General features: G+C 46.3%; 49 protein-coding genes, 4 tRNA genes, 3 rRNA genes, 1 pseudogene and 2 riboswitches (2 of these 59 cut by a window edge). Of the genes and pseudogenes, 47 read left to right on the forward strand and 10 right to left on the reverse strand.

The genetic code is table 11. From position 1 onward, the window contains the following. The 39 genes and pseudogenes from ftsH to AC0VYE_RS00550 form a co-directional block, all read left to right on the forward strand. Positions 1–1,640 carry the 3' portion of an ATP-dependent zinc metalloprotease FtsH gene (ftsH, locus tag AC0VYE_RS00360; RefSeq protein WP_475445379.1) on the forward strand. 358 nt of this gene lie to the left of the window's left edge, so 1,640 of the gene's 1,998 nt are visible here — the last part of the coding sequence; the start codon falls outside the window, past its left edge; it ends in the stop codon at positions 1,638–1,640. A 345-nt stretch (positions 1,641–1,985) separates the two neighbouring features. Continuing rightward, positions 1,986–3,041 carry a BMP family lipoprotein gene (locus tag AC0VYE_RS00365; protein WP_076271305.1) on the forward strand — a complete coding sequence of 352 codons (1,056 nt, stop codon included), beginning with the start codon at positions 1,986–1,988 and terminating at the stop codon, positions 3,039–3,041. Positions 3,042–3,203: 162 nt separating this feature from the next. Continuing rightward, positions 3,204–4,748, forward strand: a complete 1,545-nt coding sequence (locus AC0VYE_RS00370; protein WP_076271306.1) for an ABC transporter ATP-binding protein — start codon at positions 3,204–3,206, stop codon at positions 4,746–4,748. Positions 4,749–4,753: 5 nt separating this feature from the next. After that, positions 4,754–5,836: an ABC transporter permease gene (locus AC0VYE_RS00375; protein WP_076271307.1), complete on the forward strand. Its 1,083-nt coding sequence runs from the start codon at positions 4,754–4,756 to the stop codon at positions 5,834–5,836. Between the two features lies 1 nt (position 5,837). Further along, positions 5,838–6,800, forward strand: coding sequence for an ABC transporter permease (locus AC0VYE_RS00380; protein WP_076271308.1), 963 nt, complete (start codon positions 5,838–5,840; stop codon positions 6,798–6,800). A 350-nt stretch (positions 6,801–7,150) separates the two neighbouring features. Further along, complete coding sequence (gene nadA, locus AC0VYE_RS00385) at positions 7,151–8,089, forward strand: quinolinate synthase NadA (RefSeq protein ID WP_054025832.1); 939 nt, start codon at positions 7,151–7,153, stop codon at positions 8,087–8,089. A 33-nt stretch (positions 8,090–8,122) separates the two neighbouring features. Next, positions 8,123–9,736 (forward strand): L-aspartate oxidase, encoded by a 1,614-nt coding sequence (gene nadB, locus AC0VYE_RS00390; RefSeq protein WP_076271309.1) that lies wholly within the window; start codon positions 8,123–8,125, stop codon positions 9,734–9,736. Continuing rightward, the gene (gene nadC, locus AC0VYE_RS00395; protein ID WP_076271310.1) at positions 9,729–10,613 is read left to right on the forward strand and encodes a carboxylating nicotinate-nucleotide diphosphorylase; all 885 of its coding nucleotides are present in this window, start codon (positions 9,729–9,731) and stop codon (positions 10,611–10,613) included. The genes nadB and nadC overlap by 8 nt, the downstream gene beginning before the upstream one ends. Beyond that, entirely contained in the window at positions 10,610–11,383 is a 774-nt protein-coding gene (locus AC0VYE_RS00400) for a type III pantothenate kinase (protein ID WP_076271311.1), read from the forward strand. Before nadC ends, AC0VYE_RS00400 begins: the two co-directional genes overlap by 4 nt. Continuing rightward, a complete protein-coding gene (hslO, locus tag AC0VYE_RS00405; RefSeq protein ID WP_076271312.1) occupies positions 11,383–12,291 on the forward strand; it encodes an Hsp33 family molecular chaperone HslO in 909 nt (302 codons plus the stop codon). Before AC0VYE_RS00400 ends, hslO begins: the two co-directional genes overlap by 1 nt. Positions 12,292–12,308: 17 nt before the next feature. Beyond that, complete coding sequence (locus tag AC0VYE_RS00410) at positions 12,309–13,301, forward strand: peptidylprolyl isomerase (protein WP_076271313.1); 993 nt, start codon at positions 12,309–12,311, stop codon at positions 13,299–13,301. A gap of 127 nt (positions 13,302–13,428) precedes the next feature. Then, the gene (cysK, locus tag AC0VYE_RS00415) at positions 13,429–14,367 is read left to right on the forward strand and encodes a cysteine synthase A (protein ID WP_054025838.1); all 939 of its coding nucleotides are present in this window, start codon (positions 13,429–13,431) and stop codon (positions 14,365–14,367) included. Positions 14,368–14,480: 113 nt separating this feature from the next. Further along, positions 14,481–16,085: an anthranilate synthase component I family protein gene (locus tag AC0VYE_RS00420; RefSeq protein ID WP_475445386.1), complete on the forward strand. Its 1,605-nt coding sequence runs from the start codon at positions 14,481–14,483 to the stop codon at positions 16,083–16,085. Next, positions 16,082–16,663 (forward strand): aminodeoxychorismate/anthranilate synthase component II, encoded by a 582-nt coding sequence (pabA, locus tag AC0VYE_RS00425; RefSeq protein WP_076271315.1) that lies wholly within the window; start codon positions 16,082–16,084, stop codon positions 16,661–16,663. Before AC0VYE_RS00420 ends, pabA begins: the two co-directional genes overlap by 4 nt. Further along, the gene (pabC, locus tag AC0VYE_RS00430) at positions 16,660–17,550 is read left to right on the forward strand and encodes an aminodeoxychorismate lyase (protein ID WP_076271316.1); all 891 of its coding nucleotides are present in this window, start codon (positions 16,660–16,662) and stop codon (positions 17,548–17,550) included. Before pabA ends, pabC begins: the two co-directional genes overlap by 4 nt. A 45-nt stretch (positions 17,551–17,595) precedes the next feature. Next, positions 17,596–18,444: a dihydropteroate synthase gene (gene folP / locus AC0VYE_RS00435; RefSeq protein ID WP_076271317.1), complete on the forward strand. Its 849-nt coding sequence runs from the start codon at positions 17,596–17,598 to the stop codon at positions 18,442–18,444. A 61-nt stretch (positions 18,445–18,505) separates the two neighbouring features. Beyond that, on the forward strand, positions 18,506–18,892 hold the full coding sequence (gene folB, locus AC0VYE_RS00440) for a dihydroneopterin aldolase (protein ID WP_076271318.1): 387 nt from the start codon (positions 18,506–18,508) through the stop codon (positions 18,890–18,892). Beyond that, positions 18,867–19,424 (forward strand): 2-amino-4-hydroxy-6-hydroxymethyldihydropteridine diphosphokinase, encoded by a 558-nt coding sequence (folK, locus tag AC0VYE_RS00445; RefSeq protein ID WP_256711077.1) that lies wholly within the window; start codon positions 18,867–18,869, stop codon positions 19,422–19,424. The genes folB and folK overlap by 26 nt, the downstream gene beginning before the upstream one ends. Continuing rightward, a complete protein-coding gene (locus tag AC0VYE_RS00450; RefSeq protein ID WP_054025845.1) occupies positions 19,376–19,588 on the forward strand; it encodes a helix-turn-helix domain-containing protein in 213 nt (70 codons plus the stop codon). Before folK ends, AC0VYE_RS00450 begins: the two co-directional genes overlap by 49 nt. Positions 19,589–19,646: 58 nt before the next feature. Continuing rightward, positions 19,647–19,930 (forward strand): annotated as a pseudogene (locus tag AC0VYE_RS00455) (tRNA-dihydrouridine synthase); the annotation flags it as partial. A gap of 419 nt (positions 19,931–20,349) precedes the next feature. After that, on the forward strand, positions 20,350–20,826 hold the full coding sequence (gene greA / locus AC0VYE_RS00460) for a transcription elongation factor GreA (protein ID WP_076271320.1): 477 nt from the start codon (positions 20,350–20,352) through the stop codon (positions 20,824–20,826). Positions 20,827–20,994: 168 nt separating this feature from the next. Beyond that, positions 20,995–22,515, forward strand: coding sequence for a lysine--tRNA ligase (gene lysS / locus AC0VYE_RS00465; protein ID WP_475449379.1), 1,521 nt, complete (start codon positions 20,995–20,997; stop codon positions 22,513–22,515). A 167-nt stretch (positions 22,516–22,682) separates the two neighbouring features. Next, positions 22,683–22,761: riboswitch (cyclic di-GMP riboswitch) on the forward strand. A 51-nt stretch (positions 22,762–22,812) separates the two neighbouring features. Next, a riboswitch (cyclic di-GMP riboswitch) is annotated at positions 22,813–22,891 on the forward strand. A gap of 12 nt (positions 22,892–22,903) precedes the next feature. Next, on the forward strand, positions 22,904–23,713 hold the full coding sequence (locus AC0VYE_RS00470; RefSeq protein ID WP_475445391.1) for a transglutaminase-like domain-containing protein: 810 nt from the start codon (positions 22,904–22,906) through the stop codon (positions 23,711–23,713). A gap of 317 nt (positions 23,714–24,030) precedes the next feature. Then, positions 24,031–25,586: ribosomal RNA gene (locus AC0VYE_RS00475) — 16S ribosomal RNA — on the forward strand. Between the two features lie 116 nt (positions 25,587–25,702). Beyond that, a tRNA-Ile gene (locus tag AC0VYE_RS00480) sits at positions 25,703–25,779 on the forward strand. A gap of 37 nt (positions 25,780–25,816) precedes the next feature. Further along, positions 25,817–25,892, forward strand: a tRNA-Ala gene (locus AC0VYE_RS00485). Between the two features lie 159 nt (positions 25,893–26,051). Further along, positions 26,052–28,983: ribosomal RNA gene (locus AC0VYE_RS00490) — 23S ribosomal RNA — on the forward strand. A 100-nt stretch (positions 28,984–29,083) separates the two neighbouring features. Beyond that, positions 29,084–29,200, forward strand: a 5S ribosomal RNA gene (gene rrf / locus AC0VYE_RS00495). Together the 16S, 23S and 5S rRNA genes with 2 tRNA genes alongside form the textbook arrangement of a ribosomal RNA operon. Positions 29,201–29,288: 88 nt before the next feature. Beyond that, positions 29,289–30,482, forward strand: a complete 1,194-nt coding sequence (locus AC0VYE_RS00500) for a GNAT family N-acetyltransferase (RefSeq protein ID WP_475445393.1) — start codon at positions 29,289–29,291, stop codon at positions 30,480–30,482. A 145-nt stretch (positions 30,483–30,627) separates the two neighbouring features. Continuing rightward, entirely contained in the window at positions 30,628–32,085 is a 1,458-nt protein-coding gene (guaB, locus tag AC0VYE_RS00505) for an IMP dehydrogenase (protein ID WP_076271758.1), read from the forward strand. Positions 32,086–32,273: 188 nt separating this feature from the next. Continuing rightward, positions 32,274–33,563, forward strand: coding sequence for a D-alanyl-D-alanine carboxypeptidase family protein (locus AC0VYE_RS00510; protein ID WP_475449381.1), 1,290 nt, complete (start codon positions 32,274–32,276; stop codon positions 33,561–33,563). Between the two features lie 127 nt (positions 33,564–33,690). Then, positions 33,691–34,572, forward strand: a complete 882-nt coding sequence (pdxS, locus tag AC0VYE_RS00515) for a pyridoxal 5'-phosphate synthase lyase subunit PdxS (protein ID WP_076271759.1) — start codon at positions 33,691–33,693, stop codon at positions 34,570–34,572. A 77-nt stretch (positions 34,573–34,649) separates the two neighbouring features. Then, positions 34,650–35,234 (forward strand): pyridoxal 5'-phosphate synthase glutaminase subunit PdxT, encoded by a 585-nt coding sequence (gene pdxT, locus AC0VYE_RS00520; protein ID WP_339205921.1) that lies wholly within the window; start codon positions 34,650–34,652, stop codon positions 35,232–35,234. A gap of 48 nt (positions 35,235–35,282) precedes the next feature. Next, positions 35,283–36,569 carry a serine--tRNA ligase gene (serS, locus tag AC0VYE_RS00525; protein WP_441884864.1) on the forward strand — a complete coding sequence of 429 codons (1,287 nt, stop codon included), beginning with the start codon at positions 35,283–35,285 and terminating at the stop codon, positions 36,567–36,569. 83 nt (positions 36,570–36,652) lie between these two features. Next, a tRNA-Ser gene (locus AC0VYE_RS00530) sits at positions 36,653–36,741 on the forward strand. Positions 36,742–36,865: 124 nt separating this feature from the next. Further along, positions 36,866–37,213, forward strand: a complete 348-nt coding sequence (locus tag AC0VYE_RS00535) for a hypothetical protein (protein WP_083682741.1) — start codon at positions 36,866–36,868, stop codon at positions 37,211–37,213. Positions 37,214–37,228: 15 nt separating this feature from the next. Further along, complete coding sequence (locus tag AC0VYE_RS00540; protein WP_179089952.1) at positions 37,229–37,405, forward strand: hypothetical protein; 177 nt, start codon at positions 37,229–37,231, stop codon at positions 37,403–37,405. 43 nt (positions 37,406–37,448) lie between these two features. After that, positions 37,449–37,598: a small acid-soluble spore protein P gene (locus tag AC0VYE_RS00545; RefSeq protein ID WP_076271763.1), complete on the forward strand. Its 150-nt coding sequence runs from the start codon at positions 37,449–37,451 to the stop codon at positions 37,596–37,598. 138 nt (positions 37,599–37,736) lie between these two features. After that, the gene (locus tag AC0VYE_RS00550; protein WP_475445398.1) at positions 37,737–38,795 is read left to right on the forward strand and encodes a hypothetical protein; all 1,059 of its coding nucleotides are present in this window, start codon (positions 37,737–37,739) and stop codon (positions 38,793–38,795) included. Between the two features lie 62 nt (positions 38,796–38,857). Here the strand turns inward: AC0VYE_RS00550 and AC0VYE_RS00555 are convergent, their stop codons facing one another. Genes AC0VYE_RS00555 through AC0VYE_RS00570 form a run of 4 tightly spaced genes read right to left on the reverse strand, consistent with a single transcriptional unit; the run spans position 38,858 to position 43,166 of the window. After that, positions 38,858–39,619 (reverse strand): PHP domain-containing protein, encoded by a 762-nt coding sequence (locus tag AC0VYE_RS00555; RefSeq protein WP_475445400.1) that lies wholly within the window; start codon positions 39,617–39,619, stop codon positions 38,858–38,860. A gap of 31 nt (positions 39,620–39,650) precedes the next feature. Continuing rightward, positions 39,651–40,478, reverse strand: a complete 828-nt coding sequence (locus tag AC0VYE_RS00560; RefSeq protein WP_475445402.1) for an energy-coupling factor transporter transmembrane component T family protein — start codon at positions 40,476–40,478, stop codon at positions 39,651–39,653. Continuing rightward, entirely contained in the window at positions 40,465–42,288 is a 1,824-nt protein-coding gene (locus AC0VYE_RS00565; protein ID WP_475445404.1) for an ABC transporter ATP-binding protein, read from the reverse strand. Before AC0VYE_RS00565 ends, AC0VYE_RS00560 begins: the two co-directional genes overlap by 14 nt. Next, complete coding sequence (locus AC0VYE_RS00570; RefSeq protein ID WP_076271765.1) at positions 42,285–43,166, reverse strand: DUF8171 family membrane protein; 882 nt, start codon at positions 43,164–43,166, stop codon at positions 42,285–42,287. The genes AC0VYE_RS00565 and AC0VYE_RS00570 overlap by 4 nt, the downstream gene beginning before the upstream one ends. Positions 43,167–43,403: 237 nt before the next feature. Here AC0VYE_RS00570 and AC0VYE_RS00575 point away from each other — a divergent pair, with 237 nt between their 5' ends. Next, positions 43,404–44,249, forward strand: a complete 846-nt coding sequence (locus AC0VYE_RS00575; RefSeq protein WP_475445407.1) for a MurR/RpiR family transcriptional regulator — start codon at positions 43,404–43,406, stop codon at positions 44,247–44,249. 41 nt (positions 44,250–44,290) lie between these two features. On the opposite strand, the gene AC0VYE_RS00580 is transcribed toward AC0VYE_RS00575, so the two are convergent. Further along, on the reverse strand, positions 44,291–44,647 hold the full coding sequence (locus AC0VYE_RS00580; RefSeq protein WP_339205934.1) for a DUF4870 domain-containing protein: 357 nt from the start codon (positions 44,645–44,647) through the stop codon (positions 44,291–44,293). Positions 44,648–44,859: 212 nt separating this feature from the next. Between AC0VYE_RS00580 and AC0VYE_RS00585 the strand changes: the two genes are divergently transcribed. After that, positions 44,860–45,192 carry a PadR family transcriptional regulator gene (locus AC0VYE_RS00585; RefSeq protein WP_430063448.1) on the forward strand — a complete coding sequence of 111 codons (333 nt, stop codon included), beginning with the start codon at positions 44,860–44,862 and terminating at the stop codon, positions 45,190–45,192. Further along, the gene (locus AC0VYE_RS00590) at positions 45,189–46,556 is read left to right on the forward strand and encodes an FtsW/RodA/SpoVE family cell cycle protein (RefSeq protein WP_475445410.1); all 1,368 of its coding nucleotides are present in this window, start codon (positions 45,189–45,191) and stop codon (positions 46,554–46,556) included. Before AC0VYE_RS00585 ends, AC0VYE_RS00590 begins: the two co-directional genes overlap by 4 nt. 50 nt (positions 46,557–46,606) lie before the next feature. On the opposite strand, the gene AC0VYE_RS00595 is transcribed toward AC0VYE_RS00590, so the two are convergent. From AC0VYE_RS00595 to AC0VYE_RS00615, 5 genes are all read right to left on the reverse strand, one after another. Then, entirely contained in the window at positions 46,607–46,936 is a 330-nt protein-coding gene (locus AC0VYE_RS00595; RefSeq protein ID WP_076271770.1) for a hypothetical protein, read from the reverse strand. Between the two features lie 191 nt (positions 46,937–47,127). Next, entirely contained in the window at positions 47,128–47,922 is a 795-nt protein-coding gene (locus AC0VYE_RS00600; protein WP_076271771.1) for an AIM24 family protein, read from the reverse strand. A gap of 63 nt (positions 47,923–47,985) precedes the next feature. Next, on the reverse strand, positions 47,986–48,549 hold the full coding sequence (locus AC0VYE_RS00605; protein ID WP_256711106.1) for a TerD family protein: 564 nt from the start codon (positions 48,547–48,549) through the stop codon (positions 47,986–47,988). 404 nt (positions 48,550–48,953) lie between these two features. Continuing rightward, positions 48,954–49,355 (reverse strand): YhjD family protein, encoded by a 402-nt coding sequence (locus AC0VYE_RS00610; RefSeq protein WP_076271772.1) that lies wholly within the window; start codon positions 49,353–49,355, stop codon positions 48,954–48,956. Positions 49,356–49,528: 173 nt separating this feature from the next. Next, positions 49,529–49,605, reverse strand: a tRNA-Arg gene (locus AC0VYE_RS00615). Between the two features lie 181 nt (positions 49,606–49,786). Here AC0VYE_RS00615 and AC0VYE_RS00620 point away from each other — a divergent pair. The 5 genes from AC0VYE_RS00620 to AC0VYE_RS00640 form a co-directional block, all read left to right on the forward strand. Next, positions 49,787–50,938, forward strand: coding sequence for an HD domain-containing phosphohydrolase (locus AC0VYE_RS00620; protein WP_475445413.1), 1,152 nt, complete (start codon positions 49,787–49,789; stop codon positions 50,936–50,938). A gap of 235 nt (positions 50,939–51,173) precedes the next feature. Next, a complete protein-coding gene (locus tag AC0VYE_RS00625) occupies positions 51,174–51,365 on the forward strand; it encodes a hypothetical protein (protein WP_076271774.1) in 192 nt (63 codons plus the stop codon). A gap of 2 nt (positions 51,366–51,367) precedes the next feature. Beyond that, entirely contained in the window at positions 51,368–55,885 is a 4,518-nt protein-coding gene (locus AC0VYE_RS00630) for a BclA C-terminal domain-containing protein (protein WP_475445415.1), read from the forward strand. Between the two features lie 75 nt (positions 55,886–55,960). Further along, positions 55,961–57,067, forward strand: a complete 1,107-nt coding sequence (locus AC0VYE_RS00635; protein WP_475449383.1) for a tetratricopeptide repeat-containing glycosyltransferase family 2 protein — start codon at positions 55,961–55,963, stop codon at positions 57,065–57,067. Between the two features lie 397 nt (positions 57,068–57,464). Then, on the forward strand, positions 57,465–57,671 hold the start of the coding sequence (locus AC0VYE_RS00640) for an organic hydroperoxide resistance protein (RefSeq protein WP_076271553.1). Its footprint extends 207 nt past the window's final position; the window shows 207 of its 414 coding nt (coding positions 1–207); it begins with the start codon at positions 57,465–57,467; its stop codon lies off the right edge, out of view.

Consider the following 57,671-nt stretch of genomic DNA (forward strand, 5'->3'; position numbering starts at 1 on the left):
TTATTCCGTTTGTCATCATCTTTGTCCTGTTCTTCTTCTTGATGAATCAAGCTCAGGGCGGCGGCGGCAAAGTTATGAACTTTGGCAAGAGCAAAGCGCGGCTTTACGATAATGAGAAGAAGCGGATTACATTCGAAGATGTAGCTGGCGCAGACGAGGAGAAGCAAGAGCTCGTTGAGGTCGTAGACTTCTTGAAGGACCCGCGGAAATTCAATTTAGTAGGAGCTCGTATACCGAAGGGCGTATTGCTTGTTGGTCCTCCGGGTACAGGTAAAACATTGCTTGCACGTGCAGTAGCAGGTGAAGCGGGCGTGCCGTTCTTCAGCATTTCCGGTTCTGATTTTGTAGAGATGTTCGTCGGTGTCGGTGCATCCCGTGTACGCGACTTGTTTGAGAACGCGAAGAAAAATGCACCTTGTATTATCTTTATCGATGAGATTGATGCGGTAGGTCGTCAACGTGGCGCTGGTCTAGGCGGCGGACATGATGAACGTGAGCAAACGCTCAACCAATTGCTCGTTGAGATGGATGGCTTTGGTGCCAACGAAGGTATTATTATTATTGCAGCAACAAACCGTCCGGATATCCTTGATCCAGCGCTTCTGCGTCCAGGCCGTTTTGACCGTCAAATTACGGTTGACCGTCCAGACCTTAAGGGCCGTGAAGCGGTGCTTAAAGTACATGCGCGCAATAAGCCGCTATCCAAGGATGTTAAGCTTGAAGTTATCGCAAGACGTACAACAGGCTTTAGTGGCGCTGATTTAGAAAACTTACTTAATGAAGCAGCCCTCTTGGCTGCCCGTCGTAATAAGAAAGATATCGCAATGGTTGAAGTTGATGATGCGATTGACCGAATCATTGTTGGTACGGAGAAGAAAAGCCGTGTTGTCAGTGATCGTGAGAAACGTATTGTTGCTTACCATGAAGCAGGCCATACGATTGCAGGCTTCTTCTTGGAGCATGCGGATATGGTGCATAAGGTTACGATTATTCCTCGCGGACGTGCTGGCGGATATGTCATCATGCTTCCAAAAGAAGATCGTATGCTTGTAACGAAACAGGAGCTTCTGGACAAAATCACTGGTTTGCTTGCAGGCCGAGTAGCAGAGGAACTGTTTATTGGTGAAATTGGTACTGGTGCATATAGCGACTTTAAACAAGCGACAGGCATCGTACGCAGTATGATTATGGAATACGGTATGAGCGATAAGCTTGGACCGATGCAATTCGGCAGTTCACAAGGCCAAGTATTCCTTGGACGTGATATTGGACATGAGCAGAACTACTCTGATGCCATTGCATACGAGATAGATCAAGAAATGCAATCCATTATTACAGGCTGTTATGATCGTGCGAAGAAGCTATTAACAGAGAAGAGCAAAGAAATGCATTTGATTGCTCAAACACTGCTTAATGAAGAAACGCTCGAAATGGATCAAATCAAACGTTTGGTTGAGACTGGTACTTTGGAAGGCGGTCCTTCTACTGATGCAGTTGAAACAAATGAGCCGACAACCGAGCCTATTATTGAGACGGTTGGAGACGTAAAGGTGCGCATCCAAACTCGTGATCAAGACGAAGCGAAAGCTCCGAACCTTGAGAAACGTGATCTAACAGAAGATCCAGATAAGAACGAATAGTATTTTATGGATATTTGTTAACGATAGTCGCTTTGCTACTTGTAAAGAGTAGCGGGCGACTATTTTTTTCTTTATTAATGTTCGGATTTAGCCTATAATACGTGTATAAACCTCAGATGAAAAACAGAAATGCTCACATGGAGGTTTTGTCCATATTGGTCAAACGTTACATAGATGTTACATGACGACGGTCATAACGTTTTTATGTCACTTTAACTGACATAAGTTATTGACGTTTATTTTTTTGTAACTATAATGAAATAATAGCGGCCAGTATCAGCAAGAATAAGAATGTAACAGGGGTTGCCAAGCTACACAAAAATTAGAGCAGGGGAGAAAACACGCATGAAAAAGACATTTAGCTTTATGCTTGTAATGATGATCGCGTTGACACTAGTGTTGTCAGCTTGCGGAGGAAAGAAAAACAACGAGGGCGGCACGAACGGAGATAAAGGGACTACACCTGCTGTTGAAAACGATGGTACTGGAAAAGGCAAAAAAATTGGTATGGTTACTGATGTTGGCGGCGTACACGATAAATCCTTTAACCAAAGCGCATGGGAAGCTCTTCAGAAAGTAGCGGCTGAGACTGGCGCGGAAACGAAGTTCTTGGAAAGTAAAGGCGAAGCAGACATGGAGCCGAACCTAAACAGCTTTGTTAAAGAAGGATATGACCTTACTTGGGGTATCGGTTTCTTGTTTAATGATGCACTAAGCAAAGTGGCTAAAGAAAATCCAGATGCTAAGCTAGCAGTAATTGACAGCGTAATCGAAGCGCCAAACGTTGCTTCTATTACTTTCGCTGAAAACGAAGGATCTTTCCTTGTTGGTGTCGTTGCAGGTTTGATGACAAAAACAAATAAAGTTGGTTTCGTTGGCGGTATGGAGATTCCGGTTATCAAGAAATTCGAAGCAGGCTTCAAAGCTGGTGTTGCTGCAGTTAAACCGGATGTTAAAGTTGAAGTTAACTATGCAGGTGACTTCGGTAAACCTGACCTTGGTAAATTGGCTGCATCAACAATGTACGATGGCGGTGCTGATATTATTTTCCACGCTGCTGGCGCTACAGGCAATGGTGTGTTCAATGAAGGTAAAGCGCGTAAAGACAATGGTGAAAACGTTTGGGTTATTGGTGTAGATAAAGACCAATCACTTGAGTTCGGTGATGAAATTACACTTACGTCCATGATGAAGGGCGTTGAAACTGCGGTTCATAAAGTATCCACAGATCTAATCGCTGGAACATGGGCTGGCGGAACTGTACAAGAGCTAGGTTTGAAAGACGATGCAGTAGGCTTGCCAGAAACATCTAAGAAAAACGTTCCAGCTGATGTTCTTGCTGAAGTAGAGAAATACAAAGCAAAAATCGTTAGCGGCGATATTAAAGTACCTACTGAATAGTTTTCTCCATTCAATGGTATCCTTTGATTGAGGATCGTTTGTTGATGAATCAGACAAGACCGGCTTCGGCCGGTCTTTGTTCTTTGTTGGGATAAGTAAGTGCTTTTAATGTCAAATTTTTTATGCATATTCAAGCAGTAAAAACCGGGGAGATGATGAGGAATGGACCGGAGCAAGGCGGCTGTACAGTTAAAGGGAATTACAAAGCGGTTTCCCGGATTGGTAGCTAACGATTCCATAAATTTTGAATTGAAGAAAGGTCAGATTCATGCGCTGCTTGGCGAGAATGGCGCAGGGAAATCGACACTAATGAACATTGTGTTCGGACTATATCAACCGGACGAGGGCGAGATTTGGGTTAATGGAGAGAAAACAGTCATTGAGGGTGCCTCTAAAGCAATTGACCTTGGCATCGGCATGGTTCATCAACATTTCAAACTCGTACAGCCTTTTACCGTTGCAGAAAATATTGTGCTTGGCAATGAACCTGTCAAAGGTATGAAAATCGACTACAAGCTCGCTAATGAGAAGGTTCGGGCGATATCCGAACGTTATGGTCTGAATGTAGACCCTCAGGCGCGAATTAAAGATATTACAGTAGGCATGCAGCAGCGTGTTGAAATTCTGAAAACGTTGTATCGCGGCGCCGAAATCGTTATTTTTGATGAGCCGACAGCTGTTTTGACGGTGCAGGAAATTGAGGAGCTAATCGAAATCATTCGCAACCTGGCTGCTGAAGGAAAGTCGATTATTATCATTACGCATAAATTGAAAGAAGTAATGGCTCTTGCAGATGCTGTAACCGTTATTAGACGCGGCAAGGTTATCAAGACAGTAACTACAGATGAGACGAATGAGCAGCAGCTTGCGGAATTGATGGTCGGCAGGGATGTATCCTTCGAGGTGAAGAAGACGAAGAACGAGCCTGGCGAAGTAATTTTATCTGTGGATGGATTGCAGATGAAAGGTGATCAAGGCAAAAATGTACTGGATGGTACCAGCTTCAACATTCGTGCAGGAGAGATTTTTGGCATAGCCGGTGTTGATGGCAATGGGCAAAGCGAGCTCATTTACGCTATAACAGGTATGCGCAAACTGGACGGCGGCAGCGTTAAGCTGAACGGCAAGGATATGACGAACCATTCTCCGCGCCAAATATCGGTTGCGGGAGTAGGGCATATACCAGAGGATCGGCATAAGCATGGGCTGGTGCTAGATTTCTCAGTTAGTGAGAATATGATTTTGAATACGTATTTTGAGCCGGAATTCGGCCGTTCCATGTTTATTGATTACAACAGCATGGACAAGCTGTCTGAAAAGCTTGTTAACGAATTTGATGTTCGCTCATCAGGTATTCATACGCATGCTCGTCAGTTGTCTGGCGGAAACCAGCAGAAGGCTATTATCGCACGGGAGCTTCATAAAGATCCTGATTTGCTTATTGCGGTTCAGCCTACACGCGGCCTCGACATCGGTGCGATCGAATTTGTGCACAAGCGGTTGGTACAAGCTCGAAACGAAGGAAAAGCGATTTTACTCGTATCATTTGAGCTTGATGAGCTGTATGCATTGTCCGATCGAATTGCGGTCATGTATGAAGGCAAGCTAATGGGTGAGGTTGATGCTGAGCAGAGAGATGATCAGCAGCTTGGACTTATGATGGCTGGTAACAAAATAGCTGTACCTGCATCAGAGGGGAGAGGATAGCGTATATGGAAACCTTGAAAAAAATATTTAATAAATCGTCTATCCTTATTCCAATTGTGTCAATCATTCTTGGATTTGTGGTTGGCGCCATTGCCATGCTTGCTGGAGGGTACGATCCAATTCTAGCGTACACTTCTTTAATCAATAAGCTGTTTAGCACTCCTTACAATATGGGAGAAGCGGTTCGAGCAATTACACCATTGATCTTTACAGGTTTAGCCGTTTCCTTCGCTTTCCGTACAGGTCTATTCAATATCGGTGTAGAGGGACAATTTGTAATGGGCATGACTGGCGCGACAATCGTAGGCGTGCTGCTTGACCTGCCATGGTATATACATGCGCCTCTAGCTGTAATTACGGGTGCTGTATTCGGTGGCCTATGGGCGGGTATTGCTGGTTACTTGAAAGCGAAGCGTGGAGTAAATGAAGTTATTTCATCCATCATGCTGAATTGGATCGCATTGTTCCTCTCCAATTTTATCATTGCGAAGTTTCTTGTTGAGAAAGGCCAGCAGAAGTCGATGCCGGTTCATGAATCAGCTATGGTGAAAATTGATTGGCTTATTAAACTGACAGACAACGCTCGTATGCACTGGGGTACGGTAGTTGCTCTCATTTGTATCGTTGTGTTTTATTTCGTGTTATGGCGTACGAAACAAGGCTACGAGCTTCGTGCTGTTGGACATAATCCGGATGCAGCGTTATATGCGGGTATGAACGTTAACGTAACGATGGTTAAGTCGATGTTTATAAGCGGCGTATTCGCTGGTCTGGGCGGCGTGTTTGAAATTTTAGGCGTGTTCGGCAACCAGACCGTTATGGCTGCTTCTCCGGGCTATGGGTTTGATGGTATTGCGGTAGCGCTCCTTGGCGGAAATACGCCGATTGGTGTATTCCTTGGCGCAATCTTATTCGGTGGACTCAGCTACGGTTCAGCAGGCATGAGCTTTGGTGCAGGTGTTCCTCCTGAGGTCGTGCGTATCGTAATCGGCGCCGTTATTTTCTTCGTTGCTTCGCATGGATTGGTGAAGTGGTTCTTAAAGCCTTTTCTAAATAAACGTGCAAGCAAGCGGAAGGAGGCGGTGTAGGATGAACGTGCTAGACATCATTGGACAACTTATTAATACAACGCTCGTGTTCTCCACCGCGCTCATTTTTACAGCACTTGGCGGTATGTACTCAGAGCGCTCAGGTGTTGTGAACATCGGACTAGAGGGCTTGATGGTTTCAGGAGCGTTCGCCGCGGCAGTTGCAACGGAGTATGCGATACAAGCTGGGTTAGGCAGTGCATCACCGTGGATTGGATTTATAGCTGCAGCTATTTATGGTACGTTATTTGCTTTATTGCATGCGATATCAACGATCACGTTCCGTGCGGATCAAACCGTCGTCGGTGTCGTTATTAACATCCTATCGCTTGGCTTAGCGCTTTACCTAACCAAAAGCATTTATGATGGATCAGGTCAAACGCCGCTTTTGGCTAATGTATTTCACAAAGTGAAAATACCTTATTTATCTGATATTCCGTTGCTCGGGAAAGCTATTTTCACCGCGTATCCGACGACGTATATTGTTCTAGCTATCGCAGTGATCAGTTATTTCGTCTTGTTCCACACGCCGTTTGGCTTGCGTCTGCGTGCTGTGGGCGAACATCCGAGCTCTGCGGATACCGTTGGTATTAGCGTAACCAAATACCGTTATATCGGTGTATTGCTCAGCGGCGCGCTTGCAGGTCTTGGCGGTGCGACAATTACGTTGACGACGACAAGCAGCTTTGCGCATAATACGATTTCTGGGCAAGGATTTATTGCGCTCGCAGCACTGATTTTCGGTAAATGGAATCCGCTTGGCGTTGTAGGAGCAGCAATGTTCTTCGGTCTAGCTCAGGCGCTTAGAAGCTTTGCACAGCGCTTTGAATTCTCGCAGCATATTCCAGTTGAATTTTTCTACATGCTGCCATACGTTTTAACTCTGATTGTTTTGGCAGGAGCTGTCGGCCGTTCAAATGCGCCATCAGCACTTGGTCAACCTTACGATCCAGCAAAAAGATAATTCAAAATGGTCTCTCTCCATCACGGAGAGAGACTTTTTTTATTTCGTTGCAAAAACAAGAGATGACGGAGGTCGCGATTATATAGTAAAAAAGGTTCATTTACGAAGAATGGGAGTGAGATACAGCGATCAAAATAATTTATTTTAAATTGCTGCCTTAAAAAGGCCTTTAACGCATTGACAGTAGCATCTACCGCGTGTAAATTAAAACTTAATCAAATGAATTTATCCCTTTTGGTTTAAACTATAGGTAAGCGACTTTCTAAGTTTGTGCATCAATTCACAAAGTTCAGCTTGCCGTATAACGGAATGGGTTATCGCCCATCCTTCATAAGAGGAGAGGATCTACTGTGGAAGCACTGGCACTGGAACGCAAGGCGGAGCAAAACCGAGAGCTGCGTGAACGGTTGTTACAGTTGAAGAAAGAACGGAATGCTATCATTTTAGCTCATTATTATCAACGTGATGAAATTCAAGAGGTAGCTGATTTCCGTGGAGATTCCTTCCTGCTTGCGCAGAAGGCTGCACAAACGGATGCTGAAGTTATTGTTTTTTGCGGCGTTCACTTTATGGGTGAGAGCGCAAAAATTTTGGCTCCTAATAAAACCGTTATCATTCCCGACGAGCGTGCGGGCTGTCCGATGGCCGACATGGTAAGTGTTGATGGCTTGCGTAAGCTGAAAGCGCAGCACCCGAATGCAAAAGTCGTTACTTACATTAACTCGTCTGCTGAGATCAAAGCTGAGACTGATATTTGCTGCACATCGGCAAATGCGGTTAAAGTTGTCAATTCGGTTGAAGGCGACGAGATCATCTGGGTACCAGATAAGAACCTAGGCCACTATGTGCAGCAGAATACAGATAAGAAAATGATTATCTGGGAAGGTTACTGCAATACGCACGATATGCTGACGGTTAAAGACGTAGAAGAAATGAAAGCGAAATATCCTAATGCGCAATTCGTTGTGCATCCGGAATGTCGTCCTGAAGTTGTTGAGCTAGGCGACTTTGTAGGCAGTACAACCGCTATTATTAAATATTGTAAAGAATCAGATTGCCAAGAATTTATCGTGGGAACAGAAGATGGCACTGGCTATCAGCTTCGTTTAGACAGCCCAGGTAAAACTTTTCATTTTGCATCTAAATATTTGGTGTGCCCTAACATGAAAGTAAATAATTTGAAGAAGCTAGTGAAATGCTTGGAAACGATGCAGCCTCAAATCTACGTACCGCCACATGTTGCAGATCAAGCCCGTTTATCCTTGGAGCGCATGCTACTCGTGAAGTAGTATGCGCTGCTTCTACGCTTGGAGGAGCCAATGATGATTCCTAGATATTTAGTCGATGTGCAGTTAAGTGAGCTGCCTGTTATAGAAAAAGATGTGATTGTAATTGGGGCCGGCATTGCCGGTCTTTTTACCGCTATACGAGCAAGTGAAAACAATTCTGTCCTCATGATTACGAAAAAATCGCTGCTCGACAGCAATACGCGTTATGCGCAGGGCGGTATCGCTGCGGTTATTTCGGATGAGGATTCGCCGGCTTACCATAGACAAGATACACTCGTAGCGGGTGCAGGCTTATGTTCTAATGAAGCGGTTGATGTACTCGTTCATGAGGGACCCAAAGGTGTTCGCAGCTTAATAAAGATGGGAACGCAATTTGATCTGGAAAATGGCGAGTTTGCGCTTACGAAGGAAGGAGCGCATAGCCAGCGGCGTATTTTGCATGCTAACGGGGATGCTACAGGTTTTGAGATTGTACGAGCATTGTCCGAAACAGCTATTGCCAATCCTAAGATCGAAGTTTGGGATGACCATTTTGTTATTGATTTGGTTACACAGGACGGCGAATGCTGTGGTGTCATTGTACAGAAGCCGAGCGGTGCGCGGTTGTTTGTAAGAGGCAAAGCCGTCATTTTGAGCTCAGGCGGGGCGGGCCAGTTGTACCGTTACACAACAAATCCTGAGGTTGCTACAGGAGACGGCATTGCGATGGCTTATCGAGCAGGGGCATACATACAGGATGTCGAGTTTATTCAGTTCCACCCTACCTCTCTATGTTATCCAGGTGCGCCAAGGTTTTTGATATCAGAGGCTGTGCGCGGCGAAGGGGCGTATCTTCGTAATATTAAAGGAGAGCGCTTCATGGAACGCTACCATGAACAGCTGGAGCTGGCACCGCGCGATGTTGTGGCGAGAGCCATCGTCAGTGAAATGGAAGAGACGAAATCGACTTTCGTTTATATTGATATTACACATGAATCACCGGAAATGGTGAAGCACCGTTTTCCTACTATATATGAATATTGCTTAAAATACGGCCTCGACTTGACGTCGGACTGGATTCCGGTTGCACCAGCTATGCATTATATGATGGGCGGAGTGAAAACCGACCTAAATGGGGAAACGAATATAAAGCGTTTATTCGCTTGTGGCGAAGTTTCCTCAACAGGTGTACACGGCGCTAATCGATTAGCGAGCAATTCGCTTTCCGAGGCCATTGTATTTGGCAGAAGAATTGTAAAACGAATCGATGAGCTTCCGAGTCTTACGATTCAGCCTATTATTAGTAATGAGATAGAACGAAGCAGTACATCAATCCAAGCTGTCGTAGAAAGACGGCTTAAGCTGCAAAAGATCATGGTCCGTTATGCTGGCTTGCGCCGCGATGCAAGTGGTCTTATGAAAGGTCTTGAGGAATTGAAACGGCAGTTGCCTATCTATCAATCCGTTCTGACGGGGCGTGAGGAATACGAATTTGCTAATCTGCTCACCTGTGCCCTGCTGACTACGGAAGCTGCACTCTCTCGGGAGGAAAGTCGTGGTGCGCATTTCCGAGAGGATTTCCCGGTACGCGATGATGCAATGTGGAGAAAGCATACGGTGTTACACCGTCTATATGGATTGACGGAGGAGCGAATAGAGGATGTTTGAATGGATGGCAGGCGGTTATAATGCGGCAGTGCGCGAGCAAATTCGCGGATGGCTTGCAGAGGATATAGGCAGTGGGGATATTACGACCGAAACGACGATTCCAAGGGACTCGCGTTCCAAAGCGGTTATCCATGTGAAGGAAAGCGGTATAATTGCAGGGCTTCCGATTGCGAAGCTCGTATTTGAGGTTGTTGATTCGTCACTTGTCTTTGATTCCAAAGTACAGGATGGCGAGTATGTAAACAAGGGTACGATTATCGCCACTGTAGAGGGCAGCACGCATAGCCTATTAACCGGAGAGCGACTTGCGCTTAACTTAATGCAACGGCTGTCTGGCATTGCGACTAAGACACGTTCTTTCATCGATGCGCTTGAAGGATTGCCGGTTCGGCTTGTCGATACTCGCAAGACAACCCCAGGACATCGGATGCTGGAGAAGTATGCAGTGCGTGTGGGGGGCGGCGCTAACCACCGATTCGGTTTATACGATGCAGTTATGATTAAAGATAACCATATTAAAGGCTCTGGCGGCATTCGTGCTGCGGTTGAAGCTGCGCGCAGTAAAATTCCACATACAATGAAAATTGAAGTAGAGACAGAATCGTTAGCGCAAGTGGACGAAGCGCTTGCTTGTGGCGCAGACATTATTATGCTGGACAATATGTCTACAGATTTGATGAAGGAGTGTGTAGCTCGAATTAAAGCAGCTTCTCCTCACGTTATCGTAGAAGCATCTGGCGGTGTCTCTTTAGAAACCGTTAAAGGTATCGCAGCTAGCGGCGTTGATGTCATTTCGGTAGGCGGATTGACTTATTCCTTCCATGCGCTCGATATTAGCTTGGATTTGAATGAGAAGAAGGGTGTGGAGTCGCTTTGATCCTCGTCATTGATGTTGGAAATACGAATATTGTGCTAGGTATCTATAAAGGAAAAGAACTTTTGCACCATTGGCGGCTGAGCACCAATCGTTCTGCTACAGTAGATGAATACGGCATTAACATTCATAATCTGTTTCATTATGCCGGCGTGAAGCTGGAACAAATGGAAGGCGTCATTATTTCATCGGTTGTTCCACCTTTGATGCGGACACTCGAGCAGCTTTGCCTCAAATATTTGCGTAAAGTTCCACTAGTTGTAGGGCCTGGCGTCAAAACCGGATTAAACATCCGCTATGAGAATCCACGTGAGGTTGGGGCTGATCGGATCGTCAATTCGGTGGCGGGCATCGTAAAATACGGCTCACCGCTTATTGTTGTTGATTTCGGTACAGCAACGACCTTTGACTATATTGATGAAGGCGGCAATTACTTGGGCGGTGCCATTGTTCCGGGGATCGGCATTTCTACCGAAGCGCTTTATCAGCGTGCCGCTAAGCTGCCGCGTATTGAGCTTGTGAAGCCGAAGAGTGTCATTGGGCGCAATCCTGTGACATCGATGCAGGCTGGCATTATTTTTGGATACGCAGGACAGGTTGACGGTATTGTTAAACGGATTCGTACAGAATTTGGTGTCACACCACGTGTAATCGCAACCGGCGGCTTAGCTGAGTTAATCGCTGCTGAATCGGAAACGATAGAAGAGGTTGATCCGCTGCTCACACTTGAAGGATTGAGAATTATATATGAACGCAATCAGGAGGGATTTTGATGGAAAATCAGCTGAAGGACGTGCTGGTGCGAGGGACGGCATGGAATGGCAAGATTCGAGTGTTCGCGGCTCGCACGACTCAGCTTGTTGAAGAGCTTCGCCAAAGGCATGGTACATATCCAACGGCTACAGCAGCGTTAGGGCGTACATTAACAGCAGGTGCTATTATGGGCGCTATGCTGAAAGGGCAAGAAAAACTGACGATTCAAGTAAAGGGCGACGGTCCAATCGGCCAGATCGTTGTTGATGCCAATGCAGACGGAGAGGTTCGCGGATACGTTGATCATCCTGAAGTGCATTTGGCAAGCAACGCACTGGGTAAGCTTGACGTAGCCGGAGCTGTCGGGCGCACTGGTTATCTTCATATTACAAAGGATTTAGGGATGAAGGAGCCATACCGTGGCAGTATTCCGATTGTATCGGGTGAACTCGGCGAGGATTTCACATACTATTTCGCGGTCTCCGAGCAGACGCCTTCGGCGGTTGGTCTTGGCGTCTTGGTAGATACAGATAACTCGGTGCTGCATGCCGGCGGGTTTATCGTTCAGCTTATGCCTGGTTTGACGGACGATGAGATTACAAAACTGGAGCAAGCGGTTGGATCGATGCCGCCTGTAACGACCTTGCTTGATCAAGGAGAGTCACCGGAGGGGCTGCTGCGCCGGATTGTAGGCAATGATGGCGACCTTCACATTCACGATACGATGGACTTGAAGTTTCAATGCTTCTGTTCCTCCGAGCGTGTAGAGCAGACACTTCTCAGTTTAGGTGAGCATGAGCTGCAACAAATTATTGATGAAGATGGAAAAGCGGAAGTCGTTTGCCAATTTTGCAACGAAGCGTATACATTTGAACGGGCGCAGCTAAAGCTGCTGCTTGAACAAGCGAAACCAAAGCCGATCCAATAATCGGAGGCATTAGGGCAATGAGGAAATACGAGGTGCTGAAGGCCGTTGTCATCCTTCAAGCCGTATGCATGGTGGTATTATCGGTAGTCGTCGTAATTAGAGTGTGGCCGGGTCATGATCGACAGCTGGATAATCAGCAGCCAACGAATGTCGGCAGTGGGGAAGAAACGGCTGAACCGAGCAAGCCGGGCCAAACACCAACGAATCAATCGGATGGTAGCCGTGTGATCGCTAAAGTGGGCAAGGAAAACATTACGCTTGCAGATTTGGAAGGTGAGCTTCATTCGCAATATGGAGCTGCTGTTCTGCGCACGTTAATGGTTCATAAAGCGATTGATTTAGAAGCTGCAGCCTCTGAGCTAAGCATACTCGCTGAAGAGCAAAGCCGTGAGCTTGATAAAATGATTGAAGGCTACGATAGTGAAGAACGTTTTTTTGAAGTCATGCAAGAGCAATTAGGCATGAGCCGGGAACAGGTGTTGGAGGACTTGCATTACCGCTTGCTTCTGGAGAAAATCGTCGTGCGAAGCATTCATGTCTCAGATGAAGAGGTTGAACGCTATATAACCGACCATCCTGAGGAATTTGATGAGAAAATGCAGCTGCATCTGCAATGGATTATAACGGAGACGATGAAGGAAGCTAACTCCGTGATGGGGCTTTTATCGGATGGCGAGGATTTCGCTGAGATGGCACATTCCTATTCCATTGATTCTTTTACGGCAGATACAGGCGGCGATCTCGGCTTAATTGATAAAGATGACCCATTCTATAACCGCGAAATGATGGAAACAGCCAGCCGTTTGCGGGTAGCTGAAATTGCTGGTCCGATTAAGGTAGATGGGGGTTATGCGGTTATTCGTCTTATCGAGCGCCAAATGACAACGAATATGTCGGGCGGCAGGCTGCAAGATACCGTACGCAAGCAGCTGGCGCTTGAACGTGCTGACTCATTGACCAAAATTGAGGATAAGCTGCTAGAGAAATATGATGCTGTGAAAACAGAATAGCTTTGCCCGGTGCTGCGTTTTCAGTGGAGCGTTAAAGTCACTATTGACAACGGATGCAAGAGATTGTTAAGATGTAATTAGTGAAAATACCAACTGAATTAGTCGGAATAAGGAGGCAGTTATTTCCATGGCCAAAATTGTACAAAGTGTTCTAGATCTTATCGGTGACACTCCGCTTGTTCGTTTAAACCGTCTCGTGCCTGAGGGCAGTGCAGAAGTTTATGTGAAACTTGAATATCAAAATCCAGGTGCAAGTGTAAAAGACCGTATTGCAATCAGTATGATTGAGGTAGCTGAGCAAGAGGGAATCATAAAACCAGGCGATACTATTATTGAGCCTACTAGTGGAAATACAGGAATTGGACTAGCACTTGTAGCAGCTGCAAAAGGCTATAAGGCTATTCTTGTTATGCCTGAAACGATGAGTATTGAGCGTCGCAACCTGCTTCGCGCTTACGGTGCAGAGCTTGTATTGACGCCAGGTTCTGAAGGTATGAACGGTGCTGTTCGCAAAGCGGAAGAACTAGCTGCTGAGAACACGAACTACTTCCTGCCGCAACAATTCAAAAACCAAGCAAACGTTAAGGTTCACCGCGAAACGACAGGTCCTGAGATCGTCGAAGCGATCAACTCCCTTGATGGTAAGCTTGATGCGTTCGTTGCTGGTATCGGAACTGGCGGAACGATTTCAGGTACTGGTGAAGTGCTTAAGAAAAACTTCGACGGTATTAAAATTTACGCGGTAGAGCCTGCTGCTTCACCGATCCTCTCTGGCGGCAAACCGGGTGCTCACAAAATTCAAGGTATCGGCGCAAACTTTGTTCCTGATATTTTGAACCGTGATATCTACGATGCTGTCATTACAATTGAGAACGAAGATGCGTTTGAATACGCTCGTCGTGCAGCGAAAGAAGAAGGCATTCTTTGCGGAATTTCCTCTGGCGCAGCGATCTATGCGGCATTGCAAGTTGCGAAAGAGCTTGGCGAAGGAAAACGTGTTGTTGCGATTGTTCCAAGCAACGGCGAACGCTACCTTTCCACACCGCTGTTCAACTTCGAAAACTAATTTTTACTGCCTATATCGAACAGCCTTTCATTCCTCGGAATGGAAGGCTTTCTTTTTACTTAGCTATTCTGTATACTGAGCAAAATAAGTCAAGTATTCGGGGGTTGAAGGTGATGATCACCGCGATAGAGCAATGGACTCGGTGGCACGCCGAACAGAAATATACGACGCTGCCATTCGTTAAAGAATTACCCTTTGAGTTCGGTAATCGGGCGAACGTAACGTCATGGGAAGAAGTATGGCAGGACGCTTCGCCGCATGCTTTTGTATTAGAAAGCGGCAAGGACGGACGATATACGTATTTGGGATTGCATCCTGACGGGGTTATCCGTGGAAAAGGGCTGCAAGCAGAGTCGATACAATTTCATTCGCTAGAGGAGCAAAGCAAGCGCCGCTGGGAAGGTAAGCCGCTTGAGGTTGTGAGAGAATGGATGAGCGGTTTGCTTGGGCCGAAGCTTGAGAATGGGCCTAAGTGGGTTGGCGGCTGTATCGGATTCTGGGGTTACGATGTCATTCGTTCGATCGAACGATTGCCGGTGCTAGCCGAGGATAATCAGGATATTCCCGATTATTTATTCATGCAAATGAATGAGATATGGATCATCGACCATGAGCAATCAAAAGTGTATTGTGCTGTCCATTCAAAAGTAGATCAAAATGCGGATCAAGAGGAACTGCGTGCTGCTTATGACCGTGCTTCATCTAGAGCGGAAGGGATGACCAACTACTGGTTAACCTGGTTTGATGAAGAGCATGCCCAGGCGAAGGCGATATCGCTTCGAGCAGAGCGTCAGCGTTTGTTGACAGATGATTTATTGCAATTGGATGCGGATTCGATTTCTGGCATCACATCCCCTTTCTCGAAGCAAGCATACATGGACGCCGTTCGCAGCATTCAGCGATATATTGAGCAGGGTGACGTTTTTCAAGTGAATTTGTCCGTTCGTCAGAGCAAAGCGATTGCGGCTGCGCCGGAAGAACTTTATGAATGGATTCGACTAGTTAACCCATCGCCTTATATGGGGTTTCTGCGTTGTCCTGATTTTCAGATTGTATCTGCATCCCCTGAGCTTCTCGTTGAGCTCAATGATAACAAACTGATCACAAGACCGATAGCTGGAACGCGTAGACGCGGGCGAACGGAGGAAGAGGATCGGCGCCTAGCTGACGAACTTCTCACGAATGAGAAGGAGCGGGCGGAGCATATTATGCTCGTTGACTTGGAACGGAACGATCTTGGGCGGATTTCTACTTATGGTACGGTTAAGGTCGAAGAGTTTATGGTTATTGAACAATACTCGCATGTTATGCATCTTGTTTCTCAGGTAGTAGGACAGCTTGCAAACGGCAAAGATGCTTACGATGTTATATCGGCTACCTTCCCTGGAGGAACGATTACAGGTGCTCCAAAAATTCGCACAATGGAAATCATAGAAGAGCTTGAACCGACACGCAGAGGACCGTATACGGGCTCGCTTGGATGGATTGACTACAGCGGGGATATGGAATTTAATATTATTATTAGAACCATGGTGCTTCAGGAAGGCGTTGTTCATATTCAAGCGGGAGCAGGTATCGTTATTGATTCTGAGCCGGAGCGGGAATATAAAGAATCGCTAAACAAGGCGAAGGCATTATGGAAGGCCATTCAGTACAGCGAACGGTTTGCAGCAGTCGATTTGGCAGCGGAAACGGAAAAAGGGGGAGCCTTAACATGATACTTGTCATCGATAATTATGATTCCTTTACGTACAATTTAGTGCAGTATTTGGGTGAGCTTGGGGAAGATATTACGGTAAAAAGAAATGACGAAATAGATTTAGCTGGAATCGAAGCATTAGCGCCCGATCATATTTTAATATCACCAGGTCCGTGTTCACCGAATGAAGCGGGCATTAGTCTATCACTAATCGAGCATTTTAAAGGTAAAATCCCGATTTTTGGTGTATGTCTTGGTCATCAATCGATCGGGCAGGCATTTGGCGGGGAAGTGGTGCGTGCGGAGAAGCTGATGCACGGCAAAACGTCTGCCATTTATCATCAAGGAAAATCCGTATTTGAAGGTTTGCCATCACCTTTTACCGCTACTCGCTATCATTCTCTTATCGTACGCCGTGAAACGCTGCCTGATTGCTTGGAAATAACAGCGGAAACAGATGAAGGAGAAATTATGGGTTTGCGTCATAAGGAATATGCAATTGAAGGGGTGCAATTTCACCCTGAGTCCATTATAACGGAGCATGGCTTGACGATGCTTCGTAATTTCTTGCAAAATCGGACGGGCGCAGTGCGATGAAGGTCGGACTGAACGGCTCCGTAATGGATGCGAGCGAAGCCGTGATCTCAGTTTATGATCACGGCTTTTTGTACGGTATAGGTTTGTTCGAGACTTTCCGCACGTATAAGGGGAAACCATACTTACTAGATAGGCATATGAAGCGGCTATGCTCAGGCTGTGATCAGCTAGGAATTCAGTACACACCTAATATGGAGGAGCTGCGCTGCTCCGTTAACGAGCTACTTGTGGCGAATGAATTAAAAGATGGCTATATAAGACTAACCGTCAGTGCAGGCGAAGCTGAGCTAGGGTTGCCGACAGGAGATTATGAACAGCCGAATGTGTTAATGCTTGTAAAGGCTTTGCCGCCGGTTAATGATGCGGTTCATATGCGCGGACGGGAGCTGCGGCTTTTGCAGACAAGGAGGAACACGCCTGAGGGCGAGGTTCGCTTTAAGTCTCTCCATTATATGAACAATATTATTGCTAAGCGAGAGCTGCTTGCCAGTGGTGCTGCGCCTGGGGCCGAGGGTCTTATGCTCACGCGAGAGGGATGGTTGGCGGAGGGAATCGTGAGCAACTTGTTTTTTGCTAAGGACAATGTTGTATATACGCCTGAACTGGCCACCGGCATATTGCCGGGCATTACGCGCGAGCGAGTTATGGAGCTGGCTAGCAGTGCAGGGTATGAAACCGAAGAGGGCCTTTATAGCTTGGAGAAGCTGCAAACGGCCGATGAGATATGGCTTACCAATTCCATTCAGGAGCTCGTTCCCGTTACGCTGTTATCCGAAGCTGGCGGGGTGAGTAGAGTTATCGGAAACGGTCAAGCAGGGTCTATTACAAAGCAATTGCTTACTCTTTACCGACAGACGACAATTGACGATGATACTAGAGCTGTCTAAGCTCTATAATCATGTAACATTAAGAAGAAGGATGGCGATCTAACAATGGATCAACAACCAAATTTCTATAAAAGAACATATGAGTTTGGCAGTGGAACGAGGCTGGAGCTAGGCGAGCGTACGTTGATTATGGGCATTTTGAATGCGACACCTGATTCTTTCTCGGATGGCGGGAGCTATACGAGTGTGGATGCGGCTCTTGCCCGTGCGAAAGCGATGGTGGAGGAAGGCGCTGATATTATTGATATTGGCGGTGAATCGACACGTCCAGGATTTGAGCCGGTGGGAGTGGAGGAAGAGCTGCGGCGTATCCTTCCTGTTATTCAAGGATTGCGTAAGGCGCTGCCGCACATTCCTTTATCCATCGATACATACAAAGCTGAGACTGCACGGCATGCGCTAGAGGCGGGCGCTCATATTATTAATGACATTTGGGGGCTTAAGGGTGACCCTAATATGGCCGCAGTTGCAGCTGAATATGCTTGTCCTGTCATCATCAATCATAACCGCCATGCGAGAGACTATAATGATTTTGTTCCCGATGTACTTGCAGATTTGCAGGGCAGTGTAAGCATTGCAAGAACGGCGGGCATCGCTGAAGATCAGATCTGGCTAGATCCGGGTATTGGTTTTGCCAAAACCTATGAGGATAATCTGGAGCTGCTTAGCCGTCTATCTGAGCTGCATGCACTTGGATATCCGGTGCTGCTCGGCACCTCGCGTAAACGTTTCATTAAGCAGACGCTGAATCTGCCTGTTGATGAGCTTGTTGAGGGAACGGCTGCGACGGTTGCTCTTGGCATTGCGCACGGCTGCCAAATCGTACGTGTGCATGATGTGCGTGCAATAAAGCGTACCGCGCTTATGACGGACGCCATTTTATACCGACGTTAATTGTGTTGTAGAATGCCGTTTCCTATTTTAAATAAGGTACATCGTTAGGAGAGTGACTATAATGGATAAAATGATGATCAAAGGGATGAGGTTTTACGGCTACCACGGCGTATTTCCTGAAGAAAACAAGCTAGGCCAGAAATATTATGTGGATGTTGAACTCAATATGGATTTGGAGCAAGCAGCGTTAACCGATGATTTGAACAGTACGGTGAATTATGCAGAAATCCACGCTCTCACGAAAACGATTGTAGAGGGCCCTCCGTTTAAGCTTATCGAAGCTTTAACAGGTCACATTGCATCGCAAGTACTGGAAGTTTATACTATGGTAAATGAAGTGACGGTTCGAGTAACGAAGCCAAACCCGCCGTTTGATATCCATTTTGACGGAGTAACGGTAGAACTGCGCAGAAAGCGGGACAATGATGGACGAACAATTCCCGCTTGATGGCGCACAGGCAGAGGCATATATCGCTTTAGGATCAAACATGGGAAACCGTGAGCAACTGCTGCTGGAAGCGATTAGCCTCATCGATGCGCACCCGAACATCGTGGTAAGCAGAGTGTCGGGCATGTATGAGACTGATCCGGTAGGCTACACAGAGCAACCACCCTTTATCAATATGGCATTAGCTGTACGAACGACACTATCTCCATTAATGCTTTTACGTCAGCTTTTGGAGTACGAGCACCAGCTCGGTAGAGTTCGACAAATTCGTTGGGGACCGAGAACCATTGACCTTGATCTGCTCCTATACGATAATGTCAGAATGGATCAAGAGGAATTAACATTACCGCATCCGCGTATGATGGAGCGGTCGTTCGTACTCGTTCCGCTGCATGATGTTTTGGATCAAACACATCGGCTGCAGTCCGAGGTAAGCGCAGTATCTGAAGCAGCGCTTCTGGATGGAAAGGAAGGCATTACGTTATGGAAAACAATCAATTGGCGCAGCGCGTCAGAGCCTTTCGAAAGCTGAAGGGCTATACTCAGCAGGAGCTGGCCAAGGAGCTTGGCGTATCGGTGGCCGTTCTTGGCTCATTGGAGCGAGGAACAAGAAAGACGGATACGAAGTTATTAAATCATATCGCTAAGACGCTCGGCATCAGCTATGAGGAATTAATGTCTGATAACCGTGAATAGTGCTGTCTGGTACACAAGAAATGAACCATAAGCAATTAGAAGAGGAGGAAGGAGTGACATGCTGAAAATCGGTGGCATCGAAATGAAGCATAGAGTGGTGCCAGCGCCGATGGCAGTCGTGTACAATCCTGCCTTTTGATTAATTGCCAAGGAGTTTGGAACGGGTCTTGTATGTGTTGAGATAGTAAGTGACAAAGCCATTTTACATGCTAGTATACGGGCAAGGCTAATTGGGACATTATAAAGGATGTCAATGAAGCGGTAGCGATTCCCGTAATTGGGAATGGCGACGTTTTCTCACCAGAGGATGCAAAAAGGCTGCTCGATCATATCGGCTGTGATCCGATGGCAGCGATTTTGGAAAACTATGCCCGCTCGCTTGGAGAGGACGAGGAATTCCAAGCTGTCAGTGCTGTGTCAAGCAAAGAAGCGGGTTCTGTTGAAGTAGTCGCTTACTAAAATACAATAGATCGGTTATGCGATTTACCCCGTAACGGGAGCGAGCCGACACCATTCGACAAAAGCCGCTATCATGCGGCTTCTGCTCTACATTTCAGAAATGAAACGGTTTCAATGGGTCGTCTGGCTTTGATTGACATTCAGGGTAACTTTGCAATATAATCGTGCAATATAATCTAACGAAGACATCAAGAGCGCTTCAAACAACAGTTGGTATGAGGAATAAGAAGCGTAATATATTAGGTAACAGTGAATTCATACAAGGTATGAAAAATTAGTCACATGACAGGAGAATCGGAAAGATGAACGATAAGCAAATCATTCTGACTCAAGAAGGGCTGCGAAAGCTCGAAGATGAATTAGAGAACCTAAAGTCGGTCAAGCGTCGTGAAGTAGCTGAACGTATTAAAGTAGCAATTGGCTATGGTGATATAAGCGAAAACTCGGAATATGAAGATGCGAAGAATGAGCAAGCATTTATCGAAGGCCGCGTTCTTACCCTTGAGAAAATGTTGCGCAATGCGCGTATTATAAATAATGACGATATTGATATTGATACCGTGAGCATCGGTTCGATCGTAACAGTTGAGGATATGGAGTATGGCGACACAATGGATTATTCCATTGTTGGTACAGCGGAAGCCGATCCTTTGCAAAACAAGATTTCAAATGAAAGCCCGGTTGGTAAAGCGATTCTAGGCAAGAAAAAAGGCACCGTTGTCGAAGTTAGCGTACCAGTCGGCATTATTCAATACAAAATTCTCGATATCAAAAAATAATGTTTGCTATGTGCGGTTCAAAAAGCTTCCTTGTGGGAAGCTTTTTGAACGTTTAAAATATAAGAACGTATATTACAGGTCTATACATTGCTTATATTTTATTGCGAAACGAGATTTTGCTGCATGAATCCGGTGACAGCTGCTTGCTTTTGCCGAATGATCAAGGAGATGAAAGAAGTGGAACAAGAAATCAATGAACAGCAGGAGTTAAGTGAGCTCTTGCAAATTCGCAGAAACAAATTGGACGAGCTTAGAGGGTTAGGTGTGGATCCATTCGGCCGAAAGTTCGAACGCACTCATAACGCCAAAGATATTGTACAAGCCTATGAAGGGCTCAGCAAAGAAGAAATAGAAGAAAAAGCGGTTGAAGTGCGTATTGCTGGCCGTATTATGCAGAAACGCGGCATGGGTAAAGCGGGTTTTGCTACGATTCAAGATTTGAGCGGCAAGGTTCAAATTTATGTTCGTAAAGATTCCGTTGAAGAGCATAAGTTTGCAGCTTTTGACTTGCTGGACATCGGTGACATCATTGGCGTAGTAGGCGTTGTATTCAAAACGAATACAGGCGAGGTCTCTGTCAAAGCACGTGATATTGAAGTTTTGACAAAGTCGCTTCTTCCATTGCCTGATAAATATCATGGCTTGAAAGACGTAGAGCTTCGTTATCGTCAGCGTTATGTTGACCTTATCGTGAATCCCGACGTCCAACAAACCTTTATTACTCGTTCCAAAATCATTCAATCCATGCGTCGCTACCTAGATTCCCGCGGTTATCTAGAAGTAGAAACACCAACTCTGCATTCCATTGCAGGCGGTGCTGCAGCGCGTCCTTTCGAAACGCATCATAATGCGCTGGACATGCAGCTCTACATGCGTATTGCAATCGAGCTTCATTTGAAGCGACTGATTGTAGGCGGATTGGAGAAAGTATATGAGATCGGCCGTGTATACCGGAATGAGGGGATTTCGACTCGCCACAATCCAGAGTTTACAATGATTGAGCTTTACGAGGCTTATGCTGATTACAAGGATATTATGGCATTGACAGAGAATGTCATCGCACATATTGCGCAAGAGGTTCTTGGAACAACAAAAATCACTTATCAAGGCCAAGAGATTGATTTGACACCTCAGTGGCGCCGTGTCAGCATGGTTGAGCTTGTCAAAGAAACGACGGGCGTAGATTTCGGCGTGGAAATGAGCGACGAGGAAGCCCATCGTTTGGCGAAAGAACACAAAGTTGCCGTTGATCCGCATATGACTTTTGGTCATATTCTCAACGCTTTCTTTGAACAGTTCGGTGAGCACACGCTTATTCAGCCAACCTTTGTTACAGGACATCCGGTTGCTATCTCGCCGCTTGCTAAGAAGAGCGAAGCAGATCCACGCTTCACCGATCGCTTTGAGCTATTCATCGTAGCACGTGAGCATGCTAATGCATTTACGGAGCTTAACGATCCGATTGATCAGCGTGAGCGTTTCGAGTCGCAGCTTGTTGAGCGTGAGCATGGAAATGACGAGGCGCATGAGATGGATGAAGACTTTATCCGCGCTCTGGAATACGGCATGCCGCCAACAGGCGGACTAGGAATCGGTATCGACCGATTGATCATGCTTCTAACAGATGCTCCATCTATTCGTGATGTACTGTTGTTCCCTCATATGAGAGATCAGCGTTCTGCTGAATAAGAAAAAGACAAGGGACCGTATGGCTTTTAGCAGCCAACGGTTCTTTTTTTTCTAATATCGAGAATTTGCAACAACAATCCTTAAAAACATTCAAATTATGATTGATATTGTAGTGCAATCTATTGATTTGCTAGATTCATATGGTAGAATAGAACTAATAAAGCGCTACACGATAACGGCAAACCTATCGAAAGGTAGGGACGCAAAGCTAAAGGGCCTTCCGTATGATGGCAGCCAGCTACCGAATGAACAGGCTTTTTTTTGTTTGTATAGGGGAAATTCATCACATAGCGCTTCACACGATAATGGCAAACCTATCGAAAGGTAGGGACGCAAAGCTAAAGGGCCTTCCGTAAGATGGCAGCCAGCTACCGAAGGGAGTATATTCATGCGTAAATTTATGTTAGTCATCGCAGCTTTTGTTCTTTTTGCATCCATCCATGTAACGGTCGTTCAGGCAAATGAAGCGGACTCTTCTGATTGGCTCAATACGGGGAATTTAGATAAAGGTGTTGTCTCCGTACAATATGAAGTGAACACTAAAGTGAAAACGAAGCTTATGATCGCAAAAGGCGCATCAAATTATACATATAATCTAACTGGCGGAAAAACAGCTGAGAAGTTTCCGTTGCAGCTTGGCAATGGTGAATACACGATATCCGTTCTTGAGAATACAACAGGCAACAAATACAAACTGGCGAAGAAAGAAACCGTGACGCTTGATTTGAAAGACAACAAGGTTTTGTACTTGAATTCTATCCAGAATATTGACTGGTCGAATGCGAGCAGCGCCATCGTCAAGGCAAAAGAATTAGCCAGCAATAAAAAAACGGATATGGAGAAAGTAAAGGCAATCTACGAATATATTATTACGAATGTAAGTTATGATAATCAATTAGCTGCTAATCTGTCAGTTGATTACCTCCCCAATATTGATCGCACCTTTAAATCGAGAAAGGATATCTGCTACGGATACGCTTCATTATTTGCGGCAATGCTGCGGAGCGTGGATATTCCTACGAAGCTCTTGATGGGACAATCTACTTATGTGGATGTTTATCATGCTTGGAATGAAGTGTACTTGGATGGGAAATGGGTTACGATTGATACGACAGTTGATGCAGGTCTAAAGAAGGGCAAGAAAAAGTATGAGCTTATCAAGGATGCAGCTCAATATACTGTTACAAAAACATATTAGAAGTCATACGAGCTTGCGAAAATCGCACAGCTCGTTTTTTTATGTCTTTCTTCAATATAGGTGAGGAGGAAGCGAAGCAACGATTACGTAATTAGAAGGCAAATAGGAGTATTGAAAACTTTTTCGTAAATAATGAAAAAAACACTTGCAATGCTATATACGCCTATGATATATTATCTAGGTCGCCAACGAGATACACGGACGACAAGAGAGAAAAGATTGCTCTTTGAAAACTGAACAACGAGTAATAACTGCCTCGCAAATCCTTCGGGATAAGCGAAAAAAGCGATAAAAAAGTAATGAGCAAGTCAAACACCAATTTGGAGAGTTTGATCCTGGCTCAGGACGAACGCTGGCGGCGTGCCTAATACATGCAAGTCGAGCGGAGTTGATGAGGTGCTTGCACCTCTGATACTTAGCGGCGGACGGGTGAGTAACACGTGGGTAACCTGCCTATAAGACTGGGATAACATTCGGAAACGAATGCTAATACCGGATACGCGATATGGTCGCATGACTGAATCGGGAAAGATGGAGCAATCTATCACTTATAGATGGACCCGCGGCGCATTAGCTAGTTGGTGAGGTAACGGCTCACCAAGGCGACGATGCGTAGCCGACCTGAGAGGGTGATCGGCCACACTGGGACTGAGACACGGCCCAGACTCCTACGGGAGGCAGCAGTAGGGAATCTTCCGCAATGGACGAAAGTCTGACGGAGCAACGCCGCGTGAGTGATGAAGGTTTTCGGATCGTAAAGCTCTGTTGCCAGGGAAGAATGCTTGGGAGAGTAACTGCTCCCAAGGTGACGGTACCTGAGAAGAAAGCCCCGGCTAACTACGTGCCAGCAGCCGCGGTAATACGTAGGGGGCAAGCGTTGTCCGGAATTATTGGGCGTAAAGCGCGCGCAGGCGGCCTTGTAAGTCTGTTGTTTAAACTTGGGGCTCAACCCCAAGTCGCAAGGGAAACTGCAAAGCTTGAGTACAGAAGAGGAAAGTGGAATTCCACGTGTAGCGGTGAAATGCGTAGAGATGTGGAGGAACACCAGTGGCGAAGGCGACTTTCTGGGCTGTAACTGACGCTGAGGCGCGAAAGCGTGGGGAGCAAACAGGATTAGATACCCTGGTAGTCCACGCCGTAAACGATGAATGCTAGGTGTTAGGGGTTTCAATACCCTTGGTGCCGAAGTTAACACATTAAGCATTCCGCCTGGGGAGTACGGTCGCAAGACTGAAACTCAAAGGAATTGACGGGGACCCGCACAAGCAGTGGAGTATGTGGTTTAATTCGAAGCAACGCGAAGAACCTTACCAGGTCTTGACATCCCAATGAAAGCATTAGAGATAGTGCCCCTCTTCGGAGCATTGGAGACAGGTGGTGCATGGTTGTCGTCAGCTCGTGTCGTGAGATGTTGGGTTAAGTCCCGCAACGAGCGCAACCCTTGATCTTAGTTGCCAGCACATTATGGTGGGCACTCTAGGATGACTGCCGGTGACAAACCGGAGGAAGGTGGGGATGACGTCAAATCATCATGCCCCTTATGACCTGGGCTACACACGTACTACAATGGCCGATACAACGGGAAGCGAAACCGCGAGGTGGAGCCAATCCTATCAAAGTCGGTCTCAGTTCGGATTGCAGGCTGCAACTCGCCTGCATGAAGTCGGAATTGCTAGTAATCGCGGATCAGCATGCCGCGGTGAATACGTTCCCGGGTCTTGTACACACCGCCCGTCACACCACGAGAGTTTACAACACCCGAAGCCGGTGGGGTAACCCGCAAGGGAGCTAGCCGTCGAAGGTGGGGTAGATGATTGGGGTGAAGTCGTAACAAGGTAGCCGTATCGGAAGGTGCGGCTGGATCACCTCCTTTCTAAGGAAATACCCGGACCCGATGAGGTTCGGATAAACTTGGCAGTTTATCGCTTACTCGTTGTCAGTTTTGAAAGATTAATCATCTTTCAAAGGAAGTCCAAAGGGAATACCTATGGGCCTTTAGCTCAGCTGGTTAGAGCGCACCCCTGATAAGGGTGAGGTCGGTGGTTCGAGTCCACTAAGGCCCACCATTATCGACTCTGAGAAGTCGGTACCCATATTAAATTTGGGGCCATAGCTCAGCTGGGAGAGCGCCTGCCTTGCAAGCAGGAGGTCAGCGGTTCGATCCCGCTTGGCTCCACCAAAAAGAATAATGTACTGTCTTTGCTGAAGATTAACTCTGAAGCAAACTCAGCGCAAAACATTTGCACTTTGAAAACTGGATAACGAAAGAAAAAGAATTGCTGAAACATCCTTTAGTTGTTTTTACGTAAGCGAAGGTGAGCGATCACCTGAGCAAAATGGTTAAGCTAGTAAGAGCGCACGGAGGATGCCTAGGCACCAGGAGCCGAAGAAGGACGTGGCGAACAACGATACCGCCCCGGGGAGCCGTAAGCAGGCATTGATCCGAGGATTTCCGAATGGGGAAACCCAGCTATCGTAATGGATAGTTACTCTCAACTGAATACATAGGTTGGGTAGAGGCATACCAGGGGAACTGAAACATCTAAGTACCCTGAGGAAGAGAAAACAATAGTGATTCCGTCAGTAGCGGCGAGCGAACGCGGATTAGCCCAAACCAAGGAGCTTGCTTCTTGGGGTTGTAGGACGTCTCACATGGAGTTACAAAAGTGTTTGGTAGGCGAAGAGGTCTGGAAAGGCCCGCCAGAGCAGGTAAAAGCCCTGTAACCGAAAGCAAGCACTCTCCGAGACGGATCCTGAGTACGGCGGGACACGAGAAACCCCGTCGGAATCCGGCAGGACCATCTGCCAAGGCTAAATACTCCCTGGTGACCGATAGTGAAGCAGTACCGTGAGGGAAAGGTGAAAAGCACCGCGGAAGCGGAGTGAAAAAGAACCTGAAACCGTGCGCTTACAAAAAGTCAGAGCCCGTTAAATGGGTGATGGCGTGCCTTTTGTAGAATGAACCGGCGAGTTACGATCACGTGCAAGGTTAAGTCGGGAAGACGGAGCCGTAGCGAAAGCGAGTCTGAATAGGGCGAATAAGTACGTGGTCGTAGACCCGAAACCGTGTGATCTACCCCTGTCCAGGGTGAAGGTGCGGTAACACGCACTGGAGGCCCGAACCCACGCATGTTGAAAAATGCGGGGATGAGGTGGGGGTAGCGGAGAAATTCCAATCGAACTCGGAGATAGCTGGTTCTCCCCGAAATAGCTTTAGGGCTAGCCTCGAGGAATGAGCGTCGTGGAGGTAGAGCACTGATTGGGTGCGGGGCCCGCCAAGGGTTACCAAGTCCAGTCAAACTCCGAATGCCATAGACGTGCTACTCGGGAGTCAGACAGTGAGTGCTAAGATCCATTGTCAAGAGGGAAACAGCCCAGATCATCAGCTAAGGTCCCCAAGTGTGTGTTAAGTGGGAAAGGATGTGGAGTTGCAAAGACAACCAGGATGTTGGCTTAGAAGCAGCCATCATTTAAAGAGTGCGTAATAGCTCACTGGTCGAGTGACTCTGCGCCGAAAATGTAACGGGGCTAAACACACCACCGAAGCTATGACATGTACCATTAGGTACTTGGGTAGGGGAGCGTTGAATACGGATTGAAGTTGGACCGTGAGGACTGGTGGACTGTATTCAAGTGAGAATGCCGGTATGAGTAACGAAAAGACAAGTGAGAATCTTGTCCGCCGAAAGCCTAAGGGTTCCTGAGGAAGGCTCGTCCTCTCAGGGTAAGTCGGGACCTAACGCGAGGCCGAAAGGCGTAGTGGATGGACAACAGGTTGAAATTCCTGTACCACCGAAGATCGTTTGAGCAATGGGGTGACACAGAAGGGCAGTGACGCGGACTGATGGAATAGTCCGTCCAAGCAGTGAGGCTGATCGATAGGCAAATCCGTCGATCATAAGGCTGGGCTGTGATGGGGAGCGAAAATTGCAGTAGCGAAGGTCATGTACTCCGGCTGTCAAGAAAAGCCTCTAGTGAGATCTAGGTGCCCGTACCGCAAACCGACACAGGTAGGCGAGCAGAGCATGCTAAGGCGCGCGGAAGAACTCTCGTTAAGGAACTCGGCAAAATGACCCCGTAACTTCGGGAGAAGGGGTGCCTCGGTAGGGTGAATAGCCCGAGGGGGCCGCAGTGAAAAGGCCCAAGCGACTGTTTAGCAAAAACACAGGTCTGTGCGAAGCCGTAAGGCGAAGTATACGGGCTGACGCCTGCCCGGTGCTGGAAGGTTAAGGGGAGCGGTTAGGGGTAACCCGAAGCTGTGAACCGAAGCCCCAGTAAACGGCGGCCGTAACTATAACGGTCCTAAGGTAGCGAAATTCCTTGTCAGGTAAATTCTGACCCGCACGAATGGCGTAACGACTTGGGCGCTGTCTCAACGAGAGATCCGGTGAAATTTTAATACCTGTGAAGATGCAGGTTACCCGCGACAAGACGGAAAGACCCCATGGAGCTTTACTGTAACTTGATATTGAACTTTGGTACGATCTGTACAGGATAGGTGGGAGCCTAAGAAGCATGAGCGCCAGCTTGTGTGGAGGCAACGTTGGGATACCACCCTGATCGTATCGGAGTTCTAACCTAGAACCGTGAAACCGGTTCGGGGACCGTGTCAGGTGGACAGTTTGACTGGGGCGGTCGCCTCCTAAAATGTAACGGAGGCGCCCAAAGGTTCCCTCAGAATGGTTGGAAATCATTCGAAGAGTGCAAAGGCATAAGGGAGCTTGACTGCGAGACCTACAAGTCGAGCAGGTACGAAAGTAGGGCTTAGTGATCCGGTGGTACCGAATGGAAGGGCCATCGCTCAACGGATAAAAGCTACCCTGGGGATAACAGGCTTATCTCCCCCAAGAGTCCACATCGACGGGGAGGTTTGGCACCTCGATGTCGGCTCATCGCATCCTGGGGCTGAAGTAGGTCCCAAGGGTTGGGCTGTTCGCCCATTAAAGCGGTACGCGAGCTGGGTTCAGAACGTCGTGAGACAGTTCGGTCCCTATCTGTCGCGGGCGCAGGAAATTTGAGAGGAGCTGTCCTTAGTACGAGAGGACCGGGATGGACGTACCGCTGGTGTACCAGTTGTTCCGCCAGGAGCACCGCTGGGTAGCCAAGTACGGACGGGATAAGCGCTGAAAGCATCTAAGCGTGAAGCCCCCCTCAAGATGAGATTTCCCAGTATGTAAGACCCCTTGAAGACGACGAGGTTGATAGGTTCGGGGTGGAAGCACAGCAATGTGTGTAGCTGACGAATACTAATCGGTCGAGGGCTTATCCTAAACACGTTTACTGTGACCCATACATCCAGTAGACAGCAGCTAAAAAGGCTTCAGCAAGCCTAATCTTTCGTATCCAGTTTTCAGCGTGCAACACGCTACGTTTGGTGGCGATGGCGGAGGTGAACCACGCGTTCCCATACCGAACACGACCGTTAAGCCCTTCAGCGCCGATGGTACTTAGACCGCAGGGTCTTGGGAGAGTAGGACGTCGCCAAGCACGAGAGACCTATCGCATGTGATGCGGTAGGTTTTTTTGTCGTTTATGCGGTATGATAGGATTATATCAAATTTGGAGGTGCTTCGAATTGGAAACGCGTATCGTTATTAAGCATATCGGTGTAGAACAATTTGACGAGACTATGGCTTTATCTCAATTTGCATTTCAATATGAACGTTCTGCTGCAGAACTAGAACAAACGAAAGAGCAGTATGAGAGTGAGCCTACTGTAAGGTACGGAGCGTATGTCGATAATCAATTGGCTGCGCAAGCTGCAGTGCTAAAGCTGCAAACCTATATCGGAGGCAAGGTTTTTGATATGGGAGGTGTTGCAGGTGTTGCGACATGGCCAGAGTTCAGGAGGCAGGGGCTAGTTGCTCAAATACTCATTCAATCGCTAATAGAGATGAAGGAGAACGGTCAAACGGTTTCTTTTCTTCATCCTTTTTCATTCAGCTTTTATCGTAAATTTGGATGGGAAACCTACACTGAACATAAAACATATACGATTAAGACGGACATGCTTCCAGCTAGAATAGCATACGAGGGTAGATTTGAGCGCATTACAGGAAACTATGGTTTGCTGAACGATGTCTATCAAGCCTATGCATCTCAATTTAATGGCTCATTGGTGCGTGACGAATTCTGGTGGAAGTATCGGATTAACAGAAGAAAACTAGGACAGACTGCACTTTATTACGATAAGAGCGGAGCAGCACAAGGCTACGTCATTTATGAAGTTAAAAATAGCCGGTTAACGGTTCATGAGTTTGTTCATTTAAATGAGCCCGCAAGAGCTGCGATATGGTCATTTCTAGCACAGCATGATTCAATGATCGAAGAGCTGACGATTAAAATGCCATCTAACGATCGCCTTCCCTACTTGCTGAGCAATCCGAGAATAAAACAGGAAATCACACCTTATTTTATGGCTCGAATTGTGGATGCGGAAGCTTTTGTTAGCCAATATGATTTTAAGGCAGCAGATCATGCCGATGACATTCATATTCAACTAATCGACGCTCAAGCTCCATGGAATAATGGTCATTTTTTACTTCATATCGATGCATCTGGGAAAGCATCACTTCGTCGTAAGGACGATAGTGAAAAAATAGATGAGGCAATTAAACTGGATATTGGTTCCTTTACGAGTGTACTATTTGGGTATATTCAGTTAGAGCAATTAGCCCAATTCGCACGCATAGAAGGAGATATAGGATTGGTTAAACGCTTACAATCTCGTATTCCCGAACGAACTACGTATTTACCTGACTTTTTCTAAAGAAATAGCATGTTTTGAGACTTCCAAATCGAGTATAAAACAGGATGAACAAAGGTATTCATCAGCCTTGACAGCCTATACCCCCTCTGCTAATATTGCTAATAATATATGTGAGACGTACTTAAAATAAGGGAGGAACATACTCGTGTGGGAAACGAAATTCGCCAAAGAAGGGCTAACGTTTGACGACGTCCTGCTTATTCCGCGCAAATCAGAAGTGCTGCCTAGGGAAGTTGACATCTCGATTCGATTAAGCGAGGACATTAAGCTAAACATTCCGCTCATTAGCGCTGGTATGGACACCGTTACAGAAGCCGCATTGGCGATTGCAATTGCGCGTGAGGGTGGTATCGGCATTATCCATAAGAACATGTCGATTACACAGCAAGCGGAGGAAGTTGACCGTGTAAAACGTTCGGAGAGCGGTGTAATTACAAATCCGTTTTCGCTTACGCCTGATCACCATGTTTACGACGCAGAAGAATTGATGGGTAAATACCGCATCTCAGGCGTACCGATTGTTGATCAAGATAAGAAGCTTGTAGGTATTTTGACCAACCGTGATTTGCGTTTCGTACATGATTATTCAATTAAGATAAATGAAGTTATGACTCGTAACAACCTTGTAACGGCACCTGTTGGCACAACGCTGCAGGAAGCGGAGGGCCTTCTTCAAAAGCACAAGATTGAGAAGCTGCCGCTGATTGATGAGTCCAACACACTTAAAGGTCTTATTACGATTAAAGATATTGAGAAAGCAATCCAATTCCCTAATGCGGCGAAGGATAAGCATGGTCGTTTGCTTTGCGGAGCAGCGGTTGGTATTTCGAAGGATACAATGGATCGTGCAGAAGCATTGGTTCAATCAGGAATTGATGTTCTTGTTGTAGACTCGGCTCATGGTCACCACATTAATATTTTGGATGCAGTTCGTAAGCTTCGTGCTACTTACCCAGACCTTACTATTATTGCAGGTAACGTTGCTACTGGCGATGCTACACGTGATCTTATCGAAGCAGGCGCTTCCGTAGTTAAAGTAGGGATTGGTCCTGGATCGATCTGTACAACTCGCGTTATCGCTGGTATCGGTGTTCCACAAATTACTGCAATTTATGATTGCGCGTCAGTTGCTCGTGAATACAATATCCCGGTTATTGCAGACGGCGGTATTAAGTACTCCGGTGATATTACGAAAGCAATCGCATCTGGAGCAAGCGCGATTATGATCGGAAGCTTGTTCGCAGGTACAGCTGAAAGCCCTGGCGAAACTGAAATTTTCCAAGGACGCAGCTTTAAAGTATACCGTGGTATGGGCTCGCTTGGCGCTATGAAGGAAGGAAGCAAGGATCGTTACTTCCAAGAGAACGAGAACAAACTTGTTCCGGAAGGTATCGAAGGACGCGTTCCTTACAAAGGGCCGCTTGCTGACACTGTGCATCAATTGCTCGGCGGCTTGCGTTCAGGTATGGGCTATTGCGGTACAGCTTCTCTGGACGAGCTTAAGAACGATACACAATTCGTTCGTATTACAGGTTCTGGTCTTCGTGAAAGCCATCCGCATGATGTGCAAATTACGAAAGAAGCACCAAACTATTCACTTTAAGCTATACTTTCTAGATACGATAATAACAGACAGGGAAAGGCGACTGAGTCGCTGGCCCTTGTCTGTTTTTTTTATGAAGGATTACTCATTGTTCTGTAACCTGTTTGTGGTTTAATTGTTAGGCTTCGATATGTTACAATTAACAACGGACAAACCAAGTGGGAAAAGGGGAGACGACGTTGAAGGAAATGGTAAGGCCGGTTCGAATAAAGACGGTCATCGCTGCAAGTTTGGCGGTTTGGATGGTAATGCTGTCGCTTGGTTCTGCGGTAGCAATGGCGAATGGATATCAAGGAAGAGAAAGTACGAAAAACGACTTAGGTTTACAAGTGAAAGCTGCAATTCTAATTGATGCGGATTCAGGACAAGTTTTATATGAAGTTAATTCAGAGGAGCCGCTCCCTGCAGCAAGTATGACGAAGTTAATGACGGAATATATCGTTCTTGAGGAAATTACGAATGAACGCCTGTCCTGGGATGAGGTTATTACCACTAGTGCGGAAGCGGCCTCAACACCATCGGATGGATCATCTGTATTTTTAGCTCAAGGAGATCAACATACGGTTAGAGATTTGTACAAAGCAATGGCAGTTGGTTCTGCGAATGATGCAACGATTGCATTAGCATCGCAAATAGCTGGAAGTGAGCAAGGGTTTGTTAAGAAGATGAATGAGGTAGCTGCGGAGTTGGGTCTTAAAACAGCTTTTTTTACAAGTGCGACTGGTCTATCGGAGACAACTATTATTTCTGCGACGGACATGGCGAAGCTAGCACAAATTATTTTGATCAAGCACCCTGAATTTTTGGATTATTCTAAGCTGCAGGAATATAAATTCCGTGAACGCGACAAGGATCCAATCATCAACATTAACTGGATGCTCGGCACAAACGTTAATCAAAAGGGCCTTAAGCACTTAGCTTATGAAGGCGTTGACGGCATGAAAACAGGCTTCATTAATGCTGCTGGCTACAACTTCACGGGTACTGTAAAAAGAGGCGAGCAGCGTTTTATTAGCGTCGTTATGGATACTGCTACAAAGTCTGCTCGTTTCAATGAAACGGCTAAGATGTACAACTACGGTTTTAGCACTTTTGAGAAAAAGACGGTGCTTGCGCCAAAATCTGTGGTAGAAACAGCGAAAACGGTTAAGATTAAAAAGGGTAAAAAGAAAACCTTGCCGATCGTAACGGAAAAAGATATTACGTTTATGGTTAAGAAGGGCGTAGAGCCTAAAATCGAGGTTGTATCCAGCGATGTGAAGTCAGAAGCTGAGCTGGTAGCTCCGATTCCAGCAGGTACGGTTGTAGGTACAGTAACTTACAAGTACACGGATGCCGAAACGAAACAAGAGCTCAAAAAAACGGTTAACCTCGTTACAACGGAGGATGGAACGAAAGCAGGCTGGTTCCGCTTGATGTTCCGTGGAATTGGAGATTTTTTCTCAGGTTTATTTAATGGAATCGTCAATTTGTTCTAATCCGAGTAGAAAACAGGGGAATAAAGCAAATCAAGGCTTGTCGATTATTCTTGCATCCTGTAAAATCAATGGTTAGAACAACTGCGGTAATATACAAATTAATGGATGAAAATAGGAGGATTTTAGCATGGAAACAGGTACATCGCGCGTAAAACGCGGCATGGCAGAAATGCAAAAAGGCGGCGTCATTATGGACGTTATGAGCGCCGAGCAAGCGAAAGTAGCAGAAGCAGCAGGAGCAACAGCGGTAATGGCGCTTGAGCGCGTCCCTTCCGAAATTCGTGCAGCAGGCGGAGTAGCTCGTATGGCTGATCCGACAATTGTAGAAGAAGTAATGAAAGTAGTATCGATTCCAGTTATGGCAAAGGCTCGTATCGGGCATTATGTAGAAGCAAAAGTGCTCGAATCCATGGGCGTTGACTATATCGATGAGAGTGAAGTACTTACTCCAGCAGATGAAGTATTCCACATCAGCAAGCATGAGTTTACAATTCCATTCGTATGCGGAGCAAAAGATCTTGGAGAAGCTTTGCGCCGTATTCAAGAGGGAGCAGCAATGCTTCGTACGAAGGGTGAGCCGGGAACAGGCAATATCGTAGAGGCTGTTCGTCACCTTCGCTTGATCAATGGACAAATTCGTAAAATTCAAGGTTTGTCGAAGGACGAGCTTTATCATGAAGCTAAGGTTCTTGGCGTAGCTTACGACTTGCTTCTTAACGTACATGAAACGGGTAAGCTTCCAGTCGTTAACTTCGCAGCAGGCGGAGTAGCTACACCATCCGATGCAGCATTGATGATGCATCTTGGAGCAGACGGCGTATTCGTAGGTTCTGGTATTTTCACATCAGAAAACCCAGAGAAATTCGCTCGTGCAATCGTTGAAGCAACGACACATTACCAAGATTACAAGCTAATTGCTGAAGTGTCGAAAAACTTGGGAGCAGCTATGAAGGGAATCGAAATTTCCAAGCTTAACTCCTCCGAGCGTATGCAAGACCGCGGTATCTAATAGTTGTAATATGCAGGTGCCGGCTTAGCGCGAATAGTGCTGCCGGCTCTTGCCCGTAAAGGAAGGCGAGTAGAGCGATGAAGATAGGCGTACTAGCGCTTCAGGGCGCAGTGGCAGAGCATATACGAAGCTTAGAAGCGGCGGGCGCAGAGGCGGTCGCCGTTAAGCGAGTTGAGCAGCTTGAAGAGCTGCAAGGGCTTGTTATTCCAGGCGGCGAAAGCACGACGATCGGCAAGCTGATGCGCAATTATGGTTTTATGGAAGCTATTAAGGATTTCTCTGCACAAGGCAAGCCATTGTTCGGTACTTGCGCAGGTCTTATTGTTTTGGCTGATGAAATAGAAGGCCAAGAGGATGCGCATTTGCGTCTTATGGATATGACCGTTGCAAGAAATGCATTCGGGCGTCAACAAGAAAGCTTTGAGACGGATTTGGATGTCAAAGGCATTGACGAACCGGTTCGCGCTGTATTTATCCGAGCTCCATTGATCAAAAAAGTTGGAGCAGGCGTAGACGTATTGTCTACATACCGAGATGAAATTGTAACAGCAAGACAGGGACATCTTCTAGCTGTATCGTATCATCCGGAGCTAACGGACGATTATAGGCTGCATGCATACTTCGTTGATATGGTGAAGGAAGCAGCGGCAAGCAAGGAATAAACTTTTACAATAATAAAATTACTCCCTTCAGAGAGGGGCTTTTGGATCGTGCTGGATGTAAAATTGTTAAGAAATGAATTTGAGAAGGTTGAGAAAGCGCTGCTTGATCGCGGAGCTTCCCTTGATCTTATTGCTAATTTTCCTGCGCTCGACACTAGGCGCCGTGATCTTATTCAAGAGACGGAGCAGTTGAAGAGCAGACGCAATACGGTTTCGCAGGATGTAGCTAAACTCAAACGCACAGGCGGCGACGCAGAATCGCTTATCCTTGAGATGAGAGAGGTTGGCGACCGCATTAAAGAGCTTGACGATGAACTTCGTGAGCTGGATGTACAAGTGATTGAGCTGACTCAAGCGATTCCTAACATTCCTAGCGATAGCGTGCCAGTCGGCAAGTCGGAGGAAGATAATGTAGAGCTGCGCAAAAATGGCGAGGTTCCAACCTTTGATTTTGAGCCCAAGCCACATTGGGAGCTTGCGCAATCACTCGGCATATTGGATTTCGAGCGTGCAGCGAAGGTAACGGGATCACGTTTCACGTTCTATCGCGGCCTTGGAGCTCGTCTTGAGCGTGCGCTTATCAGCTTTATGATGGATCTTCACAGCGATAAGCACGGTTATGAGGAAGTCTTGCCTCCATATATCGTTAATCGTGACAGCTTGATCGGTACGGGTCAGCTTCCGAAGTTTGAAGAGGATTTATTCAAAATTTCGGATTCGGATTATTTCCTCATTCCGACTGCAGAGGTACCAGTTACGAACCTGCACCGCGAAGAGATTTTGCCGATTGAAGAGCTTCCGAAATATTTTGTAGCTTACAGCTCGTGCTTCCGTTCAGAAGCAGGTTCTGCTGGGCGCGATACACGTGGTTTGATTCGTCAGCATCAGTTCAACAAGGTTGAATTGATCAAATTGACGAAACCGGAGGATTCATACGAAGAGCTGGAGAAAATGACCGCTAACGCGGAGAAGGTTTTGCAGCTACTAGGACTTCCTTACCGTGTTCTAACGCTTTGTACGGGAGATATGGGCTTCACAGCGGCTAAAACATATGACCTTGAAGTGTGGCTGCCAAGCGCAGGCACGTATCGTGAAATTTCGTCCTGCTCAAATGTAGAGGATTTCCAAGCTCGCCGTGCGGGTATTCGTTTCCGCAGAGATACGAAGAGCAAGCCGGAATTCGTTCATACTCTGAATGGTTCGGGACTTGCTGTAGGTCGTACTTTTGCGGCAATCATCGAGAACTTCCAGCAAGCGGACGGCTCTGTGACGATTCCAGAAGTACTGCGTCCGTATATGGGCGGCATTAGTTCGATCGATTCAACAAAGCTTTAAAATTTTTTTTGCCACATGGTCAAAATATACTTGCATTTTTATTTTGACCTGTGGTATTATATTTCTTGTGACAAATGAACGATGGAGAGATACCGAAGCGGTCATAACGGGGCAGTCTTGAAAACTGTTAGGGCGCAAGCCCACGTGGGTTCGAGTCCCACTCTCTCCTCCATATTTTTTTAAAATGTACATGACAAGCCCAGACGCTAAGCGTTTGGGCTTTTTTTTCATTCTATCCCCTCGTATAAAATAATGCCGCACTTCGCATGTTATACGATGTGGAGGTGCTTCATTTAATGGGTAAATCAGATGAACTGCAAATGAATCAAGAAAACTTGGCAGATGCTTGGCGTCAAACCTTGCCAGAGACGCTCAAAGACGCTGACCGCAGCAGAGTGCTGCCTGATGAGTCAGATTCCAAAGCGCTGCGCGTAACGATCGATACAGCTGGACATCAAATGTATTCGTTTGATTTTAAAGTTACTTATGTAGATAGCCGTGAAGTGAAGGTTGAGCTTATCGATGTGGAGAAAGACAAGGTATCCATCGATGAGCGTGGAGACATCATTCAAGAGCTGATACAAAATTACACTAGACATCTGCATGAATGTGCTCAAGCGCTGCAACGCTTGACGCATGCTTAGAGGAGAGAACAGCTTATGACGAAGGCACAAGGAACGGCTGATAAAAACTTATCTAATGTGGTAGAGGCTTTGGAGGTTGAGGCGGTTAACAGTCATCAGGCTCAGCAATTGCAGCAGGATAAGAACGATCGAAGCAATCAGGATGACATAAACCATGATCATCCAACAGATTTAGAACATCAAAAAGATTAACGCTTCCCTTGAAGCGGATGAGATCTAAATAGGAGGAATCCAAATGTCGAAGCCAGACAGCATTCCGGTGCCGGAAAGCAATCCGCAAAATAATCGGAAACGTAATGATGGAGGCGGGCAGCAAGAGCCGCTTTCTGGATCAAAGAAAACGAAGCAGCGTAATCATGTGGATCATCATAACCCGCAAGGATAGTTCAATATGCTGTTAAAAGCTAGGCCAAACGTCCCGTTTCAGTACGTTGAAACGGGATTTTTTGGATATAACTTCTAAATGAAGTTATTTTAGTATAGAATGGAGGTGCTCACAAAAAGATAGGGAGGAACATACTACATGAAGAATGTTCAAAAAATAGCGGTTCTTATGTTAGCCGTTATTTTAGTTGTCATTGCAGGCTGCAGCTCGGCAAAACCACCGAAGGAAGCTTTGCAGGCGGCTATGACGAAAATTAATGAAGCGGACTCATATGCAGTAAAAATGTCATTTGGCTTGGATGAGTTGGAAGTACCGCAAACGGCAACATTGGAAGGCAACGCAGCTGCTACAGCAGCAATCGTAGGGATGATTAAAGATGCAACCATTACAGTTGATGCTGTATATAAGAAAAAACCGATGCGTACCGATATGAATATGCAAATCGTAGTGCCAGGCGACATGGAAATGAAGTTAACTGTACCTATGATTATGACTGAGGAAGCGCTGTATGTGAAAATACCGCAAGTTCCGATGCTGCCATTGCCGGAGACGATTACAAGTAAGTTTATTAAAATTGATCTAAAGGAGCTTGCTGAGAAAGAAGGCACAGCTAAGCTGGATCTTGCTGCACAACAAAAGTTAGGCAAAGAGCTCGGAGAAGTAATGCTTAAGCATTTTGACGAGAAAACATACTTCAGCCAGCCAAAGGCTGAGGAAGCTGGCCTGCCTGCTGATATGAAAGCAGATCAAATCATCGCTTTTGAGATTAATGAAAGCAACTACCCAAAAACAGTAGAAACCATCGTAAACCAAGTGCTGCCTGAGGTGCTAAATGTATTGCTTGCTAATGAAGCATCATTAAAAACTCTTCAGCTTGATAAGGCGGACATCGAGAAGGTGAAGACGGATCTTGAGACGAACAAAGCAGAGATTCTAACCACATTTAAAAATGATGTTAAAGTGAATACTCTGAAAGTAACGGGTGCTATCACAGATGGGTATCTTGCTTATCAATCGGGCAAGGTAAGCATTGAAGGATCTGACAAAGAGAGCGGCCAGAAGATGAAGCTTGGCCTTCATTATGATGTTACTTACTCCGAGATTAATAAAGATGCGAAGTTCGAAGGTGAAATTCCGACGGATGCGATTACACTGGACGAACTGACACAGATGTTCCAACTGCCAGTTGGTCTGTAATAGAGTGAAAATGAAGCAGCTCCTGAGTGTCAGGAGCTGCTTTTTTAGTGAAGCGGGTGTTCTTACAAAGCGACAACCATCGATTTTTTTAGAAGCTCTTTCATCATTTGGGCAGCTTTTACTTTAACATTCAAGCAAGCGGAAATTTCAAGCTGATAATTGCCAATCAGCAGCTCCCTGCGCAGTTGTTCAGCTGTTTCGCAAATGTTATCTACATGATTAACAACGCTGCCGAATTGCAGAGGCTGATGTGAGTCGCTTCCTGCAATGACCTTTAAGCCAAGTTGATCAGCGAATTGTCGAACCTGATCAGTCATGCCGAAACCATATTGGAATAAATCTTTTGCATTTATATCAAGCGCATCGAGGCGTCTGAGTGTGTCAGCATCATGGTGAGTGAGCGGCGTGCTTTCTCTCATGGGATGAGCACCAATTCGAAGCAAGGGATAGCCGTCGGTACGGTTCATCAGCTCTTCTAAAGCGATAAAGCTATCTTTTGCGGTATGAGGCTCAAGCTGCTGCCTCAGATCACGAATGTGGCTGCGGTTTCCAATGATTAGAATATGGCCTTTATTCGCTACATCAACCTCCATGCCAGAAAAAACCTTCAAGCCCTCCACGACATAATAATCACCTTTGTATTCAAAATGATGATCCAGCTGATCCATCATATCGGCAAAGTGAAGTGTGTTAAAATGCTCGGTCAACGCCACCGCGTGCAGACCGTTTTCTTTGGCTTCGCGAGCCATGGAAAGGAAGTAGTCGAGTGAGAAATGTGTTTTCTTTGACAGCTTGCCATGTGTATGCAAATCGATGCTCATCATTAGTGTGTTATCTCCATTCAGTTATGTAGTTTTAAAACGATATGAATTGTCCGAAAGCAATCAGCCCGATCATATAGAAAAGGGAGCAGCTTAAGAAAATAAAATCATGCGGTCGAACCTGCATATGGGCAAGCTTAAGCTTCTTCGTCTCAGGGCTGACAAGCGAATAGGTAAAGCCGCGCACCTCTAATGCTTCGACCGTCGTTCTCGTTCGCTTAGCTGTATTCAAAATGAGCGGATAAAAGGCATAAACGCTAATCTTCGCCATGTATATAATTGAACGCCAGTGAAGAAAACCCTTATTGCGGGGAGCGCGGCCGCGCAATCGGAATGAGTGAATAAGGTTATGGTACTCCTCAATTAGAATCGGAAGCATCCTATAGCCGTAGGACACACCAAAGCTGAATTGTCCAGGCATCCCCATACTAAGCAGGGCGTCACTCAGCTTCTCGGGATCCATGCTGGAGAACACGGCAATGCTGGCCAGCGAGATGATTAATATTTTTAACGTTAAGGTCAATAACGGCCATACGCCCGCTAGACTCCCTCCGAAGAAGATGGAGCCGAAAAAAATATAACTAATCTCACTTACCAGGCCGACGCCCATAATAAGTAGAACAAGTGGACTAACCTTTGAAGATAAAGTAAGGACAAGCATTGGAATAAGCAAGCCAAGCAGAATGGCTTTATTATGAAAGAACCAAGGCGCTATGGCGAAAAAAGAATACCAAATCAGGAGGATACGCGGATCAAAGCGCGACAGAAAGGTCGATTGTCTGCCGAAAGCGGTACGCATCAGCTCAATTTTAATTTGTTCTACGCTCAGCTTGTCGAGCATGCTTTGTTTAATTGCTTCCAACCGTAATCTCCTCCTGCTCAAATGGGTTTGACGGATTTATATTTCTGATGAGCCGTGCGGTGAATTCATTGACAGATAGGCAAGGCGGCTCGAAACCCAGTCTTTGACTAAGCAAAGCGATTTGCGGCGCAATGAGACCTGCTTGTTTGAGAATGGCAACATGGCTGAATAACGAGCGTTCATCTGTATCGAGTGCGACGCAGCCATCGTGCATAACGATAACGCGATTTGCCCATTCGGCAACCAGTTGCATATCATGTGTCGCTATGATGGTCGTTTTTACATGATCTTGCAGCTGCGCCAGCATTTCAGTCATTTCACGGCGGCTTGCAGCATCAAGGCTGGCTGTCGGTTCATCCAACAGCATGACAGTGGGACGCATGGCGAGTCCGATCGCTAATGTCGCTCTGCGCTGCTGTCCGCCGCTGAGCAGTCTTCCATCTCGATCCTGCAGGGCGGTTAACCGCAGCCTCTCCAGAATTTCATCAACAAAAGGGTGATAATCAGCAATTCCTCGGGCTTTTAGAAAATATTCAACATCCTTGCGGACGGAATCTTCAATAAACATCTCCTCTGGATTCTGATAAATATAGGAGACGAAATCAGACAGCAGTTCAGGTGAAGATTGCTTCGTAATATGCCCGCATACAGTTAAGAGTCCTTCCGTAGGGCGCCGAATACCCGAAAGGAGCTTGAGCAGCGTTGATTTGCCAGCGCCATTATTGCCGACAAGAGCAATACGATCGCCTTCATAAAAGCTGATGCTCATGTTCCGAATGACGGGATGCATCGTTCTTGCAATGGTTTTGTAGCTATAGGAGACATTTGCAAACGTAATAAGGGGCTGCTTAATAAGTTCATTATTAGAAATAGGCTTATCCGTTGGGACATCTGAAAGCGTGATTGACGATTTAAGCATCTTCTCAAAATAAGCGGCTGCTTCATCGATGGTGATTGGGTATGGTGATGAATCCTCACTTTTTGCTTTTCCGGAAGCAGCCTCTAGTGTACAAACAGCAAGCGTAACCTGCGGCGGTAATATATGCAGTTCAGCAAGCTCATCAACCGCAGATAATGCCTCATGAACAGGCTTCACCCAGCGTATTGTGCCGCTATCCATAAGTACGACCCTATTGCAATAGTCTGCAATAAACTCGGTATGGTGTTCAATGACGATGATTGTTTTGCCATGCTTTTCATTCAGCAGCTTAAGTTTGTCGTAGATGAGCCTAGCATGAAAGGGATCTAGCTGCGCCACGGGCTCATCGATAATAATAATTTCTGGATCGAGGGATAAAGCGCCAGCAAGCGCCGTAAGATGCTTTTGTCCGCCGCTTAGCTGCCAAATCCACTGATCCTTCAAATGATCAATGCCAAGCATGGACAAAGCTCGAAGCCCGCGTTCACGGTAATCGCTGAAGCCATAATTGAGTGGAGCAAAGCAGGCTTCATCATAGACGGTCGGCCGAACGAGCTGGTTCTCAAAATCCTGAAACACGTAAGCGACCTTGCGTGACAAGGAGGATACCGTTTCCTCGGCAGCTATTAGCCCTGCAACTTCAATGGAGCCGTCTAAATCGCCGACATAATAGTTTGGAATAAGGCCGTTTAAACATTTGCAAAGCGTTGACTTGCCACTGCCATTCGTACCTGCTATAGCGATAAACTCGCCGGGTTGAACAGTAAGCTGAATGTTGTGGAGCGCCATGTTTTCCGCTCCTGGATACTGAAATTGAATGTCCTGCAGTTTAATGATGGGAGCCGCCTGCTGCGGCCCCTGCTGGTTGGCTTGGAAGGATGAAGGTCTCAAAGCTTAACATCCTCCGTCGTGCGTGCAGATTTGGATTTGGCACGAAATGCTGCGATGAGTGTCAGTATGAGCACTAATGCGGCTGCAGCAGCACTAATCCAGATAAATCCACTGCCATATTGCTCGATAAATTCTGGCTCCCATACAGCAAAGTTAATATCAGACTCGGACAAAAATTCTGCAACGATCCCGATAAAAACAAATATAATAGCGGTAATGAGCAGCCGCGGCGTTATTAGCTGTCCGAAGGATATAGAAACTCTGCTGTCGCGTGGTTTTATGCCGAGAAGCGGTTCGATTTTTCCATATAGACGCGGTACGAGAAATAAAGTAGGCAGCAGGGAGAAAAAGATGCCGGTTATGAGCATAGCGTTAAGGAAACCTACGCCTTCGATAAGCAATATGCTTTCGGGAATGCCTGGAACAGCTTCAAGCTCTTCAATCCCAAACCAAACCTTGCTGATGTCGACAATCGCCCCAAGCATCTGGTCAATACCTACTGCAACGAACGAAGCGAGTGCGAGCTGTTTACGATTTCGTGGATCGCTAACGAGCAGGCCAGCTATGTACATGGCAATCGTAAATTCTATGAATTTTTCCAATTCTCCGAGTCCGCCGAATTGTCCAAGCAGCAGTTCCCCGAATATAACCTCGCCGAAGGATGCGCCAAGTGCAGCATACAGTGGATTAAATAGAATACAGAGCGTTAATGGGATAAAAGCGAAATATTCGACCTTCAGCTCAATCGGACCAAGCTTTAGCTCAGGAATGAGCTCGGAGAACATGTTGGAAATACCGTACAAGGACATCGATAAAATGAATACCATAAGCTTCTGCGATTGCGTTAGCTCATAACGGCGCTTAGGCGCTGTAACCATTGTGATTCCTCCTAATTTGTTTTTGAGGCGGAATGCGTCTCGAATGCCTCGATTCAAAACGAATTCTTCTACAATATAAAGATCGAATGTTATCAGATCATCAACAAATTATTTCGATTACGTAAAATAAATTTCATAAAAATAAATATGAATTAAAATTATCATTTTTAATCAAAAGGTGATATACTCCGTTTAGAAAATAAGCTGCGATGTTGGTATAGGCAGGAGGAAATAAAGATGATGGCTTTTCATTTGGATATGGACTTGGATAATATGTCAAAAAGCCACCAATCCATTGCGAATTACGTGGTGGGTGCACTGCAGCAGATTCCTTATTGTACAGAGGAAGATATTGCGGTGGCTGTAGGTGTCAGTACGGCTACGGTATCGCGGTTTTGGCGGACGATTGGGTTTGCTAATTTGAAGGCTTTTAAGAAAACGCTGCTGCAAAGCGAGCGTGCGACGCCTGCCCATAAGATGAAGAAAATATTGAATAAGGTAGATCATGAAGAGGCTGATATTGTAAGTGAAATGTTGGAGATTGCAGCAGCTAACGTAGAGGTTACTTCAAAGCGTGTAGACCGTGAACAGTTTCATCAAGCGGTGGAGGCCATTCATAAGGCTAGAAAAGTGTATGTATTTGGAACTGGAGCCGCAGCTAGCTTGATCGAGCTCATCCGATTTCGTCTGAATCGGATAAACGTGCAAATCGAAGGTATGGCGGGGAGTGGCAGCGAGCTGCTTGAAACGCTTGTTCATGCTGATTCCAGCGATGTGCTGCTTATGTTCGGCTTTGTCAGGCGCTCACCTGAATTAACGGTACTGCTTGAGCATGCCAAAGAGGCAGGCTACACTACAGTACTGATTACGGATTTGCTCGTATCCGATATGCTGGAGCAGAGCGATCTCGTGCTGCAGGTTGATCGGGGGGAACTTGAGGGCTTTCATTCGATGGCAGCGCCAGTTGCGCTTCTTGATGCATTGTCAGTAGCCGTTACAAAGCGGCGCGGGCAGCAGGCGTTTGACCAATTGGACCGCTTGCATGTGATGAGGAAAAAATATAGCTCGCAGCTTCCTAAATAATAGAACCGCCGGAACGATTTGCGTCCCGGCGGTTCTATGTTTTACTTGAAGAAACGAATGGTTAGTGGGTAGCGATAGCCATTGCCCTCTGAAGCACGCATAGACCCGATGATGGTAAATGCAATCCAGAAAATAAACAAAAGCGGTGTAGTAATAAATCCGATGAGAACAAAAATGAGCAAACCGGAAATAATGGAATAAATCATATTGCTGATCTGAAAATTGAGTGATTCCTTGCCATGCATATCCACATAGCTGGATTGATCCTTCTTCAGAAGCCAAATGATGAGTGGTCCAAGAATGTTGCCGAGCGGAATAATTACACCGCTAAAAGCAAGCAGATGGCAAAGCATGCCGTACGTTTTTTCTTCCTTATGAAGCCCGAAAGATTGATTCATTGTGTATTGCCTCCCTTAAATTGAAAACCGCCGATTAATGTGACTTATGTACTTATACGTTAAAGCAGCGATAAGATATGCATAAATATATCACCGATTAGCTATTATGGGAATCCATTCCTAAAATGATGTTGTAATCGGTGGTGGTCAACTATATACTAATACATAGATAATCGATGCATAGGAATGCGATACATAAACAGGAGGGCGTTATGAAAATTAATAAGGAGCTTATGAAAGGCAGTACCGTTATTCTTATTTTGACACTGCTTGACCGTAAGGAAATGTATGGCTATGAAATGACCAAAGAAATTGAAAAAAGCTCGAGCGGTGTGTTTACTTTTAAAGAAGGGACGCTTTATCCGATCTTACATACGCTTGAGGTGGAGCAGCTGGTTGAGTCGTACTGGAATGAAGAAGGCAGCCGCAAACGGAAATATTATCGCATCACAGCGCGTGGAAGAGGGCAGCTAGAGGAGAAGAAGCAGGAGTGGACGTTGTTTCGGACAACGGTAGACCGCGTAATCGGGGAGGGCCATGCATGAATAACAAGCCTGTTCAGTATGAGTCGATTCAGGAATACTTAGTACAGATTTGCAGACATGTAAAAGCAAGAGATGTGCATCGTGACATCAAGGTTGAAATGCAGAACCATCTGGACGAGCTGGTGGAGGATAAGCTAAACGAAGGGTTATCAGAGGATGAGGCGGTTCGTGCTGCTCTCGTCCAGATGGGTGATCCTGATCAGATTGGCAAGCAGCTTCATGCAGCACATAAGCCGGTTATGGAATGGGGATTAGCCGCACTTGTCGCAATAATGGTGGGTATTGGACTGCTTGCTATGTATGCAATGGAATTCGCTTATAGTGATCTAAATGTTTATAGCGGGTTTCAATTTTTTCTTAAGAAGGCTGTATTTACAGCGATAGGCATTGTACTTATCATAGGTATTTATTTTTTGGACTATCGAAAATGGGAAAAGTATTCGTGGTACATTTATAGCGGTACGATTTTTCTAATGGTAGTCTGCCTTTTTTATGCAGTCGAAGTCAATGGTTCGAAAAGCTGGCTCACAATCGGGTCTTTTACCTTTGATGTATACGGCACTTCTCCTTATTTATTTATGATTGCTTTTGCAGGGACGCTGCTTGCTAAGCGTAAGGAGAAGCAGGGACTATTCAGAAATTTACTTTACTTCGGAAAAATGGCGCTTTTATATGCGATCGTGCCCGCTATACTGTATTACAAAGCAAACTCCAATCTTAATTTTATTATATATTTATTTGGACTGACGGTATTAATGCTGTTTGTTGCAAAAACGTACAAGCTGTTTATAACCAGTGTGGGTTCAATCCTAACAGCAGGAACGGTGTTTATTATAAAAATAAATGATCCAGTTCGCTATAGATCCATATGGGAACGATACACCGCATTTCTAAATCCTACTGCTTCCCCTGATGATAAAAACTATTATCTTCAGAAATCCTTGGAATCTATTCAATTGGGAGGGATGTGGGGACAAGGATTTGGCGTTGAGAACCGAATGTTTCGCTATATTTATAGTGAAATGGTCTTTACTTATTTGATCTATAGTCTTGGTTTGGTTTTTGGTATTGCTATAGTGCTGCTAGCCTTATTACTGATTGTTAAAGTGATTGGCATGGCAATAACGCTCAAGGATATATATGCTAGAGGTTTGGTCGTTGGCTCATTTTCAATTATTGGTTTTCATTTCGTCTGGAACATTCTGATGTCGTTTGGGCTACTGCCTATAAATAGCATGACGATGCCATTCATATCGTATGGAGGTACAACAGCCATTATCGAATTAATGGTCATGGGATTGCTGCTAAGCGTCAATCGGAGAAAAAATATGATCAGCTTACTAAATCGCGAGCCATCAAGATAAAAAAAGGGCTATCCTATTGTAGAATATCTACAGTAGGATAGCCCTCTTGATTAAAAGCTGCCTGGAGCGGGTGGACGGGTAGGGTAATTTTGCTGATTGTTTTTGGAAACGCCAATGAATAGGAATAGGGCTGTAGTAAGATGCATGATCATGCCGAGAATAGGTATCCATGCTAATACAGATGTAATGATCCCCAAAATGCTGCCTACGACTGGCTTATTATGCTGCGAGCAAAGAACAAGCGTTACGATATGAAGAATGAGCGTTGCAAATAATAGCGTGTATCCAGATAACATGACTAAGGTGCCACCCAGCAAGGGGATTCCTAAGATACCTTCAATAATAGCAGTGACTAGTAAAAGTGTACCTGCAGCTTTCATTTTATTTTCCTCCTATATTTAAATTATTCTATGGGGCAGTTTTTGTTTTCTGTTTATCCTTGTACGCAGCAAAAGCGATCCCGGTTACATGCTTTCAAGCAAAAAGGCATCTATCCATAGGAGAGCAGCTAGTTTTCAAAGAAAACAGCCCTGCCGAACGGTACGGCAAGGCTTATATCATTATACTATGCTTATTTCAGAAATTTGCCGATAATTCCACCAAGCCCACTGTTGCTGTCATGCCCTCCTTGGCTGCCGCCAAAGGTGTTGTTGAATGCGCTGCTCTGCGTTTGAGGTTGGTAACGGTTGTCATCCATACCGAATTTCACGCCGCTCTCACGTTCAAATGGCTGTATAATAACAACCTGATTAGGGTCACTGAATTCGTACATATAAGATTCCCCGGAGGTTTGGCCAATAAGCGTTTTCCAGTTGACATCGATCTTCACACTTGGGGAAGGACCTGTCCAAGCAACGATGGCATCAGGATCTACACGGCATGGGCCTTGCAAAACCAATGGATTGCCTTTGGTCTTTACGGCAACCTGTGCTCCCTGTCCGTTGTAAGTAAGTTTGGATGTAAACAAGCCGCGCTGGGAGAGAACACCCGTTCCAATGATAGTAACGCCATAATGACAAGTATCTGTAAATGCGAGCAGATCCTCACTCTCAACACTTACGCTTTGCCATGGTCCACCCTGTTCTAAATTAATGATTGTAACATGAGAGTTCTCATCCGCGAGATATACGATGCCTTGTCCTTCGACTTCCATAATCTCTAAGTTTTCTCCCGTTACTTTACGCATACCATGGTTGATCACTTGTCCGATAACATTTCCGGAATTCGTTCCTAACAACCGTTTAGAATATTTGAATTTCTTGTTATAGGCTTGATCAGCAACCATCGATCCTTTTTTGGCAAAAAACTGGCCTTGTCCTTCTGCTTTTAAAAATAATTCCCGTTCGACCTGGAATTGAAACGGCATGCGGGGTAACCTCCATATAATATATAAAATGAAATTATAGCTGCTTCATTAACAAGTAAGCTGTTACATTGCCCCGTAATGCGCACATATGCCTGCTAGATCAAGCGACAAGCCTGTTCCAACAGCATTGAATTTCCATTCATTGCCGTGGCGATATACTTCGCCAGCTAGGATGGAGATTGAGGTGGAGTAGTCCTCGGATAGATCAAATCGGCAGATCTCGGCTCCGTTTGCTTGGTTCACGACACGGATATATGCATTGGAAACCTGTCCAAAGTTTTGGTTTTTACGAATAGCTTCATCAATTGTAACGGTAAATACGATTTTTTGGATATCCAAAGCTACTCTGGATAATTGAATTTCAACCGTCTCATCGTCACCGCTGCCTTGCCCGTCACGGTTATCACCCTTATAGCGTGTTGATCCATCGGGACTTACGAGATTGTTGTAGAAAACGATATGACTAGTGGAAGAAACCGTGTTTGTCTGATTCAGCATAAACACCTCTGCATCTAGGTCATAGCTCTGGCCTTGCAGGTTATTTGTATCCCATCCAAGTCCGATTTTCAGTAAATCAAGCCCTGCATTATTTTTGGTCAAATCCAGCTTCTGTCCTTTGGTAAGGATAAGCCCACCATTAGGACTGGCCTGAGGAGCGGGAGCTGCGCCAAAAGCGTTATTTATTCCGCCCTGAATACCCCCTTGTTGGATACCGCCTTGCTGAATACCGCCCTGTTGAATGCCGCCTTGGCCTCCAAGAATGTTGGATGGTCTTCCTGGCGGATTTAAATTAATTCCCATATGAACTGCCTCCTCAATGCATAATAAAAAGCTGTTTTTTCGACAATGATTTTGGTTAAAACTGTATGTTTTGTAGAACGATATGAAACTATTTGTAGTATAGCAGATTGGAATGGAAGATTATAGCGTAGTATGACGAAATTGAGTAGAGAAAAGAGCCTCACTTCAATAGTGAGACTTTTTAAGAAGCTTTAAGAGGATCGTCTGTTTTTTTGATCATTGAGGGATGCTTACTTAGTGAAAATCTCAGCACTATAGATAGAAATACACTTATTTATCTCATTACGTATGTATGCATGCGAATAGGCAATCTGGTCTTCAAAACCGCGGCAATTATAGCAATAGCTGATCTGTTCAGCCGTGTCTTTATACATGCACAGAGTAATGCTTTTCTGAAGGAGCTGCTGTGTATTTGTTGTTAAATCTGTTTTCATTTTTGCAATCATAATGTCTGCTGCCCTAGTAAAAAGAGATCGTAAAGTTCGCGCTTTTCTCTCAAGCTCGCGTCTATTTCGTTCAACAATAACGAGAGCTAGTGGAAGGATAATCGCTTTGTGAAGAAGCTGTATCTCATCGTGAGCAGGTGGATGGTACAGGTATGAATTGTTTACTTTGGACAACGGCATGGCCATTTGTAAATCACCTCATGCACATTATATGCGAACAAACGTTCTATAGTCAATGTATCCTGGCCAGTTGTCTTATAAAAATTATTCGACACTAGTCTAATTGGTGCGGTGTAGATGAAAACAAAAAAAGCTTATTGCTGGCATTAGCAATAAGCTTTATATATTCGTAAAAGAAATGGCGCGCCCGAGAGGGCTCGAACCTCCCACCTAACGTTTAGGAAACGTTTGCTCTATCCGGATGAGCTACGGACGCGCAGCAACATTGATTATAGCATGGGTGCTTTAGGTGAAGCAAGATTAACCATTTCAGTGTAAGACTATTGTATTTTTTTGTCGAATAACTGCGCTTTTATTGTGGAAACAAGAGGATAAAAAGCTTGTAAAGGCGAATAGAGGTAAGGATAACGAGTTTGCTCGGCTGGAGGATTGTTCGAATGCTTGAATTCCAAAATGAACCGCAATCGTTTCGATTGGATTTATCGCCTGAACAAATGCTTAAGGTGATTTTTGAATATACAGCTAAAATAGCGAATGAAAAGAAGCTGGATGCTGTCCTGATCTTAATGGCCAATATGGGCAGAGAGATGGTCGTTGCAGATCGGTGCACCGTCTGGTTAATTGATGCTGCTCGCAATGAGCTTTTTACAGCGGTAGCTCACGGAGCTTGCGAGATACGGATTCCTTACGGCAGCGGGCTGGTAGGAAGTGCTATAAGCACGGGACAATCTATTTTTATAGATGACGCCTATGAGGATCCAAGGCACAATCCGGATAACGACTTAAAGACCGGTTATCGGACGAAATCGATTATGACGATCCCTTTTCACAATAATCAAGGAGAAGTAATCGGTGCCTATCAAGCCATTAACAAATTAACAGAGAAGCAGAAATTCTCGGTGAAAGATATGGAATACTTATCGCTTGCTGCCTCTTACTCAGGCAAGTCGCTTGAGTCCATCATGCTGTATGAGGAAATAATAGAGACGCAAAAAGAGATTATTTTGGCGATGGGAAAAATCGGTGAAGGTCGCTCGCAAGAAACGGGCAATCATGTAAAACGGGTTGCTCAATATTCGTATGTTTTGGCAAAAGGACTAGGCATGAATGATTCTGAAGCAGACATGCTGCGCAGCGCGTCACCAATGCATGATATCGGCAAAGTAGCCATACCGGATGCGGTGTTGAAAAAACCAGGGAAGCTAACGGCAGAAGAGTATGAGCAGATTAAAGAGCACGCCATTATCGGTTACCGATTATTGCACAATTCCAAGAGACCGCTTCTGCAAGCTGCGGCGATCGTGGCTTGGCAGCATCATGAAAAGTGGGACGGTACCGGATATCCGCAAGGCCTTAAGGGTGAGGCTATTCATATATATGGGCGAATTACTGCGCTGGCAGATGTATTTGATGCTTTAAGCAGCGCAAGAATGTACAAAGAGGCTTGGGGGATGGATCGCATTTTGGGATTGATCAAAGAAGAACGGGGGCGGCATTTTGACCCTCAGGTGGTAGATGCTTTTTTTGAACAGCTGCCGCTTCTTTTGGAAATAAGAGATTGTGATGCTGATTGGCTGGAGAAGGAGTAGAAGCTGCTTGCAGACCTTGTTGGGGTGAACCCAATGAGGTCTTTTTTGTGTTTAAACTCAGTGTCGTCCAAGCCTTTATTTAACAAATATAGGGGGTTTGCTTGTACTTTACTTGAAAGGCTAGGTATTTACCGTGTTCGAAAACCATTTTGGTCATAGACTGATTTAGCTATTATTAACACTTTATAAGCTAGAGCGGATTACAAGCTAAATAGCGGAGGGTGATAAAACGTCTATGAACAAAAGGCTTCAAGGGCAGAAACTTAATGAAGCGATTTACAAACTGGAATCAGCGAGAAATTTAATTAAAACGAACCACTTAAACCACGCTAAGCAGCAAATACATGAAGCAGTCGCTTCGATGGGCAGTATTGTTCATAAAAAACGGAAGAAAAATGCAAAATCTGATCTTAATGGAGGTGTATAGAGTTGGCGCATAAACGGTCGAAATGCTTAAGAAAACTAAACTTAGCGATTGTTGAGCTGCGGAAGGCCAGAAGGCTTACACGTAGAGATAAAATTAGAAGAGCTAAAGTTGATGTGAAGGACTCTATCATAATCCTCAATAGTGCTTTGAGATGCCTAGGCGGCCATTCTTCTAAACCGAGTAAAAGAGTGAAAAGGTGCGTAAGGGGTCCAAGAGGGTATAGAGGGCCGAAGGGAGATAGAGGACCTCGAGGTTGGAGGGGGCATAGAGGTTTTCGTGGAGCGGATGGAGATACAGGTGCAAAAGGAGCAACCGGGGCAACGGGAGCTGCGGGCAGTTCTGGGGCAGCAGGTGCAGTTGGGTCAACAGGTGCCACGGGAGCTACTGGAACTACAGGAGCCACAGGAGCCACAGGCACAGGCTTAAATGGTATTGTTGCGTTTAATCCACTCGCAGCACCTGGCTATCAATCAGGCCAAGTAGTTACGTTTAATGGGAGCACGTATGTTTCAAATACGTCTTCTCCAGTAGGAACACCCGGTATTTCGCCAGACTATACGCTGCTTGCAGCAAGCGGAGTAACCGGTGCTACTGGTGCTACAGGAGCGGGAGTAGCAGGTGCAACTGGTCCGACAGGTGCAACGGGAGTAGGTCTAGACGGCGTCGTGACTTTTGATCCACTCGCAGCGCCAGGCTATCCAGTAGGTCAGGTCGTAACGTTTGACGGCAACACGTATGTGGTAAATACGGCGCCGCCAACAGGGACACCGGGTACTTCGCCGGATTATACGCTTCTTGCAGCGAGTGGTGCTACAGGCGCAACTGGCGCGACTGGAGCTGGAGCAACGGGTGCAACGGGAACTACCGGTGCGACAGGAGTCGGTCTAGGCGGAGCAGTAGTATTTGATCCACTCGCAGCACCGGGCTATCCGCTTGGTCAAGTTGTGACGTTTAACGGCAGCACTTATATTGTGAATACAGTTCCGCCAACAGGCACACCGGGAACTTCACCGGATTATTCACTGCTTGCGGCGAGTGGTGCTACAGGTGCAACTGGTGCGACAGGAGTCGGTCTAGGCGGAGCAGTAGTATTTGATCCACTCGCAGCACCGGGCTATCCGCTTGGTCAAGTTGTGACGTTTAACGGCAGCACTTATATCGTGAATACAGTTCCGCCAACAGGCACACCGGGAACTTCACCGGATTATACACTGCTTGCGGCGAGTGGTGCTACAGGTGCAACTGGCGCGACTGGAGCGGGAGTGACCGGTGCAACGGGAACAGATGGAGCAACAGGTGTAACAGGTTCCACAGGAGCAACTGGAGCTGTCGGTGCAACAGGTGCGACAGGAGTTGGAGTAACAGGAGCGACAGGAACGACGGGATCTACCGGTGTGACAGGAGTCGGTCTGAGTGGAATTGTAGTATTTGATCCACTCGCAGCGCCAGGATATCCAGTAGGCCAGGTCGTAACGTTTAATGGAAGCACGTATATCGTGAATACGGCCCCGCCAACAGGCACACCGGGAACTTCGCCGGATTATACGCTGATTGCAGCGAGTGGTGCTACAGGAGCAACGGGCGCGACTGGAACCGGGGTAACGGGTGCTACGGGATCTACCGGTGCAACAGGAGTCGGACTGAGTGGAATTGTAGTATTTGATCCACTCGCAGCGCCAGGATATCCAGTAGGTCAGGTCGTAACGTTTAATGGAAGCACGTATATCGTGAATACGGCGCCGCCAACAGGTACACCAGGAACATCGCCGGATTATACGCTGATTGCAGCGAGTGGTGCTACAGGAGCAACTGGTGCAACGGGAGCGGGTGCAACAGGTTCCACAGGAGCAACGGGAGCTGTCGGTGCAACAGGTGCGACAGGAGTTGGAGTAACAGGAGCGACAGGAACGACGGGATCTACCGGTGCGACAGGAGTCGGACTAAGCGGAATTGTAGTATTTGATCCACTCGCAGCGCCAGGATATCCAGTAGGTCAGGTCGTAACGTTTAATGGAAGCACGTATATCGTGAATACGGCGCCGCCAACAGGCACACCGGGAACTTCGCCGGATTATACGCTGATTGCAGCGAGTGGTGCTACAGGAGCAACGGGCGCGACTGGAGCAGGTGTAGCAGGTGCTACGGGAACAGATGGAGCAACGGGTTCAACAGGATCGACAGGCGCAACGGGAGCTGTTGGTGCAACAGGTGCGACAGGAGCAACTGGAGTAGGAGTAACAGGAGAGACAGGAACGACGGGATCTACCGGTGCAACAGGAGTCGGACTGAGTGGAATTGTAGTATTTGATCCACTCGCAGCGCCAGGATATCCAGTAGGTCAGGTCGTAACGTTTAATGGAAGCACGTATATCGTGAATACGGCGCCGCCAACAGGCACACCAGGAACATCGCCGGATTATACGCTGATTGCAGCGAGTGGTGCTACAGGAGCAACTGGTGCAACGGGAGCGGGAGTAACAGGTGCTACGGGAACAGATGGAGCAACGGGTGCAACAGGTTCCACAGGAGCAACGGGAGCTGTCGGTGCAACAGGAGCAACTGGAGTAGGAGTAACAGGAGAGACAGGAACGACGGGATCTACCGGTGCGACAGGAGTCGGACTAAGCGGAATTGTAGTATTTGATCCACTCGCAGCGCCAGGCTATCCAGTAGGTCAGGTCGTAACGTTTAATGGAAGCACGTATATCGTGAATACGGCGCCGCCAACAGGCACACCGGGAACTTCGCCGGATTATACGCTGATTGCAGCGAGTGGTGCTACAGGAGCAACTGGTGCAACGGGAGCGGGTGTAACTGGAGCGACAGGAGTAGCAGGAGCAACGGGTTTAACGGGCTCCACAGGAGCAACAGGAGCTGACGGCGTAACTGGTGCGACAGGAACTGCTGGGGCAACAGGTGCAACGGGCTCCACAGGAGCTGAAGGTGTAACTGGTGCGACAGGAGTAGCAGGAGCAACAGGTGTAACGGGCTCCACAGGAGCAACAGGAGCTGAAGGTGTAACTGGAGCGACAGGAGTAGCAGGAGCAACGGGTGCAACGGGCTCTACAGGAGCAACAGGAGCTGATGGCGTAACTGGAGCGACAGGAGCGACAGGAGTAGCAGGAGCAACGGGTGTAACAGGCTCCACAGGAGCAACAGGAACTGCTGGGGCAACAGGTGCGACAGGAGTAGCAGGAGCAACGGGAGTAACGGGAGTAACGGGCTCCACAGGAGCAACAGGAACTGCTGGGGCAACAGGTGCGACAGGAGTAGCAGGTGCAACGGGAGTAACGGGCTCCACAGGAGCAACAGGAACTGCTGGGGCAACAGGTGCGACAGGAGTAGCAGGAGCAACGGGAGTAACGGGCTCCACAGGAGCAACAGGAGCCGACGGTGTAACTGGAGCGACAGGAGTAGCAGGAGCAACGGGAGTAACGGGCTCCACAGGAGCAACGGGAGCCGACGGTGTAACTGGAGCGACAGGAGTAGCAGGAGCAACGGGTGTAACAGGCTCCACAGGAGCAACAGGAACTGCTGGGGCAACAGGTGCGACAGGAGTAGCAGGGGCAACGGGAGTAACGGGCTCCACAGGAGCAACAGGAGCCGACGGTGTAACTGGAGCGACAGGAGTAGCAGGAGCAACAGGAGCCAACGGTGTAACTGGTGCGACAGGAACTGCTGGAGCAACAGGTGTAACAGGCTCCACAGGAGCAACAGGAGCCGACGGTGTAACAGGCGCGACAGGAGTAGCAGGAGCAACGGGAGTAACGGGCTCCACAGGAGCAACAGGAGCAACAGGAGCCAACGGTGTAACAGGCGCGACAGGAACTGCTGGAGCAACAGGTGTAACAGGCTCCACAGGAGCAACAGGAGCCGACGGTGTAACAGGTGCGACAGGAGTAGCAGGAGCAACGGGAGTAACGGGCTCCACAGGAGCAACAGGAGCCAACGGTGTAACAGGTGCTACCGGTGCCACAGGAGCCACTGGAACAAATGGCGTAACAGGGGCAACGGGTGCCACTGGAACGAATGGCGTAACAGGAGCGACAGGTGCTACTGGTGCCACAGGAGCAACAGGAACTACGGGAGCAACAGGTGTAACAGGTGCTGAACCAACGGCTGATTCTAGTTATGCTGGCAATACGACAGGTGCACTTATCGCTGTTGTGCTCGGAGGGACCAATGTACCACTCCCGAGCTCACAAAACCTAAGCCCGAATATTACCGTCAACGGAGCTAATGATACCTTCACAGTTGTTAATGCAGGCAGATATTATATCACCTATCAGATCAATATCACGGCTGCCTTACTTCTTAGCACTCGTCTGGTAATTAATGGTACAGCGAATCTTGCTTCTACCGTGGCTCCAGTTCTAAGCGTATCAAGCTTTAATAATGATGTTATTGTTACTTTGACAGCAGGCAGTACCATAACGCTTCAAATGTTTGGATTATTAGGAGCAGCAACGCTGTTAGGCGGCGGAGCGGGTGCGGCTTTGACCATCATTCGGGTTAGTTAATAAAGCAGAAGTAACAGGACAATGGCATGAGAATATGATGTATCAATCTAATCGACTCATGGGAGTGTGGTTTTGTTGATTTCCATCAGCTTGTGCCTCATTGTCAAAAATGAAGAGAAAACGCTCGGTCGATGTCTAGCTTCCATGAAAGATATCGCTGATGAGATTATTATTGTGGATACGGGTTCTACGGATTTAACGAAGCAGGTTGCGAGCGAGTTTACCAATCGCATCGAACATTTTACATGGATCGATGATTTTGCGGCAGCTCGCAACTATGCTTTTTCTTTAGCAACCAAATCCCATATTATGTGGCTGGATGCAGATGATATTTTGAAGGAAATCGATCAGCAGAAACTGCTGGCGCTAAAACAAAATGTAGATCCTGCCGTCGACTCTATATCTATGGAATACCACTTGGCGTTTGATGAATTCGGTAATGTAACTTCAAAGCTAAGACGAAACCGAATTGTAAAAAAATCTCGGGCTTTCAAATGGATTGGTCCGGTTCATGAATACCTTGAAGTTTACGGGGATATATTGAGCAGTGATATCGCCGTAACCCATAGCAGTATACATCATGACAGTGATCGAAATTTGAACATTTATGAGAAACGACTGGCTAAAGGGGAAATCTTTTCTCCGCGCGATTTATTCTATTATGCCAATGAACTTAAGGACCATGGGAAATATGAGGCTGCTATAAGGTATTACGAAAAATTTCTTGCGACGGGCAAAGGATGGATTGAGGATAACATTGCTTCCTGCGGCAGGCTTGCGGATTGCTACAGCGAGCTTAATGAAGTACGCAATGTGGTCGATTCGATCTTCCGCTCTTTCCATTACGACAAGCCTCGTCCGGAATTTTGTTGCCGCCTCGGTTATTATTTCTTACAGCGTCAAGAGTATAAGCTGGCCATTTATTGGTATAAATTAGCGCTGAGCACGGAGAAGCCGGAACAGAACTGGGGCTTTGAGAATTTAACTTGTTCTACATGGCTGCCGCAGCTTCAGCTATGCGTTTGTTACGATGGCATAGGTGATTACGAAGCCGCGTACGATCATAATGAAAAAGCAGCACAATTCCGGCCGACGGATGAGCGCATTTTGGCAAATCGTGATTATTTGAACAAACGGTTAGGAAAGAAAACAATCGAGATTAGTCTAGAACCCTCAACTTAATGGGTAACAGAGCGAATTTCTAAGATCGGATGAGGATTCCAATTTCAACTGAATATAATTAAACAATAAGATTTCTTCCCGTTAATTTGGGAGGAAATCTTTTTTTGTTAGTTCAGCATATTTCACCTCGCACTATTGACAACGCCTATGAGCGAGTGTATATTATATTTTATAAAATTAAATTTTATAAAATACAAAATCTTCGCTGCACCAAATTGCATGAGGAGAATAGAGAAGGCTCTCTTTGGCAATAAGAAAACAAGATGTTATTTCAAGTAACGGAGGTTAAATAAAAGGCCATTGTCGATAAGGTGCTTTTTCATGAGGAGCTTCAAGGTCTAAAAGCTTGCAAAGTAACGTTTAAACAAAAATAAAAACCTAAACGGAGGAATTAATGATGCAAAACTTATATACAGCTACGGTAACGGCAACAGGTGGAAGAGATGGCAAGCTTGTTTCAAGCGATAATATTTTGAATGTAGATGTGAGAGCCCCTAAAGAGCTTGGAGGAGTGGGTGGCGCAACGAACCCAGAGCAATTGTTTGCAGGAGGTTACGCAGCTTGCTTCGAGAGTGCTCTTAACGTTGTATGCCGGATGAAGAAA

The sequence above is a fragment of the Pristimantibacillus sp. Z349TD_6 genome (assembly GCF_056173205.1).

Coding starts and splice junctions, on each gene's coding strand:
- AC0VYE_RS00595 (WP_076271770.1), bottom strand. CDS start 46,936: ATGAAAGCTGCAGGTACACTTTTACTAGTCACTGCTATTATTGAAGGT.
- AC0VYE_RS00610 (WP_076271772.1), bottom strand. CDS start 49,355: ATGGCCATGCCGTTGTCCAAAGTAAACAATTCATACCTGTACCATCCA.
- AC0VYE_RS00470 (WP_475445391.1), top strand. CDS start 22,904: ATGCGTAAATTTATGTTAGTCATCGCAGCTTTTGTTCTTTTTGCATCC.
- pabC (WP_076271316.1), top strand. CDS start 16,660: ATGAAGGTCGGACTGAACGGCTCCGTAATGGATGCGAGCGAAGCCGTG.
- lysS (WP_475449379.1), top strand. CDS start 20,995: ATGAAAGAAGTGGAACAAGAAATCAATGAACAGCAGGAGTTAAGTGAG.
- AC0VYE_RS00420 (WP_475445386.1), top strand. CDS start 14,481: ATGATCACCGCGATAGAGCAATGGACTCGGTGGCACGCCGAACAGAAA.
- folP (WP_076271317.1), top strand. CDS start 17,596: ATGGATCAACAACCAAATTTCTATAAAAGAACATATGAGTTTGGCAGT.
- AC0VYE_RS00375 (WP_076271307.1), top strand. CDS start 4,754: ATGGAAACCTTGAAAAAAATATTTAATAAATCGTCTATCCTTATTCCA.
- AC0VYE_RS00365 (WP_076271305.1), top strand. CDS start 1,986: ATGAAAAAGACATTTAGCTTTATGCTTGTAATGATGATCGCGTTGACA.
- AC0VYE_RS00535 (WP_083682741.1), top strand. CDS start 36,866: ATGGGTAAATCAGATGAACTGCAAATGAATCAAGAAAACTTGGCAGAT.
- pdxS (WP_076271759.1), top strand. CDS start 33,691: ATGGAAACAGGTACATCGCGCGTAAAACGCGGCATGGCAGAAATGCAA.
- AC0VYE_RS00510 (WP_475449381.1), top strand. CDS start 32,274: ATGGTAAGGCCGGTTCGAATAAAGACGGTCATCGCTGCAAGTTTGGCG.
- AC0VYE_RS00545 (WP_076271763.1), top strand. CDS start 37,449: ATGTCGAAGCCAGACAGCATTCCGGTGCCGGAAAGCAATCCGCAAAAT.
- greA (WP_076271320.1), top strand. CDS start 20,350: ATGAACGATAAGCAAATCATTCTGACTCAAGAAGGGCTGCGAAAGCTC.
- AC0VYE_RS00370 (WP_076271306.1), top strand. CDS start 3,204: ATGGACCGGAGCAAGGCGGCTGTACAGTTAAAGGGAATTACAAAGCGG.
- AC0VYE_RS00600 (WP_076271771.1), bottom strand. CDS start 47,922: ATGCCGTTTCAATTCCAGGTCGAACGGGAATTATTTTTAAAAGCAGAA.
- cysK (WP_054025838.1), top strand. CDS start 13,429: ATGGCCAAAATTGTACAAAGTGTTCTAGATCTTATCGGTGACACTCCG.
- AC0VYE_RS00625 (WP_076271774.1), top strand. CDS start 51,174: ATGAACAAAAGGCTTCAAGGGCAGAAACTTAATGAAGCGATTTACAAA.
- AC0VYE_RS00575 (WP_475445407.1), top strand. CDS start 43,404: ATGATGGCTTTTCATTTGGATATGGACTTGGATAATATGTCAAAAAGC.
- AC0VYE_RS00570 (WP_076271765.1), bottom strand. CDS start 43,166: ATGGTTACAGCGCCTAAGCGCCGTTATGAGCTAACGCAATCGCAGAAG.
- AC0VYE_RS00580 (WP_339205934.1), bottom strand. CDS start 44,647: ATGAATCAATCTTTCGGGCTTCATAAGGAAGAAAAAACGTACGGCATG.
- AC0VYE_RS00450 (WP_054025845.1), top strand. CDS start 19,376: ATGGAAAACAATCAATTGGCGCAGCGCGTCAGAGCCTTTCGAAAGCTG.
- AC0VYE_RS00590 (WP_475445410.1), top strand. CDS start 45,189: ATGAATAACAAGCCTGTTCAGTATGAGTCGATTCAGGAATACTTAGTA.
- folB (WP_076271318.1), top strand. CDS start 18,506: ATGGATAAAATGATGATCAAAGGGATGAGGTTTTACGGCTACCACGGC.
- AC0VYE_RS00550 (WP_475445398.1), top strand. CDS start 37,737: ATGAAGAATGTTCAAAAAATAGCGGTTCTTATGTTAGCCGTTATTTTA.
- AC0VYE_RS00620 (WP_475445413.1), top strand. CDS start 49,787: ATGCTTGAATTCCAAAATGAACCGCAATCGTTTCGATTGGATTTATCG.
- pabA (WP_076271315.1), top strand. CDS start 16,082: ATGATACTTGTCATCGATAATTATGATTCCTTTACGTACAATTTAGTG.
- folK (WP_256711077.1), top strand. CDS start 18,867: ATGATGGACGAACAATTCCCGCTTGATGGCGCACAGGCAGAGGCATAT.
- AC0VYE_RS00585 (WP_430063448.1), top strand. CDS start 44,860: ATGAAAATTAATAAGGAGCTTATGAAAGGCAGTACCGTTATTCTTATT.
- hslO (WP_076271312.1), top strand. CDS start 11,383: ATGGAAAATCAGCTGAAGGACGTGCTGGTGCGAGGGACGGCATGGAAT.
- AC0VYE_RS00540 (WP_179089952.1), top strand. CDS start 37,229: ATGACGAAGGCACAAGGAACGGCTGATAAAAACTTATCTAATGTGGTA.
- nadC (WP_076271310.1), top strand. CDS start 9,729: ATGTTTGAATGGATGGCAGGCGGTTATAATGCGGCAGTGCGCGAGCAA.
- AC0VYE_RS00555 (WP_475445400.1), bottom strand. CDS start 39,619: ATGATGAGCATCGATTTGCATACACATGGCAAGCTGTCAAAGAAAACA.
- AC0VYE_RS00380 (WP_076271308.1), top strand. CDS start 5,838: ATGAACGTGCTAGACATCATTGGACAACTTATTAATACAACGCTCGTG.
- AC0VYE_RS00410 (WP_076271313.1), top strand. CDS start 12,309: ATGAGGAAATACGAGGTGCTGAAGGCCGTTGTCATCCTTCAAGCCGTA.
- pdxT (WP_339205921.1), top strand. CDS start 34,650: ATGAAGATAGGCGTACTAGCGCTTCAGGGCGCAGTGGCAGAGCATATA.
- nadB (WP_076271309.1), top strand. CDS start 8,123: ATGATTCCTAGATATTTAGTCGATGTGCAGTTAAGTGAGCTGCCTGTT.